The sequence below is a fragment of the Collinsella sp. AM44-11 genome, assembly GCF_003467145.1.
Lineage (GTDB): Bacteria > Actinomycetota > Coriobacteriia > Coriobacteriales > Coriobacteriaceae > Collinsella.
This window is the reverse complement of sequence record NZ_QSFE01000010.1, coordinates 1-57,671: the sequence shown is the minus strand read 5'-3', so window position 1 is coordinate 57,671 and position 57,671 is coordinate 1. Positions and strand designations below refer to the sequence as shown.

The window sequence follows — 57,671 nt, the reverse complement described above, 5'->3', positions numbered from 1 at the left end:
AGCGTCGGCCTTGCCGTCTTTGCCGACCAGCACATTTTTGATCTGGCTGTAGGTGTAGCGGTTGCCGGTCGTGAGCTCGACAAGCTCAATGGCCGTGTCCATGGGGTAGGTCGACACGGGATTCTGCGTCCGTCCGTTGATGGTCTGGGGTACCACGTACGGATAGACGGGGCCGCTGGCGTAGACGGTATAACCGTTGCCTAGGTTGGCCGCACCCAAAACCGTATCGCCCTCATCGGGCGTAAAGCTCTCGCCCTCGCGCACCGCGACGAGCGTCACAATCGGCGTATCGCTGTCGCCGGCAAGATAGATGCATAGCGTGCTGCCATTTTGCCAAGTCTCGACCTTGCCGTACCACTCGACGGGGATATCGAGCTGGTAGAGGTCGGTTGCCTTGTGGCGAGCGTCAGCATCGCGGGCTGCCTGTGCCTTTTGCGCGCTCACGGCATTGACGGCGGCGTCGCGCCGCGCGGTTGCCGCCTGCTGGAGCACCTTGGCGGTGGCGGCGGAGCTCGCGCCTCCCTCCTCGGCATATTTGGCGGCGGCATCGATCTGGTCGTCGGTTACCGTGTCGGCCGAAGGCACCTTGAGCTTAAAGGCGGCCTGGCTGCTTAGGTCCTGTCCGTCGCTCTTGATCGTGACCTGCGCCTTGGTGGTCGGCACGGTATAGACGGTGCCGTCGGACGCGATGGGGGAGGCAGCGATGGAGAGCGTGTAGTCACCGGGTAGCAGTTTGATGCCACGGCCGTGCTCGTCAACATAGAGTGTTTCGCTCACGGAGGATCCGTCAGAATCCTGGCCACTCACTTGTACGGGAATCTTGGAGCCGGCGGAACAGTCGAGGCCCGCGGCATGCACGCCAATCTGTACCGACATCATCGTGTGGGCATTGGCGGCGACAGCGGCAGCCTGCTCTTGCTGATATCCGTTCCAGGCAGCATAGCCTGCACCGCCGGCGACGAGCGCGACGGCCACGACACCGGCGACCATCAGATTGCGGCGCTTGGGCGACATCTTGCGATGGCGGACCTCGGCTTCGTGTGCCGAGGGAACGGACGGCAGGGGAATATCGCCCATGGCGATGGTCTCATCCACGGCTGGTGCGGAACCCAGGCCAGGAAGCTCGCGAGTCAGCGAATCTTCGGCCGGTAAGCTGTCGAGCAAGACGGTTTCCTCGCCCGTGTCGGATTCGGGCTGGTCGTCGGCCTCGCTATCGTCCTCTTCGGCTTCGTCAGGAGCGTCTTTGGCGTCGCCGCCTTCGTCCTCAGTGTCTTCGTGCACCTCGTCTTGCGCGTCGACGACCGAATCGCTAAACGAGAGCTCGTCTAGCGCGATCCGGTCAAGGCTCTCCAGGGCTTCGGCACATGCTTCCGCATCCTGGGCCGCATCCTCGCGGCCATACGTCTCATCGCTCATATATCCCCCAATGCAATATCGGCTCAACACTGTACCCAAAAATGGAGCCATATAAAGCGCATACGAAATATAAGATCCGATTTAACCTGAGCGCATCGTTCGGCCGCATCCTCGCGGCAGCAAAAGGCCCCCGGAACGCGGACGAATCACATTCCGGGGGCTCTGCAATGCGTTGAGTTGCGCGGAGCCGGCTATGCTGCTTCACATTCAAGCGGCGTTTGCGCCGGGCATGTTACTCGGCGTGCGCGTAATCAACCTTGGCGCGGCGAGCGGTAGCCTTCTCCCAATCGCTGGTGCCCTCAAAGACATCCTGCTTGTAGGGATTGCGGCCGAGCTTCTTGGCGCGGTAGGCGATGTAGATGATCGCGGCGACGTTGGCGACCAGTGCGGCGATCGAGACCGCGGTAGCGGCGCCGGGGTCGAGCGTGGAGTGGGTCACAAAGATGGACTCCTCCTGGAAGTACGGGAACACCTGGGCAAACATGCACCAAATAGCAAGCGTAAAGGCGCGGTTCTGGATCCAGCCGCCCTTGTTCCAGATAAAGGCGGCGACGGTGGGCGCCAGCAGCAGCGCAAAGCCGCAGAACCAGGAGTGGGTGGGCAGGCAGTTGTAGGTGTAGCAGAAGTTCCAGATATCGTAGGCGATGATGTAGACCCAGGTCATGTCGGGCCACAGCATGTCGGTCTGATCCTCGGAGGCGTAGGCGCTCCACCAACCGGTCATGCAGAAGATGTTGATGATACCGGCGATGCCGTTGAACACGTTGTTCCAGCCGGCCAGCTGCGTGGCGCCCTCGGAGGTGACCCAGGTGGACTCGCCCAGGACAAAGAAGTGATAGGCGCTCTCAAAGTCGGACACGACGGCGATCATGATGTTGATGGCGACGATCACAAACGGCCATGCGCGGAACCAGTGCGCCTTGCCGATCTTGCCCCACTGGTACTTAATGGCAATGAAGCCCCAACAACCGGCCAGCGCCGCGTACACCTTGGCGTAGTGGAACCAGCTGTTCTGGTACACATGGGTGGGGTTGGTGAGTGCCCACTCGGCGCCCTGCGAAACGCCGACGGCGATGGCGATGCAGTAGATGGTCATGGCCAGCGGAGCCACGCCAAAGATGATGGCCGCGCCCAGCTTGGTGCGGCGGCCGACCTCGTTGAGCACGATCAGGCCAATAAAGACCATGGCCCAGCCGGCCCAGTGGATAAGGGTATCGCTACCCCAAACATCGAACAGCATGCTGCTCTCCTTTCACACGCCCGCGGCCCCTCTTCCGATCGCGGGCAGTTTGGCCAAATGTCGTCAGTTCTGGGGCTTGCGCTCCGGATACTTGGCGGTATAGCCCTCGATGTGGAGTGTCGAGGCGATGATTTCCTTGACCGTCTCGTCGGGCACATCGGGGTGCGTGCGGATATACATCAACAGTCCCATGATGAGGGTGTAGAACGTCTCGTAGACATGGTCGATGCGCAGCTCGTGATGGGCGACAAAATCCACCACGGTGGTGTCGCAGATGTACTGAGCCACGCGCTGAACCACGTTGTGCAAAAAGCCGCCGTAGAGCGCGCCGCTGCTTGAGGTGAGCGTACTCGGCAGTTCGTGGCCGCTGGCGACCAGACGCTTAAAGAGCGGGGCGACGGTGTCGAGCGCGCCCTCGATATCGCCGACGGTGCGGCCGGCGTTCCACTGCTCAAGCTCGGAGATAAAGCCGTCGATCGCCTCGTCCATAACAGCGGTGACGGCGGCGTCCATATCGGCAAAGTAGTGGTAGAACAATGAACGCGTGCAGCCGGCTCGCTTTGTCACGGCCGATACCGATAGGTGGGACACGCCCAGCTCGGAGCTTACGGTGCGCACGGCATCGAGGATCTCGCGACGGCGTTCGTCGCCCGTCAGGCGCTTTGCCGCGCTATCGGATGCGGGGACTGCATCGACCACAGAGGTATCTGCTGTGTTGCCGCCCATGTTTTGCCGCCTTCCATCCTCTTTTGCCTGACCGTTCGCCTAACAGTCTTGAATATTGTTGACGGTTCGTCAATACTATTTTTGACGCAATGTCAACTAATGGCGGGTGAACGGCATGGGGGCATGTCCGGCCTGCAAAAAAAGAGGGGCGCTGCGGCCTCGTCGGGCTGCGGCAAGAGAAGGGACAACCATGATTCTCAACGGACCGGGAATTAGCTACACCGAGCCCGACATCGGTTCGGAGTTCGTGCCGCCGCTGCCGGAGCATCCGCGCGAGGCAATCGTCAAGCTGTGCGAGCACTGCACCAACCGTCTGCTGCATCGCGACGAGCTGCTGGGCTACGAGTACTGGTCGTTTGCCGAGGCCGCAGCCGACGAGCAGGCCGAAGTGCTCTGCAAGATGAAGATGCGCCGTCCCTATACGCTGCCCGAGATGGTCAAGCTCACCGGCATGCCCGAGGCCGATATCGAGAAGATGCTCGACGATATGAGCTACACGGGTCTGCTCGAGTACAACTGGGAAAACCCCGAGCGCGCCAAGCAGTGGGTGCTGCCCATGCTGGTGCCGGGTTCCGCCGAGTTCCTCAACATGCGCGTGAGCCAGCTCGAGGAGCATCCGGTCTATGCCAAGTTCTTTGAGCAGGCATCCAAAGGCCCACTGTCCAAGGCTACGCCGATGGTGCCGCCCGGAGGCGCCGGTATCGGCATGCACGTCATTCCGGTCGAGAAGGCCATTGACGCCGCGAGCACGTCGGTGCCTATTGAGCATATCGAGCATTGGCTCGACAAATACGATGGCAAATATGCCGCTAGCACCTGCAGCTGCCGCGCGAGCCGTCGCGTGATGGGTGAGGGCTGCGCCGACGACCCGGCAGATTGGTGCATCGCCGTGGGCGATATGGCCGACTACGTGGTCGAGACCGATCGTGGCCATTACGTGACCCGCGATGAGGTTTACGACATCTTGCGCCAGGCCGAGGACAACGGCTTTGTGCACCAGATCACCAACATCGACGGCGAGAACAAGATCTTCGCCATCTGCAACTGCAACGTCAACGTGTGCTACGCCCTGCGCACCTCGCAGCTGTTCAACACACCCAACCTGTCGCGCTCGGCCTATGTCGCCAAGGTCGAGAAGGACAAGTGCGTGGCCTGCGGTCGCTGCGTTGAGGTATGCCCGGCCGGCGCCGCCAAGCTGGGCCAAAAGCTCTGCAGCAAAAAGGCCGGCGGACAGGTGCCCGAGTATCCGCGCCAGGAGCTGCCCGATGCCACCAAGTGGGACCACACCAAGTGGTCGCCCAACTACCGCAACGACAACCGCATCGAGACGCATGAGTCCGGCACCGCTCCCTGCAAGACGGCCTGCCCCGCGCACGTTGCCGTTCAGGGCTATTTGAAGCTCGCGGCTCAGGGTCGCTATGACGAGGCGCTGGCGCTCATCAAGCGCGAGAACCCGCTGCCCGCTATCTGCGGCCGTGTGTGCAACCGCCGCTGTGAGGATGCCTGCACCCGCGGTCGTGTGGACGCCGCCGTGGCTATCGACGAGGTCAAGAAGTTCATCGCCCAGCGCGATCTGGATGCCGCGACCCGCTATGTCCCACCTGTGGTGACCCCGACGCGTGCCGGCGGCTTCGACCAGAAGATCGCCATCATCGGTGCCGGTCCGGCCGGCCTGTCTTGCGCTTTCTACCTGGCCGAGAAGGGCTACAAGCCCGTCGTGTTCGAGAAAAACGAGCGCCCGGGCGGTATGCTTACCTACGGCATTCCCAGCTTTAAGCTGCAGAAAGACGTTATCGAGGCCGAGGTCGAGGTCATTCGCCTGATGGGTGCCGAGTTCCGTTATGGCGTGGAGGTCGGTCGCGACGTGACGCTCGACGAGCTGCGCGCGCAGGGCTTTAAGGCCTTCTACGTGGCTATTGGCTGCCAGGGCGGTCGCCTTGCCGGTATTCCGGGCGAGGACGCCGAGGATGTGACCGTGGCCGTCGACTTCTTGCGCGAGGTCAACAGCGGCAAGATCGACGCGCTGCCCGGCCGCACCATCGTGGTGGGCGGCGGCAACGTGGCCATCGACGTCGCGCGCAACGCCTGCCGCCTGGGCTCCGAGCACGTTGAGATGTTCTGCCTGGAGAGCGAGGCCCAGATGCCCGCCAGCGAGGAAGAGCGTCGCGAGGCCATTGAGGACGGCGCGCACATCAGCTGCGGTTGGGGCCCCAAGGAGGTTCACCTGGACGAGGCCGGTCGCGTATGTGGCATCACCTTTAAGCGCTGCACGCGCGTCTTTGACGACGAGGGCCGTTTTGCGCCCGAGTACGACGAGAACGACCTGCGTCGTGTTGACGCCGATCGTGTCGTCATGTCGATTGGCCAGTCCATTGTGTGGGGCGACCTGCTGGCAGGCTCCAAGGTAGAGCTCGGCCGCGGCCAGGGCGCCCTTGCCGATCCCCAGACCTATCAGACCGCCGAGCCCGACATCTTTGTGGGCGGCGACGTCTATACCGGTCCGAGCTTTGCCATCGATGCCATCGCCGCCGGTCACGAGGCCGCCGTGTCCATCCATCGCTTTGTGCAGCCGGGATCCACGCTCACCATCGGCCGCAACCAGCGCCGCTACACCGCGCTCGACCGCGACGATGTCGTGATCGAGAGCTACGACAACGCGAGCCGCGAGGTTGCCCACGTGGACCGCGAGCGCGAGAAGGCTGCGCCGTTTAGCGAGTATGTCGAGACCTTTACCGAGGAACAGGTGCGCGCCGAGACCGCCCGTTGCCTGGGCTGCGGCGCCTCGATCGTTGACCCCAACAAGTGCATCGGCTGCGGCCTGTGCACCACCAAGTGCGCGTTTGACGCTATCCATCTGGATCGCGACCGCCCCGAGTGCTCCACGATGGTCAAATACGAGCAAAAGCTCCCGAGCCTTGGCAAGTATGCTTTAAAGCGTGCAATCAAAATCAAGTTCGGTCGTAAATAGGTAACCATGGCGGGTAAGGGGACGGCGCAGACTAGATTTCGCCGTCCCCTTGCTTTGAGTTTGCATCGCATCAACCGTTGTTGAAAGGTTTCTACCTTGCATGAATTGGGAATCGTTTATCACATCATTCGCGATGTCGAGAATGTGGCGCGCGCCAATGGCGTGTGTCGCGTTTCGAGCGTGACGCTGCTCCTGGGCGAGGTCTCGGGCGTCGTTCCCGACCTACTGCTCGACGCTTGGCGTTGGGCGGCGGATAAAAAGCCTATCACCGAGGGCTCGGAGCTTATCGTGGAGCCCGTCGAGGCCGTGACGCATTGCGAGGCGTGCGGCTGCGACTACGCGACGGTCGAGCACGGCAAGACCTGCCCCCATTGCGGCAGCGGCGAGACATACCTGCTGCAGGGCCAGGAGGTCATGATCAAGCAGATCGAGACCCCCGATGAGGACCCGACAGACGCTGCTCCCGACGGCCTCTCCAACGCCCCCGATGCCGTCGACGCCGCCAACCCTCTCCACATCGTCTAGCCCCTGGTCTTTGGGGACGTCCCCAAAGACTACTTGCGCTATTGCATAAGCCACGAAAATAGTCAAGTCATATCTGTTTAAACAAAATAGCGGCAGTATAAGCGCATTCGCACTTGCTTAAAATCGGTATCAATGAACAGCATGCTTGTATCTGTAAAATACATGACTTGATGAGCGACGCTTTAGTGGGAAATGAGTCGAAAAATAGCAACGTAATCAACTTGTAACAAACCTAGACGTTTAAACAAATAATCCAACCTTTTGCGGATTCAGCTATAATTCCACAATCCAAACAGGTATACTTCGTTCATGTCGTGTAGGAAATACGTAGACAAAAAGGAGGTTATGTGATGGTAAGTATTGTTCTTGCTAGCCATGGTGACTTGGCGGCTGGAATCAAGCAGACGGGCTCGATGGTCTTTGGCGATCAGCCGTCTGTTGCCGTGGTCTCGCTCGAGCCGAGCATGGGCCCCGACGACTTCCGTGCCAAGGTCGAGGAAGCAATCGCTTCCTTCGAGGACCAGGAGCAGGTGCTCTTCCTCGTTGATCTGTGGGGCGGCACGCCCTTCAACCAGATCAGCGGTCTCATCGAGGGCCATGATTCCTGGGCTATCGTCACCGGTGTCAACCTGCCTATGCTCATCGAGGCATATTCGCAGCGCTTTGACGCAAAGAACACTGCACATGCGATCGCAAAACATCTCGTGACTGAGGCTAAGGCCGGCGTGCGCGTCAAGCCCGAGTCTCTGGAGCCCGAGGAGAAGAAGCCGGCTGCGGCCGCCGCTGCTCCTGCGGGTGCCATTCCTCCGGGAACGGTGATCGGCGACGGGCACATCAAGATCGCCCACGTCCGTATCGACACGCGTCTGCTGCATGGTCAGGTGGCCACCACGTGGACCAAGCAGATCAACCCCAACCGCATCATCGTGGTCTCCGACGGCGTTGCTCACGACGAGCTCCGCAAGACCATGATCGAGCAGGCTGCCCCTCCGGGAGTCCACGCCAACGTCGTGCCTATCAAGAAGATGGCCGAGGTCGTCAAGGACACGCGCTTTGGCGACACCAAGGCGATGCTGCTGTTCGAGAACCCGCAGGATCTGCTCAGGGCCATCGAGGCCGGCGTCGACATCAAGGAAGCCAACATCGGTTCCATGGCCCACTCCAAGGGCAAGGTCGTCGTCACCAACGCTGTCGCTATGGGCGATGACGATGTCAAGACCATCGAGGCTCTCAAGGCCAAGGGCGTCAAGTTCGAGGTCCGCAAGGTTCCTTCGGATTCCTCCGAGGATCTCGACGCCATGTTGAAGAAAGCTAAGGCCGAACTGGCCGCTCAAGCATAGTAAAGGAGGGTCCGATACATGTCTGCAATCACTATTCTGCTTGTTGCGATTGTCGCGTTGCTTGCCGGTATGGAAGGCATTCTGGATGAGTTCCAGTTCCATCAGCCGCTCGTGGCATGCACGCTTATCGGTCTCGTAACCGGTCACCTTCAGGAGGGCATCCTCCTGGGCGGTTCGCTCCAGATGATGGCCCTTGGCTGGGCTAACGTCGGCGCCGCCGTCGCGCCTGACGCCGCTCTGGCCTCGGTCGCTTCTTCGATCATCATGGTGCTCGCCCTCAACGGTGGCGCCACCGATTCGGCCAAGGCCGTTACCGCCGCCATCGCCGTCGCCGTCCCGCTGTCGGTCGCTGGTCTGTTCCTGACCATGATCTGCCGTACCCTGGCTACCGCTATGGTTCACGGCATGGACGCCTGCGCCGAGAAGGGCGACTTCGCCGGCATCGAGCGTTGGCAGTACGCCGGCATCCTCATGCAGGGTGTTCGTATCGCCATCCCGGCAGTACTTCTGTGCATCATCCCGGCCGAGGCCGTTACCAACGCGCTTAACGCTATGCCCGATTGGCTGTCCGGCGGCATGGCTGTCGGCGGCGGCATGGTCGCTTCCGTCGGTTACGCCATGGTCATCAACATGATGGCCACCAAGGAGACCTGGCCGTTCTTCATCCTCGGCTTTGTCCTTGCTGCCATCCCTCAGCTCACGCTGATCGCCCTTGGCCTCATCGGCATCTCCCTTGCCCTCATCTACCTTGGCCTTAAGGATCTGGCCAAGCAGGGTGGCGGCATGGGCGGTGGCTCCGGTGACCCGCTCGGCGACATTCTGAACGATTACGAGTAGGAGGGGAGTGATACATATGGCAGAGAACAAGATTCAGCTCACCAAGGCTGACCGTAAGAAGGTTTGCTTCCGTCATCAGTTCCTTCAGGGCTCGTGGAACTACGAGCGTATGCAGAACGGCGGCTGGTGCTTCGCAATGATCCCTGCGATCAAGAAGCTCTACACCAGCAAGGATGACCAGATTGCCGCTCTTAAGCGCCACCTGGAGTTCTATAACACCCACCCCTATGTTTCCGCCCCCGTCATTGGCGTTACCCTCGCCCTCGAGGAGGAGCGCGCCAACGGTGCTCCGATTGACGACGTCGCCATTCAGGGCGTCAAGGTCGGTATGATGGGCCCGCTCGCCGGCGTCGGCGACCCCGCCTTCTGGTTCACCCTTCGCCCGATTCTGGGTGCACTGGGCGCTTCCCTGGCCCTGTCCGGCAGCATCGCCGGTCCGCTGCTGTTCTTCTTCGCGTGGAACATCATCCGTTACGCCTTCCTGTGGTACACGCAGGAGTTTGGCTACAAGGTCGGCTCCTCCATCGCCAAGGACCTCTCCGGCGGTCTGATGGGCAAGGTCACCGAGGGTGCTTCCATCCTGGGTATGTTCATCATCGGCGCCCTGGTCGAGCGCTGGGTGTCCATCTCCTTCACCCCGGTCGTCTCCAAGGTCACGCAGTCCGCTGGCGCCTATATCGACTGGGCCAACCTGCCCGCCGGTTCTGAGGGCATCAAGCAGGCATTGACGATGTACAGCTCTGTCGGTGCCAACGCACTCGACCCGGTGAAGGTCACCACGCTTCAGGCCAACCTCGATCAGCTCATCCCCGGCCTTGCCGCCGTGTGCCTGACCCTTCTGGTCTGCAAGCTCCTCAAGAAGAAGGTCAGCCCGATCGTCATCATCCTGGCTCTCTTCGCCGTCGGCATCATCGGTCGCGTCTGCGGCTTCATGTAAGCACGCTTCGGCTTAAGACCGAGAGTTGCTAGGCAAGGGCTTTTGAGCCATTGAAACGGACCGCACCCGGTGGGTACACTGGATGCGGTCCGATTGTTTTTATTGGAGGGCGAGGCGCGTATGGCGCAATCTCAGAACAGCACGGTCGATCTGGCAACGCCGGCAACCTGCCTGATGGGGCTTACCAGTCACGGTAACGTGATGGTGGGCAATAAGGCGTTTGAGTACTATAACGAGCGTAATCCCGAGGATTATATCCAAATCCCGTGGGACGAGGTCGACTATATTGCCGCCGAGGTTTTGCGCGGCACCAAGAAGATTACGCGTTTTGCCATCTTCACCAAGGACAACGGTCACTTTACGTTTTCGACGCGCGACGACAAAGAGACGTTGCGTGCGGTCCGCAAGTACGTCGACGAGGATAAGCTCGTGCGTTCGCCTGACTTTATCGATGTGACGGCTAAGGGCGCCAAGAGCATCCCCTCCGTTATCAAAAACCTCTTCCACAAAGGCAACTAGCCATTAAAGAGCGCCCCCTCAAAGTGGGGCGCAGTCTCCCATGTGGCTCGATCGGGAAAGTGCATCCCAGTTCGAGCGTCGATTCCGGGATGTAGTTTCCGGAACGGGGTCGTTTGGGAAACCGTGTCCCGTTTCGAGCCGAAATTCTGGGTCACAGTTTCCTAGCAAGGTCTCATGGGGAAAGTCTGACCCAGAATTTGCCTGGATAGTGGGACGCACTTTCCGGAGGGCTGTTCCACCGCAACTTCGAAGAGTGGGTATACGCTGCATTACAGCAGCGTAAATCTGCTACACTAATACAACATGCCTCCGTAGCTCAGGGGATAGAGCACCGCTCTCCTAAAGCGGGTGTCGACGGTTCGAATCCGCCCGGGGGCACCAGAGATTTGTCGAGCCCGGTACACCGCCACGGTGCCGGGCTCTTCTGGTTCATGCCATGTCAAAAACGAAGCGCCCGCTTGCTGGGGGAGCAAGCGGGCGCCTGTGAGCGAATATGTTTGCGGCGAGAGCCGTAATGAGCGGTTGGGTTGCGACTAGTTGGTCGTACCGGAATCGTCGCCCGTGCCCGAGCCCGAACCCGAACCCGAGCCAGAAAGTGCGACCGTCAGCGTAATCGTGCTGTCGGTAGACTGCTTGCCGGTGGGGGAGACGCCCGTAACGGTGGCGTTTTCGTTGCCGCTCACGGGGTTACCGTTCTGATCGCAGAATGCGATGTTGTAGAACCCGGCGTTGTTGAGCGCGGTAACGGCGGCGGAGATGCTCTTGCCGTACAGGTTGCCCGGAACGCTGGCTTTGCCGGACTTCTTGGCAATGACGACGGTAATCGTGGCGCCAGGCTTCTGCTTGCCGCTGGGGTTCCAGCTAATCACGGTGCCCTCGGTAACCGAATCGTTCTCCTGGTAGCTCACGTCGACGCCAAAGCCTGCCATATCGAGGGCGTTGCGCGCCTGGGCCTCGGTCATGTCGGTCAGATCGGGGACGGAGGTGGTATCCGGGCCGCTCGAGACCTTGTACGAGATGGTCGTGCCCTTCTCGACTTCCTTACCGGGTTCGGTGCCCTGCTCAAAGACCTGGCCCTCATCGGCCTCGTTGGCCTCCTCGGAGGCGTTGCCCTTCAGGCCAACGCTTGCCAGCGCGGCTTCTGCCTGGTCCTTGGTCAGGCCGACCAGCCGGGGAACCTCGACCTTCTCGGAGGGCTTGGGGCCCTTGGAGATTACCAGGTTCACCTTGGTGCCCTTGGCCTTCTTGGTGTTGCCGTTGGGCGTCTGCTCGGCGACCTTGCCCTCGTCGACATCGTCGTTGTAGCTTTGGTCGATGGTGCCGACCTCGAGGCCGGCTTCCTTGATCAGCTCGACGGCAGTCTGCTGGTCCTTGCCCAGCACGTCGGGCACGGTGACCTGTTCGCCGCCAAAGAGTCCTGTGGCAAAGGCCACCACGATGCCGATGACGGCAACGGCTGCCACCACAGCGGCGATAATCTTGTTCTTGTTGGACTTGGGCTTTTCGACCTCGTAGGAGCCGGTGGAGCCCGAAACTGAGCTACGGGCGGTATTCTGGCCGCTCACGCCCGAGACGGGACGCACCATGGCGCGCGTCTGGTCGGAAAGCTCGCGAGTCTTGGTGGCGCCCAGCTCACCGGGGGCACCGATGATGCGCGTGGGCTCCGAGATGTTGACGGCACGACCGGACAGGTAGCTGTTGAGCACCTGACGCAGCTCGTCGGCGGTCTGGAAGCGGTTTGCCGGGTCCTTCTCCATGCACTTGAGGATGATGCGCTCAAGGTCGGCGTCGACACCGGAGTTGATCTGGCTCGGCGGAATAGGCAGCTCGTTGACCTGCTTGAGTGCGACCGAAATAGCGTCGTCACCGTCAAAGGGGACGCGGCCGGTGGCGCACTCGTACATCACGACGCCCAGCGAGTAGATATCCGAGGTGGGGCCGAGGTCCTGACCACGGGTCTGCTCGGGGCTGACGTAGTGGGCGGTTCCCAGCACGTTGTTGTCTTGCGTGAGGTGGCTGTTCTTGGCGCGCGCGATGCCAAAGTCCATCACCTTGATGTTGCCGTCGGGCAGCACCATGATGTTCTGCGGCTTAATGTCGCGGTGGATGATCTCGTGCTTGTGGGCGACCGAAAGCGCAGAGCTGATCTGCGAGCCGATCTGGGCGACCTTCTTGGGGTCGAGGGCGCCGTGGCTCTTGATGCCGCTCTTAAGGTCGGTGCCGCGCAGGTACTCCATGACGATGTAATAGGTGTCGCCGTCCTTGCCCCAATCGTAGACGCCCACGATATAGGGGGAGGAGAGACCGGCTGCTGCCTGGGCCTCCTGCTTAAAGCGTGCGGCGAAGGTTGCGTCGCCAGCATACTGCGGCAGCATGATCTTGACGGCTACCGTGCGGTCGAGGACCTGGTCCTGCGCACGGAAGACGGTCGCCATGCCGCCTGTCCCCACCTTATCCTTGAGGAGGTATCTTCCCCCGAGGACCCTCTGTTCCATTCCTGCTCCTAACATAACTATTCGCTCAACGATGTGTGTAGTACCTACGATGTGGCCGCTGGGGCCGTGTGGCACGTTGCCGCTAACTCTTCGGCCGCGGCGCGCCTCGGGTGTCCGATTCGATCATGGGCATCACGCTCCCTGCGCGGCGAGCGCCGCGGTCAGGACGATGCCGGCAATCTTGGCCGCCTTGACGTCGTGTTTGTCGTAATCCTCCAAGGCCACCGAGATGGCGACCGTGGGTGAATCGTAAGGTGCAAAGCCAACGAACATCGAGTTGACGTTGGTGCCGCCGGTCTCGGCCGAGCCGGTCTTGCCGGCGACCTTGACGCCGGGGACCTGGGCGTCGGTGCCGGTGCCGGACTGGACGACGGCGAGCATGGCCTGCTTGACCTGGTCGGCCGTGGCAGAGCTGACAGCCTGGCCCAGCGAGCGGGACTGCGTGGTCTTAACCACGGTTCCGTCCGGGGCGAGTACCTGGGCTACAAAGTACGGGTCCATGACCACGCCACTGTTAGCGATGGCGGCGGCAATCACGGCGTTTTGCATGACGGTGGTCTGCGGGCCGGGCGTGTGGTCCATGCCGACAGGCTGGCCGGCGCCGGCCCAGGCGGTCTCCCACTCGGTCATGAGTGACGGGTCGGCCATGATGGAGGCCGCGGAGGTCAGGTCCTGGCCGAGCTTTTGGCCGTAGCCAAAGGCGTTGGCAAACTGCACGAGCGTGTTTGCGCCAACTTCGTTTGCCACCTGGCCAAAGACGACGTTGGAGGACACGGCAAAGGCCTGCTGCAGGCTGATGGTGCCGTAGCTCTCGTTGGCATAGTTGGTGACCGGTGCGTTGCCGATGTCCATGGAGCCGGGCGCCTGGTAGGTGCTGGTAAGGCTGGCGGTACCGGTCTCGAGTGCCGCGGAAAGCGTAACGACCTTAAACGTGGAGCCCGGCGTGTACAGCGCGTCCATGGCGCGATTGTACATGGAGCCGTCCTCGCCGCCGCCCGTCTGCAGCAGGGCATCGATGTTGGTGTTGTCGTAGGTGGGCGAGCTGGCACATGCGAGCACCGCGCCGGTACGCGGGTCGATGACCACCACAGCGCCCTTAAAGCCCTTGAGCGCCTGCTCAGCAGCCGTCTGGATGCGCGAGTCGATGGTGAGCTTGGCGGTGTTGCCCGGCTGGGTCTGGCCCGCGAGCGACGCGATGGCGTTGTTCCAGCTGGAGTAGTCCTTGGAGCCGGTGAGCGTGTCGTTCATGACGCTCTCGATGGCGGTGGTGCCATACTGCTGGCTCACGTAGCCAACCACGTGCGCTGCCAGGTTGCCGTTGGGGTAGGAGCGTACGTAGGTGCCGTCCTCCTGCTGCAGCGACTCGGCCAGCGTCACGCCGTCGGACGTGATGATGGAACCGCGCTGGATGTACTTGGAGCGGGCGATGGTGTGGTTGTTGGTCGGCATGTCCTGATAGTCCTTGGCCTTAATGACCTGGACATAGGTGAGGTTGCCGATAAGGATGGCGAACAGCGCCGTAAAGGCGAGCACCGCACGGGTTAGACGGTTGGCGAGCGCAACGCGGCCGAGCACGCCGGATTCAGGCGTGTCGAGCAGGCGACGGCGCATGCGCGAGCCGACGGAATGACTGCCGCTACCGTAGGAAGACGAGGTGGCAAAGCGCGTGCCCGTCGGGGCGGCGGCAGATGCGACCTGATCATCGGTGATGGCGGCCATGGTGCCGGTGCCGGTAAGCTCGGCCTCGCGTCCGGTCGCTTCGTCACCGGCGCGCAGCAGGAGCGCGACGATGATAAAGCTTGCCAGCAGCGAGGAACCGCCCTGGCTCATAAAGGGTAGGGTGACGCCGGTCAGCGGGATCAGGCGGGTAACGCCGCCCACGATTAAAAAGGCCTGGAAGCTGATGGCGGCCGTAAGGCCCGTGGCACTAAAGGCGGCGAGGTCGGATTTAGCGCGGGCAGCCGTGGTGAGGCCACGCACGGCAAAGAGCATAAACAGGATGAGCACGGCGCCGCCGCCCAAAAGGCCCATCTCCTCGCCGATGGCCGAGAAGATAAAGTCGGACTCGACGACAGGGATGTTGTTGGCCATGCCGTTGCCGATACCAACACCGACCAGACCGCCATCGGCAAGCGAGAAGAGCGACTGGACGATCTGGTAGCCCTGGCCCTGGGCGTCCTTAAACGGATCGACCCAAACCTGGAAACGCACCTGAACGTGAGACAGGAACTTGTAGGCGCCCACGGCTCCAACGGCTAAGAGCGCAAGGCCGATAACGACATACGAGAATCGTCCCGTGGCAACGTAGAGCATCAGCAAGAAGATGGTGTAGAACAGCACGGCCGAACCCAGGTCGCGTTCGAAGACGACGACGAGCAGGCACACACCCCACACGGCAAACAGCGGCAGCAACAGTCGCAGGCGAGGGATCTTAAAGCCCAGGATCTTGCGGTTGGAGATGGAGAGCAGCTCGCGGTTCTCGGCCAGGTACCCGGCCAGGAACAGCACGATAAAGACCTTGGCGAACTCGCCGGGCTGGATGGTAAAGCCCGCGATGCGAATCCACAGCTTGGAGCCCGAGATCGTGGTGCCGATAAAGATAGGCAGCATCAACAGAATGATGCCGATAATGCCAAAGGTGTACTTGTAGCGCATGACTACGTCGAGGTTCTTAACCAACGCGAGCGTTCCCACCATCAGGGCCACCGAGACAAACAGGATGATGAGCTGTGAGATGGCGAGAGCGGGGGCGAGACGCGTCACGAACGTGATGCCGATGCCCGAAAGCACAAAGACAATGGGCAGGATGGCGGGGTCGGCACCGGGCGCCAAGATGCGCACGGCAATGTGGGCCGCGGCAAAGGCGGCAAAGAGGCCGATCGGTACGGCGAGCGTCTCAAAGGAGATGGCAGCGCCCGCGGTGAGGACGTACATCGCATACAGCAGGATGACGGGGAACGCCGAGGCGATGAGCAAGAGCAGCTCGGTGTTGCGGCGACTCATAAGCGGCACTCCCTTTCTAGTTCTTTTCGGAGGCTTCGGCCTCGGCGGACTGTTCGGCGGTTTTCTCGGAATCTGATTCGGAGGTCGATCCCTGATCGGTGTTGTCGCGAATCGTTTGCGCGTCAATCACCTGGCGGGTCTGCTCCTCGTCGATCTGGTGGCGGTACTTGGATATCGTGTCCTGCGCATCGTCGACACTTGTTTGCGGAATGCCCGCCTTGAGGCGGTTTTGCGTGTCTTCGGGCAGGTCGGACAGCTTAATGCTGGTTTCGCTTTCGAGCCAGTGGAGCTTGAGTCCGAGCGGCTTGCCGGGCAGGCCGCGCCAGACGGCGACATTGCCCTGGTAGGTACCCAGGTAGTACGAGCCGGTGACACCCGTGTAGGCCCAGATGCCAGTTGCCAGCACAAAGACGAGGGCCAGGATGGCGGCGATAGTAATGTTGCGGCGACGCATGCGTTGCGCCTCGCGCATAACGCCATCGTCAACCAGGTCAACGACTACTACGGTCACGTTGTCGTGGCCGCCGGCGGCAAGCGCCGCGTCCACTAGGTTGTCGACGCAAATTTGCGCGGTTGAGGACTGCGTGGCGATGTTCTCGATATCGCTATCGGGAATCATGCTCGAAAGGCCGTCGGAGCACAGGATCAGGCGGTCGCCTTCCTCGATATGCAGAGTGAAGTGGTCGGCATACATGGCGGGGTCCGAGCCCAGCGCACGGGTGATGACCGAACGGTTGGGGTGGACGCGAGCCTCGTCTGCCGTGATCTCGCCGGCGTCCACGAGCTCCTCCACGTAGGAGTGGTCGCGGGTCACGCGGATGAGCGTGCCCTCGTGGAGCAGGTAGGCGCGAGAGTCACCCACGTGGGCGATGGCGAGCGTGTCGTTTTCGATATAGGCGCAAGTGGCTGTGCAGCCCATGCCGGGCTTGCCCAGGCCGTTCAAGGCGGCCTCGATTACGGCGGCGTTGGCTGCCTCGACGGCTGCGGCCAGGCGTGCTGCGTCGGCGGACTGCGGGGCCGTCTTGGCAATAGTCTCGACGGCGATGGAAGAGGCTACCTCGCCGGCGGCGTGACCGCCCATGCCGTCGCATACGCAAAAGAGCGGCGACTGCACCAGGTAGGAATCCTCATTGTGCGGGCGTACGCAGCCAACGTCAGAGCGGGCGCCCCACATGAGTTGCGTGGTGGTGCCGGCATCATAGGTCGAGTCGGTCTCGATGCGCTCCTCGGTCAGGGGCTCAAAGCTCATGGTCGAGCCGGGGTCTTTGAGCTTGGCCTCAACGGCGGCAACGTCGATCTCGGCTGTGTCACCGGGAGAGACGGTGTCGGTCTCGGCGTTTGATTCGGAATCGCCGGTGTCCGGGGAGCCGGGCTCTTCGGACGCGCAGGCGGTCGACTCGTCGTCTTGCGGGCTGGCGTCTATAGGCTCGGGCGTCGCAAAGTGCGACGGCGCGGGTGTGCTTTGCGACTGAGCGGCGGGCTCGGCCACGGCATCGGACTCGCTTGCGGGCGCAGGCTGCGGGGCCTTGGGTGCAGGGCCGTCCTCGGGGGATGGCCCCGCCTCGGGCGCCGGCGTAGACGCGGGCGCAACCTCGGATGCCGGGGCTATGGGAAACGCCGGCGCGGCGGGTTCGGGTGCCGCAAACACCGCAGCGCTCTCGTTGATTGCCGCGGCGACGGGCTCTGCAAAGTGAGCCGGCGCCGGGGTTGCTTCGGGCGCTGTGGGCTGTTCCGCAGCATGTGCGCCGATGGGCGCCGCTACGGCATCCTCTTCGCCCTCGTTATCGGCGAGATCCGAAATATCATGCGTAACATGCGAAAGAGGCAGGGAGAACACGGTGTCCTCGGGCTCCACGGGTGTGGAGTCCGCCGGAGCGGCGTGGGCCGGTGCAGCTGTGGCGGCAGCCGGTGCCTCGGTCATGGTTGCGGACTTGTTCTCCTCGTCGATCATCGACGGTTCACCTTCATGACCACGTCGCCAATCTGGACTTCGTCGCCCTCGCGCAGCGTTGCGGGCTCCACAAGCTGGCGGCCGTTGACGAGCGTGCCGTTAAGCGAGTTGAGGTCCTCGATGATGAGCGCCGGGCCCTGCAGCGAAAAGCGCGCATGCGAGGCCGAGACGAACGGTTCGTTGATGCAGATGTCCGAAGATGGCGAGCGACCGACGATGACGGGGCCGAGCATGTCTACGTGGATGCCGCGGATACCGCGCGGACCCTTGTCCACATCGATCGTCCAGATAGCCGAGTCGCGACGCTGCCCGCGCACAAGTCCCACGCCGGTCTTCATGACGGCGAACAGGAAGATATAGAGCAGGGCGACCAGGACGATGCGGCCTGCAAAAAGGACGATATCGATGTTCATAAGAGACTATCCCCTAAATTCAAAGGTGCTCAGGCCAAACGTCAGCAGATCGCCGTTGCGCAGCGGGCAGCGCGTAATGCGGCGGTTGTTGACGAGCGTGCCGTTGGTGGAATTGAGGTCCTCGATCGACCAATCCGAGCCCGTAAAGGTGAGCTGGGCGTGGCGGCGCGACACGTTGGGGTCGCGCAGGGCAATATCGGAAACTGAGCGCTCGCGACCGATGGTCACCTGTGCGGAGGTGATGCTATGGCTCTCGCCGCTCACGACGTCGACGAGCTGGGCGAGCGGGCGCTGCGGGGCGCGAGTGCTCGCCATGTTGGAGGCGATGCCGGCTGCGGCGCCTAGGCCCACGGCGGCACCGGTCGCGGCGGCTCCGCCCATGCCGGCAAGCGCGTCGCGCGAGACGGTCTGCGGCACCGGGATGGGTGCGGCGGCGGGGTCGGGGACGCTAGGCGCGAAGGGGTCTGCCACGGCAAGCGGGTCGGGAGCGGCGGCGCGAGGCGTCGGCTGCTGCTGGGGCATGGCAGCGGGGCGCTGCTGCTGCGGGGCAGCAAACTGCTGCTGGCCGGCGCGCGGGGCGCTGGCGGCACGGCTTGCCGCGGAGTTGTTCTGGCCCAGGCCGTTTTGATAGGCGCGCTCTTCTTCGTACAGGCGGCCGAGCGTGGGGGCATCGACGTTCTCGGCAAAGACCGAGAACTTGCCGGCGCGCAGCTGCGGATCGATCATAAAGCGCACGAGGGGCTCGCCGACAAAGACATAGCGGCGCTTTTCGGCCTGCGCTTTCACAAACTCGCGGACCTCGCGCGAAAGCTCGGGGTAGAACGGGGCGAGCATGGGATCGTCGTCGGCGGCGATCAGGATGGTATAGAGTGCCGGCGCCGTGTTGACGCCGTTGATCACCAGAGTCTGATCCTCCATGTCGCGAGCGGCCTGCTTGGCAAGCTTCTTAAAGGAGAACGGGGCACGGGTGGCACCGAAGATGCCGGCCACGTGGTCCTCGAAGATGTTCAGGAAGTTCACGAAAGATCACTCTCCGTATAGGTTCTTTGGTATCCGAGCAAATATAGGCATATCCCAACGATTATAGAGGATAGGGTTCCCGCAACCGCCGCCTTGGCGGCGACCGCGGCTGCAAGGCTGGCAATTTCCATATGGTGTGCAAGACAGGATGCCGCTGCGCAGCCGATGCCGGTGACGGCGATGGCGGCGATTGCGGCAAGGTTTGAGCCCTGGTCGGCACGCTTGGCATGGGCATTGAGCAGCGCAGATGACGCTGCGGCAGTTGTCGCGACCAGCACAAAGGCAGCCCAAAGGAGCGGGTCTTCCAGCGCTGCGGCAACGTTACCGAGCCCCAGCACGCCTCCGGCTGAAAGCGCGACCGTCGCCAGACGGGCAAAAAGCACGCCCATGCCCGTTGCCGCGGCGGCGCTTGCCGGGCCGAGCCAAAATGACGCGACGCCGGCGGCGACCCCAGCTGCCAGGAAGGTATTGCCAGTCAGACAGCCAAGCGCGAGTGCACAGGTGAGCGCGGCGCTCGCGGCAGCCTCGGTGCGACCCCAGGCGATCCACCAACCGGACATGGCGGCGGCAAAGATCACCGCGACGGGCAACATCGACAGGATGCCCTGCGCCTGCATGGTGGCGTTGGCCATGAGCACCAAAAAGCCCACAGCCGAGATGGCCGAGCCGATCTGGGGGGCCAGGCCAGCCGCCGCTCCGATCGCGATAGCCGCAATGACCAGGCCGGGAAGCGCCGCGACCCCGGCCGTTTGCATCAGCAAAAAGCTAAAGGCGCCGCACGTTAGCGCCGAGATAGCGTGCATGGTGTAGTCGCGCGCATGGCTCCAGCGCGTGCCCGCCCAGCCGAGCGCGGGGTCGACCTCTATGGCGTCGTCCTCGTAGTACGACGGCTCGATATCGTCGAGCTCCTGCTCGTCATCCGAAAGCTCGCCAACCATTTGCTCCAGACTGCGACGGCCCTCGCGCACGCTGCCCAGACCGGCAAGGATCTGGTCGCAAAATGCCTCGATGCTGTTGGGGCGGTCCTGCGGCATGGGGGAGAGCGCGCTCATGAGCGCGGCCTCGGCTCCCGGGGGAAAGTGTGGTATCAGCTCGCTGGGATAGGTGGCGCCGCCGATGATGCGGTCGAGCGAGTCGGCGGGCGTGGCCGCCATAAAGGGAGCGCTGCCGCACAGGCCCTCGTAGATCACACAGGCGAGGGCAAAGACATCGGCGCGTTCGTCGACCGTGCCGGTCTCGATGTCGAGCTGCTCGGGCGGCATGTAGCCGATGGTGCCGCCGCGCGAGCCGCCAAAGCCACCGGCGGACGACAGTCGCGCCATGCCAAAGTCGGTGAGCTTTACATTGCCCGAGTGGTCGATGAGCACGTTGGCGGGCTTAATGTCCAGGTGGAGTACGCCATTACTATGGGCGAAGGTGAGCGCCTGGCCCAGGGCATCGGCAATGGCCGCGGCTTCGTCAAAGGTGAGCGAATGGCCGTCCACGCGATGCAAAAACTCGGCTAGGGACATGCCGTCGACATATTCCATGACCAGGTAGGCATAGGCGGTGTCGTGCGTAAAGTCGATAACCTGCACGATATTGGGATGTTGAAGCATGGCGGCGGTATGCGCCTCGCGCAGGACATCCATGATGTCGCTGGCGGGCATGCCGGCGCCGTTGATAAGGGGGATGCGCTTAATGGCGACGCGGCGGCGCAGGTGCGTGTCGCGGCAGATCTCGATGGAGCCAAAACCGCCGGTCGCAAGCGTCTCGAGCGGCTGGTACCGCTTGAGCAGCTCGCGAGAGCTGGTGCCCTCCAAAGGAACGTCCGGCGAGAACCGGGCGGTATGTTGCGAGAAAAGCGGCATGGCCAACCCTCGTGCGTTTAAAGTTCGTTTGCGAGCGGCGGGCGTGGGGCCGAGCCATTCGCGGTGGCATAGATGCTGCTAGTGTAGCACGCTCGGGTGCATGGGGAGGATAGCGGGATGCGAGGTGGCCCGATCGATTCGGCCCGTTTCGGCTCGTTTGGAAAGCGCATCTCAGTTTTCAGCCAAATTATGGGATGCGCTTTCCAAATGGGGTGGGCTGCGGAAACTGCATCCCAGAATATTGCCCTGGAACGGGATGCGCTTTCCGAACCGGCGTCCAAAAGGAAACCGCATCCCGCTTTGATGTGGGGACTGCGAACAAAAGCCGGACCGTGATCTGGCGCGGATTGGAGTTCGCCTGAATCATTGATGCTGGCTGGTGTGAGAACAGAGATAAACGAGCGGCTCGAGCGATATAATGACACGCTATGGAGGCCGTATGCTCTTTTCCCGCCGTTCTGCTACATTTGCCTGCGCCATTGCGCTTGTCGTAATGGCGGTCACCCCTTATCACCGGTTTTCATCTTCAATCGGCCTAGCGTCAGGTGCAATGACCTGGCTCGTTATCCTGGGCGCATGCCTCGCGGCGTTTGTTCATGGTGCTGCGCTATGCAAGGGGGGAATGAGAAGGCCGAGGCATCTCGGTGCCATCGGTGTTTTCCTTGGTGTTATTGCAACGGTTCCCGAATGGGCCGACCTGGCTTTCTATGCTCGCGGAGACTCTATTCCAATCGTGTTTGCACCGATTTGGTTGTTACATGGCGTTTCGTGTGTCTCGTGCTTTGTTGGGTCGCTGCTTCTCTCATATGTTATTTGGGGCACGGCGGACTCTCCTTTGACGCAGAGGTCGACACGGACTGACGAAAGGGAAACTCGTCACCCGCAGGACGCGATTTTTACAGAAACAATAGCCGTCATGTCTTGCCTGCTGTTTTGCTGTCGAGTTTCATGGAGAGTCGTTCCCGAGCCATGGGGGATGCCCCCTGTAACGGCCGCGTCAATTGGCCTTGCGCTTTTAATTCCGTTGGTCTATCTCGCATTGACTGTGGCCCCGCCGTTTTGCCGCCCTCGTGCCTTTGGCCATGGGCGGCGCGACGTGTTTGCCTGTTCTGTGCTCGTAGCAGTTCCTATTGGTCTTATTCCGGCTGTTGAGGCGGCATACTTCGCAAGCGATGCCGTGGTCATTGCATTGCTGGCGATGGGGTCCGTTATCGCTGCTGCCTTCGTATGCATGTTGCTAAGGGGGAAACGGGACAACAATTCGGATATCGCCTGTGCGTCCGACACATTCGATGCGGGGGTGTTTTCCCCTGCCCTGTCGCCTAGAGAAGAGCAGTTTGTTCGACTGCTGCTCAAAGGGAAAACGCCGGCGGAAATTGCCAAGGAGACGGATACGAAGCCATCGACGGTGAGAACAACGCTTCACCGAGCATACGGGAAGGCGTCGGTTGCGGGCTCACGCGAGCTCGTGGCGCTGTTTGCGGGTGAGGGCGATACTGTAGGGCATGAGCTACCGCAGCGGCATGCTGACGATATAGTGGCATCAGCTCGAACGCGCCGGCTGTTTCGATACCTGCTCACATTATTCTTTATCCTCCTTGCGGCGGGGCCCTTGGTAATGGCGGATAGCGATTGGGGGTCCGGTGTTTCGCGGGCTGTCGCCTTTTCCCTCTTAAGCTACGCATTGGGTCTCGGACTGCTTCTGTCGCTACGCTACGCGGGTGGAAAAGCGAATCGTGGCGCTGCGCTGGATAGAGCGGGTGAAGCGATTTGGCTCGGAAGCCCGTACGTATGGGCGGTGCTATCTGCTGTGGAATGGTCTTTTATCTATATCGCGGCATTGATGTGCATACGCGTTCCGTTGATGGCTGTGCCGGTCCTGTTTTGCGGCGTGGCGTCTACGGCTTCGCTCGCTGTTGGGCTGCGTCCGTTTAAGGTGCATGCCCATGCTCGGGCTATCGTGCCGTTGGTGTCAATGGGCATGGTTGCCTTAATCTATGCGGTCGCTAGGGGGCGAATCCATGGACTTGCGGTGCTGACGGGGGTGCTGCTCACATATATAGTGATGCGAAGCTGTCCGCAGCGCAAAATGCTTGGGATATGGATGCTTTGCTTCGGGGCGACGGCTCCTGTTTGGGCTGTCTTGCTCAATATGGTGCAGGATCTGACGGTTTTCGAGCCGTTGTTCCTCGCGTCGTTGTTGGGGCAAAGTTCGGCTGTCAATGTCGTCGTGGCAACGGTGATTGTTTGCTGGTCTGTGCCCATGTTCGTTACGCACATCGCGCTCGCCCGCTCGGTTGAGGACGAGAAGGCCGTCTTGGAGTACCGGGCGAACGGGTCCACCGAAACGGCCCGCGTGCGCCAGCTGGCCCTGCTTACGTCGCGCTCCCTTTCTGATGTTCAGTCGCAAATTTTGCTGATGACGGCAGAGGGGGCAACGACAAAGGCCATTGCGGAGGATGTCGGTTACGCTGCATCTACGGTGCAAGCGCTGCGGTCTGCATCTTACCGCCAGTTGAAGATCAAGAATAAGGCGGAGCTAATTTTATTGTTATCGCAGGTAAATAACGTGTAAACGCCTGAGCAATCAACTCAATAGCGGGTGTTTACAGACATCTTTCTCTATTCATGCGAAGGTTGCCGTGCGTCGACGCATTGTTAACCGCTTTTGATTGGAGAAGGCCATGATTAAGCCAAGGAGCGCTATTGCTCGAATCGGAGTCGGCTTGGTGATTGCAGCTGGTCTGTCCCTAGGGGTTCCCGCTGCATCGTTTGCACAAGAGGAGTTTGACACCTCTCAGGTTTCCAGCATTACTCAAAACGCCGATACGGGAATTACGACCTGTACGAACAATGCCGATAAGGCATTTAGTTTTCAATGTGCCGGGACGAGTGCAACTGGCTACCGTCAAAAGGATGATTCCTCATCGCTCTATCTGGATATCCAGGGCCATACGGGAAATCCGCTTCGGTTATATACAGACGGTGCGTATAACACAAGCGGTAGCGGCAGCATGAATTGTACTCAGGGAACGTATCGTTCGAATCACAAGGGACAGTGGGAAATGTATAACCTCGTCCGTGAGAACGGGCGATCTGCGGCGCGACTGACTGCATGGGCGGAGTCTGGCTACGGCACTGTTATTGGCGTATGGAGCCCCGACTGCGTCGGGCATTTCCACAAGCTTCCCGCATAGTTGTTTGAAATGGCTCCCTTCCGGCTTTCTGGGTCGGAAGGGGGAGGAGGACGTATGAACCAAAAGCTCGCAAGATACGAACTGTCGAAAACGATTAGACGTCCAGCTTTTATCCTTGCTCTCTTGATTGCGGTCGCAGTTGCAATAGCTGCCGCGCTGGAGCCGTGGGCAAATTTGGAAAAAGAGCGCCACAACCTTCTTTCTTTTGGTTACGGCGTTGGCGTGCAAGCCGAAAATTATCTCGGTCAAACACGTGAAAGCAGCTTCGGTAACTGGATTGTTGTGAGCGCGAACGCGCCACTGTCTGCGTCGGTGTTTTTCTATGCACTGCCCCTGCTTGCAATGTTGGCTGGATCTTGGTCGTGTCTCTTTGAGCGTTTGAGTGGTTATGACATGCAGATATGCACGCGCGTTTCCAGAAAGGCGTACGTGAACGTAAAGATGCTGTCTGCTTTCCTCTCCGCGTTTACAGTGGCTGCCATTCCTCTGCTCGTCAATTTCCTGATCGTCTCGATGCTTTTTCCTGCGTATCTTCCTCGGGTCGATGAGTCGACTTACGTAGGACTTTACCTGCATAGCTACTTCTCCGGTCTATTTTATTCGCATCCTTTGTCATATGTGCTCGCATACACGCTGTTCGATGCTGTCACGCTCGGGACTTTATCCATGGCTGTAACTGGCTTCTCAATTTTGTTTCGTAGCAGAATCAAAGCGATAATTGTCCCGTATCTGCTAATGGTTGCGTGGCATTTTGCAAATGGCTGGATCTTCGGCGTAATGGCTTGTGTGGGGTTTAACTGCAATATCCTCAACAGCATCAGGTCGGAATCGCTGAATAACTGGCCAGACATTCGAGCCGGTTTTGCGGAAATCATATTATTGACCCTTGCTTCGTTGGCTTTTTCTGGGGCGTGGAAAAGACGCGAGGTGGTCTGATGCTGTTTAGGCTGGTCGCCGCGGACCTGAGGACCGTTTTGAAGAAGAACATCATCACTTTTATTGCAATTGCGGCAGTGACCGTTGCGAACTTGGTGTACGCCTACGGATTGTCTTCTGTGTATGGGGTTAGAACGGATACCTTGGGGTTTGCGGATAATCTTGCGCTCGTGTTTGCCGGATCTGCTCCGTTTGAGCCTAGGCCCGGGGTCATGTTTGTGCCTCCGCTAGGATGGCTATTTCTCATTCTGCTTATTCTCTATACAACACTCGACTATCCGACCGAATCGTTGCACGGGTTTGGTTTGCAAGCGCTTGTTCGATGCCGGGCAAGAACCCTTTGGTGGGTCTCGCGTTTTATCTTGGTGGCGGCAGTAACGGCATTTTCACTGCTCGTGGTGGTTTGCTCTGTTGTGATTTGGAGCTTGGTGGTGAGCTCCTCGTTCAGCGCGGTCATTCATGGTGAGTCGCTTCAACTGGCTAATTTGGCGCCGTGGTTTCTCAAAGCTGCCGAGGCAGATGCGCTGCCGTTTTTCATAGGTCTCTTATTTGCTTTTGAGGCGCTTGCGTTTGCGCAGGCAGCGGTTGGGTTTGTGCTTGGGTCGTCAGTCTCGTTTGTGGTTTTAATGAGCTACCTGATCTGCTCGGCATATGCACGACATTGGGCGCTATTGGGTAACGCCTTGATGCTGTTGCGCTGGGGTGGAATTGTCAAAGAGGGAATCGCGGCGGGCTCGAGTGTCTTGTCATCAATTGGGCTTATGTCGTTATGCCTATCGTTGGGTGGACTGTGGTTTCGAAGGGCCGACCTTATAGAAAAGGGGGACAAGATATGAGTGTGATCGTAAGGGGCGTATCGAAGCGCATGGGTAAAAACGATGTCCTGCGCAACGTGTCCATCGAGGTTGACCCTGGGACTGTGGTCGGGCTTCAGGGGATAAACGGTTCGGGTAAGACCATGCTCATGCGAGCGGTTTGCGGGTTGATCAAGCCTACCGAAGGCGAAATCTCTATCGATGGCCAAAGGCTTGGGGCGGACATCTCGTTCCCGCCGAGTCTGGGGATGTTGATCGAGGCGCCTTCCTTTTTGGGATATCTGTCTGGCTACGACAATCTGAAGCTCATCGCTCAGATCAAGGGCGTTGCCACCCCCGAGGACATTCGCTCTGCCCTGCGGCTCGTGGGGCTCGATGCAGACGAAAAAAAGAAGTTCCGAGCATACTCGCTTGGGATGAAGCAGCGTCTGGGGATAGCTGCGGCAATTATGGAGAAGCCGAAGCTGCTTGTTCTCGATGAGCCAACGAATGCCCTCGACGAAGCGGGCGTTGAAATGCTCAAGCGCGTTGTGGCGATGGCGGCATCAACGGGTCGTGAGGTCCTTCTGTCCAGCCATGACGGAGAGGTGCTCGAGGAACTGGCCGATCGGGTTTACTGCATGCGCGACGGTGCCGTTGTGAAAGTTCGGGAAAGGTCGTGAGCGCGATGAAGAAGACCCTGTGGACGAGAAGATCGGCGCTCGCGCTTTTTTGCTGTGCTGCTGCCGGCCTTGCGGGCATGAGGGTGAGCGTCGTTAACGGGAACCGGACGGTCATTCCTGAGAAATATTACGCGGAGGGCGAATGGCTCTCGATGGATGGAGCGTTTCTGGGGTCGAAGGATGTGGTGACTGATGGGTATTCGTTTTGCATAGACGGGGCAGAGTTGCTCACGCCGCGCGAGTATCTCAAACGAGCACATGACGATTATTCAAAATATGGCACCGTGGATACGAAAACGAGACTGAAGGATGCCGACATCACGTGCGTTATCGCCGTAAAGATGCGTGTCAGAAATAGGGATAATATCGACGGTGGAATCAAAGCGTATGTTTGGCATCTGGTTCCGGAGTCTGCGCCAAACTATGATTTTGTAGTCAATACCGATCTGATAACGCAAGCCATGCCGGTCCTTGGCGGCTCTGCTGCGTTTGCCGTGGAGGTTGGGGCAGAAAACGAGTTGCTCGTCCCATTTATGATGCAGAACACCAACGACTATTTCGAAGGTTACGAGACCGTCCGTTTTGAGAAAGCATTTCCCGGGACTTACACGATGAAGATGACCGATCTGCCGGAGCGGAGGCTCTTAAGGTTTGAAGTGAAATAGCTCGAGAGCAAGGCAAAACGGGTCCATTGGCGGTACGCGCGCCCGATTCCAGGCGCCCCGGCCCGGAATCGGGCGCGGGACGAGGCGCCTTCGGTGTCGGCCGGCCTACCGCTTCTTCTTGCTCTTCTTCTGCTTGCGCTGCTTGCCCTTGGTCTCCTGGGGCTTGTCGCCCTGTTTTGCTTCGGCAGCGGCCTTTTCTGCCTTCATCTTCTTGCGTTTGGTCTCGATGCGGAGTTTTTTGTTGATGCGCGTCTTAAGGAAGGGACCGAACTGCTCGGCATCGCCGCGGACAAAGGTGTCCTTAGGGATCGTCACGCCCTGGTCGGCGAACATGGCCACAAAGATGCGCTCGCCGTCGAGCACGTGGTCGAGCTTTTCAAACGGGAAGAACTGCGACTTGCCGCTCGTGCCCCAAACCATCAGGCCGTCCTCGTTGGCGGCGACGCGGCGATAGCGGCCACCCATGGACTCGTCGGCCTCAACGGCGTCGATAAAGTCGCGGGCGAGGGTGTGGTGCAGGTTTTTGCTCCACCAGGCCAAAAAGGCGCCGAATACGATCAAGACGACGCCAAACTTGATCCAGTTGCCACCGGCTACCAGCATGCCAATACCCAGCAGGGCGGCAATGGCGGCGGCAACATACAGGGAGCCGCGGCGTCTGGGCGAGGCGACCAGGCGGGCGAAGTCGGTGACCAGATCGTTTTCGTACTGATACTCGTTGAGGTACAGGATGCCGTCATCGGCTGCTGCCTGCGCCTCGAGCGCGACCTCGACCTGGTCGGCTGCTTCGGAGGGAATGAGGTTGCTCTCTGCGTCTGCCATACTCTTTGGACTCCTATCGCGGCGGGCTCGCCGTACGGGTTATTATGAGTGCAGTATGCCGTGCGACCGCATGGCCGCCGCGGCAACAAGACTCAGTATACCCGGGGGAGCACCCATGGAATCGTTGTACCGAAAGTATCGCCCGCTCACCTTTGACTCCGTGGTGGGCCAGCAGCATATCGTCTCGACGCTCGAGCACGCCATCACCGAGGGGCGTCTGTCCCACGCCTACCTGTTCTGCGGACCGCGCGGCACGGGCAAGACCACCATGGCGCGCATTCTGGCCAAGGCGCTGCTGTGCCGCAATGCCGAGGCGGCGCGCGCCGAGGGTGCAAGCGGCTGCATGCCCGACGGTACTTGCGAGGAGTGCGAGCTCATTGCCGAGGGTAACCACCCCGATGTCTACGAGCTCGATGCCGCCTCCCGCACGGGCGTGGACAATGTGCGCGAGGAAATCATCAACTCCGTCAACTTTGCCCCGGTGCGCGGCAAGTACAAGATCTATATCATCGACGAGGTCCACATGCTCACGACGGCGGCGTTCAACGCGCTGCTCAAGACGCTCGAGGAGCCGCCGGCACACGTGATCTTTGTGCTGTGCACCACCGACCCGCAAAAGATTCTGGAGACCATCCTCTCGCGCTGCCAGCGTTTCGATTTCCATCGCATCGGCAACGAGGATATTGAGCGTCGCCTGGCATACGTGTGCGAGCAGGAGGGCTTCGATTACGACGATGAGGCGCTGGCTATCGTGGCGCGCCATGCCAAGGGCGGCATGCGCGACGCGTTGTCCACGCTGGAACAGCTGAGCGTCTTTGGCAACGGTTCTGTGCATGCGGACGACGCCCGCTCGCTTTTAGGCGAGGTTTCGGACCAGATTCTGGGCGAGTTTGCCCGCGCCATTGCCGATCGCAATGTTGCCGAGCTCTATGGACTGATCCGTGCGCAGGTCGAGGAAGGAAACGACCTGCTGGAGCTGACGCGCGACCTGGTGGCGCATGTGCGTGACGTGTACGTTGCCTGCGTTGCCGGTGCCCGTGCCGAGCTGTTTGAGGGCGGCTCCGAGCAGGCCGAGGCGCTTGCTGCCGAGGCCGCTGCCTTTGGCGAGCATCCTGCCGACCGCCTGGCCCGTGTGCTGACGGTGCTCGACGATGCCGCACTGGAGATGAGGGGCGCGAGCGACGTGCGCCTGGTGCTCGAGATCGCCTGCACGCGCCTGGCACGTCCCGAGGCCGATTTAACGATTGAGGCATTGGCCGAGCGCGTGGCTCGCTTGGAGGCCATGGTTGCCAACGGCGCCGTGCCGGCGAGCGTGGCTGCTGCTCAGGCCGCCGCGCCTGCAGCATCCGTACCCGCTGCTGCCCAGCAGCCGACGCTCATTTCGGGCGCCCGTGCTGCCGCTCCGGCGGCATCCGCTGCCCCCGCTGGTACGTCCGCGCGCCAGGGCGGTATGCCTTGGGACCGTGGTGCTGCTGTTCCGGCTGCCCAGCCTGCGTCCCGTTCTGCGTCCGTGTCAGCTTCCAAGCCTGCAGCGCCTGCACCTCAGTCTGCGCCGACTCCGACGCCTCAGCCCGTTGCGGCCCCCGCGCCTGCCACCGCTCCGGTACCTAAGCCCCAGTCCAACAATGCCGCCCAGGTTGCTGCCGCCGGTACTGCCGAGACGCCCGCGGTCGAGGATGCCGGAGAGCTGCAGCGCAAATGGGCCGAGGTTGTCGAGCGTGTCAAGGCGCGTCAGGCTTCCTACGCAGGGCTTTTGCTCAACGCCCGCGCCACGGCCGACGACGGCTCCAAGCTCACGGTCTCGTTCCCCGCGGGTTCGACTTTTGCCATTAAGATGCTCGGTCGCGCCGATACGCAGTCGGTGGTCCTGCCGACGGTTTGCGCGGTCTTCGGTCGTCGTACCGTCGACTATGTCCTGGATGGGGGTGGCACGCCGGCTCCTCAACATGAGGAGCATTCTCCATCTGCACGGGCTGCGGTATCTGCGGACCCGCAACCCGTGTCCTCGGCGGCCCCTGTATCCTCGAGCGCCAGCGCGACGCAGCCAAAAGCGGCGCCGGTAGCGGCACCGACCCTGTCGGCGCCTAAGCCCGCGGCGCCCAAACCGGCTGCTCCGGCTCCCGCGCCCAAGCCCGCTGCCGCGCCTGCGCCCAAGTCATCCGACCTAGCTAAGGCCCCCTGGCTACGCTCCGACAATCCCGCCGGTGCTCCTGCCACGGGCAAGCTCCCGACCGAGCCCGCACCCCGAGCGCCCGAGCGCGCGTCCGCTCCCAAGGCTCAGCCCGCCGCGCCGTCTGCGCCGTGGGAATCCGAGCAGGTTCCCTACGACGATGTCATGGTCGGCGGTTTTGCTGCCGATGCCGGCGGGGACGATCTGCCCCCGTTCGACGTGCCGGGTGCGGCGTCCGCGCCCAAGCCCGCTGCAACTGCCCCCAAAGAGGAGGACGCTCCTGCGGCTCCCTGGGAGTCCAACCCCGGCGCGGGCAGCCCCTTCGGCCATCAAGGCGCAGCCCCAAGCATCCCGCAGACCGAGGACGAGGCCAAAGCCCTCATCCGCAGCGTCTTCGGCCAGTCCACCATCTTCAAACCGGTGGAGTAGCTGTACGGGCGGGTATACTGCTCAGGAAGAGACTTCTTTGAACGGAGCGAGCTTATGATGTGGGAATATGTCCGCCTCGAGGACGATACGCAAGTTTCGTATTCCGAAGTCCGTGAGGACAACACGGTGAAGGTCGTTGTGGAGCGCCCGCGCGATTGGGGTTTTGACGCGGCGGAGTGTATCTTGCCGGCATTCAATTGGGTGTCACATGAGGGCTTTAGCGAAGCGGACCTCAAAGAACTCGATGATTTCGTGCGTAACAATGCCCCGCTCATCCTGCGTTTTGCCTACGAAGGCGGACGAGTCTATGCCTAGTCTCTTCCGACTCGGCCACATATCACTTTCTTTTGTCCGGGCGCATCTGTATTTCGGACATGTGTAGTGTGGTGCCGCGTATATCGCATTCGAGCAGACAAGCGCGTGACGGTCGGCCTAGGATGCTGAGGTCGATACGATACGTCGCATGGCCGTCCGTGTACTCGACTTGCTCGGCGTTGACGGTTGCTCCGATTGTAAATAAAGAGCCCAGTTCGGCATCGACAATCTTGGAGTCCTTTATCTTGACCTTGAACTCTTGGTAGAGGGACGGGCTGTTGTAGTAAATGGTTCGGGTTCCGTCGGTGCATTCATCGGTCGTCTCCCATTTGACGACGGGCTGGTCCGAGCTGGCTATCAGCAGTTCTGCTCCAAAAGCTATGGCATGGGTGATGACAACCAGCAATGCCCAGCCGACAAAGAGATAGAGAACCACATATGCAACGGGGTGTTTTGAGCGGATGTTTTGGAGCGCGTCGGGGGCATTCATGGGGCACCTCCAAATTGCAATCTATGACAATCAAATTATACCCTGCCGCCATGTGCTCCGCCTCGAGCAGCGGTTTGGCATTTAGCTATTTAGTGGCACACATGAAATGCCGGATTCGGCTCTACTAGATTGAGTATGCGATATTATGCAACCTTGCATAATTCGGCCTTGCATAATCTTTGCGCGTGGTTTGTATTAGAGGACATGTATATCGACTGAGGTAGCGTGTCCGCCCCGCTTGCTTGCCCCGCGCCGTGGTACGATTTTTGAGTTTGAAAGTCCCGTCGCGCTCCGGCTGCCCTTGCAGCTTGTCGCGCGGCCGCACGTAAAGGAGCCATCATGGCCGGTATGAACATGCAGCAAATGATGAAGCAGGCTCGCAAGATGCAGGAGCAGCTTGCCGCCGCGCAGGAAAACCTTAAGTCCCAGACCGTCGACGCCTCTGCCGGCGGCGGCATGGTCAAGGTGACCGTTAACGGCGAGATGGAGCTCGTCAACCTCACCATCGACCCCGATGCCCTCGATCCCGAGGACGTCGATATGCTGCAGGACATGATCATGGCTGCCGTCAACGAGGCCGTCCGCGGTGTCAACGAGCTTGCCAACAAGCAGATGGGCGCCATCACCGGCGGCCTCAACATCCCGGGCATGCCGTTCTAAGACACGCATATATATGAGTGCCAACCATAGTCTGCAAAAATTGCTCGATGAGCTGGGCCGTCTGCCGGGCATTGGTCCCAAGTCGGCCCAGCGCATCGCCTATTACCTGCTCGAGGCCGATGCCGAGGAGGCCCGCCGCCTGGCCGAGGCCATCCTGGAGGTTAAGCAGGAGGTCCACTTTTGCAGCCGTTGCTTTAACTACGCCACGGCCGACGAGTGCTCCATCTGCCAGGATTCGATGCGCGACACTACTCGCATTTGCGTGGTGGGCGAGCCGCGCGACGTCCAGGCAATCGAGCGCACGGGCAGCTACCATGGCCTGTACCATGTGCTGGGCGGCGTGATCAGCCCCATGGACAAGATTGGTCCCGAGCAGCTGCACATCCGCGAGCTGCTGGCGCGTTTGGGCCACGAGGATATCCATGAGGTCATCATCGCCACCAACCCCAATATTGAGGGCGAGACCACGGCGAGCTACCTGGCCCGCACTATCAAGCCGCTGGGCGTTGAGGTGTCGCGTCTGGCGAGCGGCCTGCCCGTGGGCGGCGACCTGGAGTATGCCGACGAGCTTACGCTTGGGCGCGCCATTGAGGCCCGTCGCACGATTTAGGTGGCGAGCCTGCTCCTGCCGTATGTTTTCCTGGCGACGCACGGGGCAGTCATAATTTCCCCGTGCGACTATAAGTTTGTTGTGCAACAAAGATACTTTGTATCCGCTTATCGCATGGATGCTTCCACTCGCATCCTTAATTTGCCCATTCGTTGCGCAACCTTTTGGGTTCGCTGATACACTCAAATATGGATTCGAATGAATGCGCCGCTCCCGAGCGGCGTGTTTTTGTTGGAGGAGAACGCATGCGGCCCGGTGGCACTCAGACAAAGCGCGGCGCCGCGGTGCGCATGCGACGCCGACTGGGCTTGGCGCCGCGGGCGTACGCACTGCTGTCTTGCTCGCTGGTGCTGGTCATAGCTGGCGTTTCTGCCTATGGCATGACCGTGCCGTCCATGATGCAGGCACATGCCGCACGCGAACCGCGCGTGGGGCATGAGGTCAAAAGTGATCTGGGCACCACGACTGGATATGCTTGGGCAAGTGTGGTCGCGCATATTGTGTTTGGCACCGACGACGCGGACGGCGCCGAGGCCCCGGACAACGAAGTCACGCTTGCCAATGGCAAAACCATCGTGCTCACCAACACCAAGATCATCGATCGGTTGTCCAACAATAGCGTGGCGGCAACGGTGAATAAGGTCGAGCAGCAGAAGGAACAGGACGCCCAGCAGTCCGGAAAGCCCGGTAACTCGGATACTTCTGGCTCCGGCTCGGATTCGTCGAGTTCGGGCGGCGGTTCTGGATCGGGTTCCTCTGCCGGAGGGTCTGGAAACGGCGGCTCGACGGGCGGCAACACTGACAACGATGCGAACTCCGGTGGCCTTTCCGCTGCTGAGGAAGAGAGCATTCACAGTTGGCTTGTGACCAAGTACAACATGCTCGACGGCTATGTTTCTCGTGCCAATGACGTGGTCTCGACCTATAACTCTACGGGAGATCCCAGGCCGTGCGACAGCCTGGTCGGGGAGATGTTTGTCATTCGAGCCGAGTTCGGTCGTCAGACATTCTCGCCCCGGTCAAAGTGGTATCAGCAGTATGCCAATCTGTGGGGCTGTTACACCAACCTATGTCAATGGGTCGGCCATTACGGCGATGATGACGTTGCGCTCGGTAACTTCAACAATAACATGGCGGCGCTTGCCCTATGATGACCGATCTTGCATCCACCACACCACAATCGCTCGGTCGCGATCCCATGGTCGGCCTGCGCCTGGCGCGTGTCGACGGGTTTGAGCCGGCCATTGCGCTCGGTCAGGACGAACTGCCTGCCTATCTGCGTCGTTTTATGATGCTGTTTGCCGACGATGCCACCATGCGCCGTGGCGGTATCGGCCGCGTGACGCGTGCCGTCAACGCCCAAGGCGAGGCCGTGGCGCTCAAGCAGCTCATCTTGCCGACGCGCGATGAGTTTGACGACGATGCAACTCACGAGGCGCTGGTCGCCAAGTTCAAGGCGGCGTTTCGCGAGGAATATGAATGCCATCGCGCCCTTTCGGGCCTTAAGGGCTTTCCCCGCCTCTATGGCTGGGGCGAGGTCGACGGTGTGCCTGCAATTGTCATGGAATGGGTCGAGGGCGAGACGCTTGCCCGCTTGCGTTCGCGACTTGCCGTGGACGATGCCGGACGCCTGTCGCCGCTTGTGGCGGCGCGTCTGGGTCGCGACCTGTTCGATCTGCTCTGCCGCATGAGCCTGGTGGGGGAGGGCTTTGTCCATCGCGATATCTCGCCCGCTAATATTATGGTGCGCACGGCGCGTCTACCGCTTGACCGGCAGCTTGCCGAGGGCGCCTTTGACCTGTGCCTGATCGACTTTGGCTCGTCGCTGGCGCTCGAGCCTGCGTCGGTCGTGGCCGGTACCGGCGGCAAGGCGTCGTTTACGGAGCGTTATGCCACGCTGCGTCGCGCGACGGTTGCCTATGCCCCGCCCGAGATGCTCACCGACGATATTCCCGACCTGCGCGCTTTGCGTATGTCGCCGGCGATTGACGTCTATGCCGCGGCAAGCACGGTTTACGAGCTCATTGCCGGCGTCGCACCATACGAAGCCGCGCCGAGCACTTCGGGCACCTCGGGTTCGCGCAAAAAGACGCGCGACATCGCGAGCCCCTACCGTCTCAAGATGGACACGCGGCCCGACTATCCCATTGGTGCCCATGCGCCCGGTTGCGATTTGACTCAGCTGCTTCGTCGTGAGCCCGATGTGGCGCTCGCCGCGGCCGAGCAGGCCCAGCAGCTAGGGCTTGAGCCGGATTCCGAAGAGCTACGCGATGCGCTGGCGTTTGTCGATGCCCAGCTGTTCGACGTGGTGATGGCCTGTCTGTCCAGCCATCAAAAAGATCGTCCCGAGCCGGCGGCGGTCGAGGCGGCGCTCTCGGCGTTTTGTGACCACTATACGCAAAATGTCGGTCGTTCGCTCCGCGGCGAGCCGCTCACGCCGTGCCCCATGGATGCGTCCGGCCGCGCGGTTCGTCGCGCGCTGATGGTCGGCGCGACGGTCGTCTGTGGCGTGGTTTGGGCTGTGGTCGTGGTTTCGGCCGCGCTGCTGGCGTCGGGCGCTCGCGTGACGGCGACTTTGGGATCGCTCGTGTGGTCTGGGTCGCTACCGGGTATTATTGCCGCACTGGCGTTGGCGCTGCCAGGTATAGCCGGCGTTGCCGCGGGGACACTTGCGCGCGATCGGCGTTCGGGCTTCCTACAGGGTGTGCTTGCGCTTTCTGCCTGCGAGGTTCCGGTGCTGGTTGTGGCTGCATGTAGCGTATTTTCCCAACGCGCCGTGATGGGCGGCCTTGTTGCCGCTCTGGTTGCAACCTATACGCTTACGTGGTTTTTGCTTGCGATGGGCTTTGCCTTTGAACTTCCCGTTTCGGCACCGCGACGCACAAAAGCCCAGATGGCGACTCCGCTTGCCGGTGGAGCCGCAGCTGCCCGTACTTTTGGCGGACCTGTCGAAGTATCGTCCGATTCTATTTCTACGACCAAGGAGGCCTAGGTCATGGCATCTCAAGTTAAGCTCACCCCATGCGGGGCCATGTTTGACATCTTTAAGCGCGCGGCGCATCTGAGCCATATCGAGCTGTGCGGCCTGGTGCTTTCGTCCCGTCCGCTCGCCGACGGCCGCAGCCCGCAGAGCCGAGCCGCCGATCGCTCTTGGGTTTCCCGCTTTATCGTTCGCGCGCCGGTCGGCACGCTTCAGCAGCGCTACTTTGCCGAATACGGTACCTCGGCTGCGCGTATTATGTCGCAACTGGCCCTGCGCCAGCGAAATCCCATGGACTCCACGGCTGTGATCAATATGGTGTGCGGTCCTGCAGGTGAACCGATGGTACGCGCGCTCGAAGAGTGCCATCAGGACACGAATCTCTATCGCAACGCGCTCGATCGCCTGTCCCAGGCGGCGGAACTCATGCCCGCCGAGCGCGCCGAGGCCGTGCTGGTGCTGTTTGTCGCCGTCGGTTGTTCGGCGGATGTGCGGTCCTCGGTGAACTATGCCATCGACTACGCGCACGCGACCTGTGGCGGAGGCACCTCCACGCCGCGTTCGCTTGGCATGTCGATGACCGCGGGCGAACGCGAACCCGCTCCGGCGCACCCCTTGGGCTTGCTGCGCGTACAAAACAGTTTTGTCGTGAGCGCCCCGCGCTGGATTCAGCCGAGTGAGCAGGGTGTTGAGATTGGTGCGCTGGCCACTGGTGAGGGCGATATTACCGACGTCGGCGACGATGTCTCGGCCCGCCATGCCCATATCTGGTGCGATGCTCAAAATATCTGGCACGTCGAGGACTTGTCGTCCACCAACGGAACCGTGGTGGTAAACGGGGCCACGCGCGTCTGCATTCAGGTCGAGCCCGGCCGTTCCGCCCAACTCAATCCCGGCGACGAGCTCAAGCTCGGCGAATCCACTACCTACGCCATCCTCTTCGGTGCCCTCTAGCCAGTCCCGCCAAATGGTCCCTCCGTCCCCAAGGGATCATTTTGCTCCCGGCAGTCACCCGAGGTAAACCTTTACCGCCCGCCTATATTTGCCGAAATTACACTTGACGGCGGGGTACAATAAACCCGCATGCGGATTTCCGTTGCGGGCGCTTCCCATCGCCGGGGCGTGCCCGGGAGCATCCGGCATGCGGCCTTTGCGGCGCTCGGTCATGTGCAAGACGGGCGGTCGGGTCTGTGGGGCGCATCAGTTGCCCCTCGCCTCGGCATGTCTTCTCTCCACGCCACGTACCTGCTGCTGAGCCTGCCTGCCAGATGATTGGAAGCAACAGCGTAAATCCCATCACGCCAACATCCCGGCGATCGCCGGGGCCTGTATACCTATATGAGAGGAGAGGGGTATATGGCGCGTAAGTTTAAGTCTATGGACGGCAACGAGGCGGCCGCATATGTTTCGTATGCGTACACCGAGGTAGCGGGAATCTATCCCATTACGCCGTCCAGCCCGATGGCCGACCATGTCGACCAGTGGGCGGCCCAGGGTCGCAAGAACATCTTCGGCACCCCGGTCAAGGTCGTCGAGATGGAGTCCGAGGCAGGTGCAGCCGGTACCGTTCACGGTTCGCTGGGCGCCGGTGCTCTGACCACCACCTACACGGCTTCTCAGGGTCTGCTCCTGATGATCCCGAACATGTACAAGATCGCGGGCGAGCAGCTCCCGGGCGTCTTCCACGTCTCCGCGCGTTGCGTCGCTTCCCACGCCCTGAACATTTTTGGCGATCACTCCGACGTCATGGCCTGTCGTCAGACCGGCTTCGCCATGCTTGCCGAGGGCAACGTCCAGGAGGTCATGGACCTCTCGCCGGTGGCTCACCTTGCCGCCATCGAGGGTAAGACCCCGTTCCTTAACTTCTTCGACGGCTTCCGCACCAGCCACGAGATCCAGAAGGTCGCCATGTGGGACTACAAGGATCTGGCCGAGATGTGCGACATGGACGCCGTCCAGGCTTTCCGCGACCATGCGCTCAACCCTGAGCACCCGCACACCCGCGGCAGCCACGAGAACGGCGATATCTTCTTCCAGAACCGTGAGGCCTGCAACAAGGTCTACGACGAGCTTCCCGCCGTCGTCGAGGGCTACATGAAGAAGATCAACGAGAAGCTCGGCACCGATTACGGCCTGTTCAACTACTACGGCGCTCCCGATGCCGATCGCGTCGTCGTGTGCATGGGCTCCTTCTGCGACGTGCTCGAGGAAGTCATCGACTACCTCAACGCTCACGGTGAGAAGGTCGGCCTGGTCAAGGTTCGTCTGTTCCGTCCGTTCTCCATCAAGCACTTCGTCGACGTTCTCCCCGAGACCGTCAAAAAGATCGCCGTCATGGACCGTACCAAGGAGCCGGGTTCCATCGGCGAGCCGCTCTACCAGGACGTCGTCTCCGCTCTCTACGAGGCCGGCAAGACGGGCATCAAGGTCGTCGGCGGCCGTTATGGCCTGGGCAGCAAGGACACGCCTCCCGCGTCCGCGTTCGCTGTCTTCGAGGAGCTCAAGAAGGACGAGCCCAAGCGCGAGTTCACCATTGGCATTGTCGATGACGTGACCAACCTGAGCCTGCCCGAGGCCGAGGATGCGCCCAATACCGCAGCCCCCGGCACCATCGAGTGCAAGTTCTGGGGTCTGGGTGGCGACGGTACCGTCGGCGCCAACAAGAACTCGATCAAGATCATCGGCGACCACACCGACAAGTACGTCCAGGCCTACTTCCAGTACGACTCCAAGAAGACCGGCGGCGTCACCGTCTCGCACCTGCGCTTTGGTGATTCCCCGATCCGTTCGCCGTACTACGTGACCAAGGCCGACTTTGTCGCTTGCCACAACCCCAGCTACATCGTTAAGGGCTTCAAGATGGTCCGCGACGTCAAGCCGGGCGGCACCTTCTTGGTCAACTGCCAGTGGAGCGACGAGGAGTTCGCCGAGCACATGCCCGCCGTGGCCAAGCGCTACATCGCGAACAACAACGTCAACGTCTACCTGATCGACGCTATCGACCTGGCCGCTAAGGTCGGCATGGGCAAGCGCACCAACACGGTGCTCCAGTCCGCCTTCTTTGCGCTGGCCAAGGTCCTGCCCGCCGAGGACGCCCTGCAGTACATGAAGGACGCGGCTACCAAGTCCTACATGAAGAAGGGCCAGGCTATCGTCGACGCCAACCACAAGGCCATCGATGCCGGCGCTACCGCCTTCCGTAAGTTCGAGGTTCCGGCCGACTGGGCTACCGCCGAGGATGCCGCTCCCGTCGAGCTCTCCGAGGAGACCAAGTCCGCTATCGCCCAGCAGGTCAAGAACCTGCTCGAGCCCATCGATCGCATGGACGGCGACAGCCTGCCTGTTTCCGCCTTCGTCGGTTGCGCCGACGGCCAGTTTGAGCTGGGCGCCTCCGCATACGAGAAGCGCGGCGTCGCCGTGGTCGTTCCCCACTGGGACGAGACCAAGTGCATCCAGTGCAACCAGTGCGCCTACGTGTGCCCGCATGCCACCATCCGTCCGTTCGCGATGACCGAGGACGAGGCTGCCGCCGCGCCCGAGGCTACCCGTACGCTCGACGCCATGGGCCCCAAGGCCAAGGGCATGAAGTTCACCATGGCCGTGTCCCCGCTCGACTGCATGGGCTGCACCAACTGCGTCAAGGTCTGCCCCAAGGGTGCCCTCGAGATGGTTCCCACCGAGCAGGAGATGGACCAGCAGCCTGTTTGGGACTACATGGTCGAGAACGTCTCCGAGAAGAAGGAGCTCATCGCGGCCAACGTCAAGGGCAGCCAGTTTAAGCAGCCCTACCTGGAGTTCTCCGGCTCCTGCGCCGGCTGCGCCGAGACCGCCTATGCACGTCTGGTGACCCAGGTTGCCGGCGACCGCATGTTCATCTCCAACGCCACCGGCTGCTCCTCCATTTGGGGCAACCCCGCTGCCACCGCTCCTTACTGCAAGGACAAGGACGGTCACGGCCCGGCGTGGAACAACTCCCTGTTCGAGGACAATGCCGAGCATGGTCTGGGCATGGCCGTTGGCTATGAGGCCGTTCAGCACAAGCTGATCGCCGCTACCCAGGACATCATCGCTGCCGATGGTCCGTCCGATGAGCTCAAGGCCGCCGGCCAGGCTTGGATCGACTCCGTCAACGACGCCGAGGCCTCCAAGACCGCTGCCGCTGCCTACGTTGCCGAGCTCGAGAAGTGCGGCTGCGACGCTTCCAAGGCGATCCTCGCCGACAAGGCTTACCTCACCAAGAAGTCCTTCTGGATCTTCGGCGGCGACGGTTGGGCCTACGACATCGGCTTCGGTGGCCTGGACCACGTCCTGGCTTCCGGCCACAACGTCAACGTCTTCGTCTTCGACACCGAGGTCTACTCCAACACCGGCGGTCAGGCCTCCAAGGCCTCGAACCTGGGCCAGGTCGCTCAGTTCGCCGCTGCCGGTAAGGTGACCAAGAAGAAGTCCCTGGCCGAGATCGCCATGAGCTACGGCTACGTCTACGTGGCGCAGGTCGCCATGGGCGCCAACCCGGCTCAGACCCTCAAGGCCATCCACGAGGCCGAGGCCTACGACGGCCCGTCCCTCATCATCGGCTACAGCCCCTGCGAGATGCACTCCATCAAGAAGGGCGGCATGCAGAACTGCCAGGCCGAGATGAAGAAGGCTGTCGAGTGCGGTTACTGGAACCTCTTCCGCTTCAACCCCGAGGCTGCTGCCGGCAAGAAGTTCTCACTCGATTCCAAGGAGCCCGCGGGCGGTTATCAGGAGTTCCTGATGAACGAGGCCCGTTACGCTTCGCTGACGCGTTCCTTCCCCGAGCGCGCCGAGGAGCTCTTCAAGGAGAACGAGCAGGCCGCTATGGACCGCTACGCTCACCTGTTGAAGCTCAAGACGGTGTACAACGAGGCCTAGGTCTCCCACCGCAGGATCTGAGGGCTAACCTTCGCGGACGTCCTCGGACATGAAAGAACCCCCGCTGCGCACTACGTGCGGCGGGGGTTCTTTCGTCCTGCGGAGTGTCCGCGAAGGTTAGCCCTCAGATCCTGCTACGACTACGTCCTCGGATTGTGGGGCTGAATGAAGGACGTGGCTGTGGGGGTGCCTTGTCCCGGTCGCTGTTTCGCGGCGTGGCCGCGAAACCACGCGCCACTTTGGGCATGGAGGGCTAGCTGATTGTGGCCTTCTGCTGCCCAAAGTGCTGTTTCGCGCTTTGCGCGAAACATCGCAGCACTTTGGGCATAGTGGGGGAGTTGGTTGTCGCTGCCTTCTATCCCCTTGCTGTTTCGCGCCTTTGGCGCGAAAGGCGCAGTACTTTGGGCGTGGGGGCTGGCTTGCGGACTCAGATGACCTAGAGAGATATGGGTGCAAACGAGAAATCGTTGTTGGGGTCGTCCTTTTCCGTAAACTCATCGAGACAGAATGTCATATAGATTGGAACGTAAAGGATCTTGCCCTCTTTGCAAAGGTTTTCGTGGCTCAGCACAACGGCCTCGGGAATTTTGTACTCGCCCACACTCATCAAACGGTCGAGGGCTGCATGTGCTCGAACTTTCTTGCCCGATTTGACTTCGATTGGGACAACATGCCCGCGGGCACCTTCGATTACAAAGTCGACTTCACCGACCTCACGCGTTTGGTAGTACCACGTATCTGCTCCGAGGGCAACGAGTTCCTGTGCGACCACGTTCTCATAGAGGCCGCCGAGGTTGGGGGTTTTCATGTCAAGGTAGACGGCGCGTGCCGTGCTGCCGGGATACCGCGATGCGAGCATACCTGTATCGGACTCGTATAGTTTAAAGGCCGTCGTTTTCTCCGTCCTCTTGAGAGGACTTCGTGCCTCCGTCACCTGGGGGACCATCAATCCAACGCCTGCGTTCACCAGCCATAGGAAATCCTGCTCGTATTTTTGAAGACGAGCTCCCTCGCCTAGAGACGAGACGATAAAGCGATGGGACTCCGCCTCAAGCTGAACGGGAATTTGCTCGAAAATGGAGCGAACGTTAAACGCTCGAGTCGATGCATATTTAGAGATATCGCTTTTGTACTGATCGACTAGCTGAATTTGAAGCTCACGCGTTCTCACGAGCGAATAGCCCGAATCGATATAGTTCTGAACGACCTCCGGCATGCCGCCGCAAACGATATAAGCTCTAAAGTTTTTGAGCATCGCCTCATGAATAAAATTTTCGACGGGACGCCTCTCGACAAGGCAGCTGCGGATGTCTGCAAGCACATTCTCGCTGATGCTGTTTGCCCAACAAAACTCTTCAAAATCCATTGGCCGCATAACAATGTGCTCGACATACCCCACCGGGAAAGAAGAGATCCCCTTAAACTCAGTCCCAAGCATAGACCCCGAGAAGACATAGCTAAAGCGTCCGTCCTCGACCAGCGCCTTCATAAGTGTAACGATCTGCGGATACTCCTGAATCTCATCGACAAAGATAAGCGTATCTCCCTCAACAAGCGGTGCATCCGCAAGAAGGGCCACACGGTTGATGAAGTCAATGGAGTTCTTAGCGCCAACAAGTACGTCTCTTGCCTCGGCATCAAGTAGCAGATTGACCTCATAATACGAAGCGTAGTTGCTCTTTCCAAACGCGCGAATCGCATAGCTCTTGCCAATCTGACGCGCACCGGTAACAAGCAGGGCCTTATGGGAGTTATTCTTCCAGCTCAAAAGCCTATCAGTGACTTTGCGGCGTAGCATTAAAACACCTCATTGACAAAAATTGGCAAATAGATTTGCCCCTAATCATACAAAAATTGACAAATAGATTTGACCCAAATCATACAAAAATTGGCAAATAGCAAAGCTCACTTAGGCCTCAAAGCCAGCGAGCCAGCACGGTACTTTGCGAAAAGGCTGGCGGCGCCGTTGTTGAGGGTGGCCAGGTTGACAGTGGCGCCGTTAGCGTTCTCGGCTGCTTGGGCGCGCAGGAGCGAAAGGGCGTCGGTAGCGTTCATGCAGAAGCCGACGGTAAAGTTCCATACTGCGAACTCGCAGTCGCTTGCCGCGGGGTGAAGCGCGATCGGCTATCCCTTATGTTGGATGAAAAGCCCCATGTTTTTGCAGGGGTGCATACTCGTCAAATTAATGTATAGAATCGCGTATAGTGCGAGTAAGATATTGCGCTGTCCGTTTTGTGTTTAGCAAAGATATAGTTTGCATAATCTGGTCTAATCCCTGCTCTATTTAAATAAAGTTGCACGTAAATGGCGTAGATATGCCTGAACTGGGCTTCTTTACGCTGAGCGGGTAAAATCGACCGTTCGCCGCTTAGGTATTTTCAAAATGAATAAAATGAGCGATAAAGAGAATATAAACCTTAATAAACTCGCGTATCGCACGGACGCGGGTTATTAATGGGTTGTAGGCCTTTTACAGAAAGGATTCCAGCAATGTCTAAGCCTCTTGGCAAGCCCGATCGTATTGTCGTCGCCCTCGGCGGCAACGCCCTCGGCAACAACCCCGTCGAGCAGATCGAGGCCGTGAGCAACACCGCCCACGCTCTCCTCGGTCTTATCGAGCAGGGCAACGAGATCATCATCACCCACGGCAACGGCCCGCAGGTCGGCATGATCCAGAACGCCTTCGCCGCCGCCCACGACGCCATCGGCACCCCCGAGATGCCGCTGCCCGAGTGCGGCGCCATGTCCCAGGGCTACATCGGTTACCACCTGCAGCAGGGCATCGGCCGCGAGATGCACAAGCGCTACAAGCGTTGGCACGCCGCCACCGTCGTCACCCAGATCGAGTGCGATCCGGATGATCCCGCGTTCAAGAACCCGACCAAGCCGATCGGCCCCTTCTACACCGAGGAGCAGGCCAAGGAGTTCATGGCCGAGGACCCCTCCAAGGTCTTCGTCGAGGACTCCGGCCGCGGCTGGCGTCGCGTCGTCGCCTCCCCCGATCCCAAGAAGATCGTCGAGGCTGACTCCATCCTCAACCTGCTCGACAACGAGTTCATCGTCATCGCCTGCGGTGGCGGCGGCATCCCCGTCGTCCGCGACTACGAGAACAAGGGCTGCTACAAGGGCGTTCCCGCCGTCATCGACAAGGACCTGGGCGGCGAGCTGCTGGCCGAGGACTGCGACGCCGACGTCCTGTTCCTGCTGACCGCCGTCGAGCATGTCGCCATCAACTTCGGCAAGCCCAACCAGGAGGAGCTCGAGGACCTCACCGCCGACGAGGCCGAGCGCCTGGCCGACGAGGGCCAGTTCGGCAAGGGCTCCATGGAGCCCAAGGTCCGCGCCGCCATCAAGTTCGCCCGCTCCCGCAAGGGCCGCACCTGCATCATCGGCGCCCTGGACAAGGCCGCCGAGACCATGGCCGGCCTCTCCGGTACCCGCATCCACGAGTAGTCCCTACTCCGTTGCCTCTCCCGTGGGCGCCAGGCAAGACGCCCACAAACTAGCCTCTCTTCATGAGCCCCGCGGTCCGCTCCGACTGCGGGGCTTTTGCTATTGAGGTCGCTGTTCATGAGGAGTGCTGCGCGCTGCGCCCAAATCACGAGAGTGGATAATCTCCCACTTTGAGCCTGCATACAGGCCAAAAGTGGGAGATTATCCACTCTCATTCCGGGTAGTCATTGGGGACGTTCTTAAACGACTAGTCAAACAAGAACGTCCCCAACGACTACTCATTTAAGTCTGTCCCCAATGACTAGTAGTAGGCCCACATGGCTTCGACTTCGTTGAGGACCTCTACGACGCCCCAGCGGCGGGCGCTGCGGCTGGCCGAGTTGGGGTCGTAGACGCCAATCTGGTTGGCATCGTCGATGCCGTAGAGCACGATATAGTGGCCTACGTTGGTAAACGTGCCGGGGCGCACTGCGGCGATGACGGGCGCACCCGAGCGAAGTGCTTGGGTAATCGATTCGCGATTGTTATAGAGCTGTGTTCCGTTGAGCCCCAGCTGCCACGCACCGCCTGTCATAAACGACCACTCGGTGGCACCAGTGGGGGCGTAGTTGCCGGCTTCGGCCAGTGCGCATATATCGACCGGCGTCTTATCGGTGTGGCCGGTCTTAAAGATATAGACCATGGTGAGGCAAGTGGGACCGCAAGCGTTTTCGCGAATAGTGCCACCGGCATAGGGCAGCTCCGACCATGCGGGGTCAATTTGGTAGATGTGGGGCATGGTGCCGGCACTCCACTGCGAGCGTGGGGTCGAGAACGCGAAGGAGTAACCGGGCGCGACGGGAGCTTTAAGCAGCTTGTCCTCGGCAGTGGGCTCAAGACCGGCTGATCCGTGGGAGATACAGGATCCCAAAAACACAAAGACGAGGCAGGCGGCAATGGAGCAAAGCGCAAGGCGTAGGCGGCGGGCCGGAAGCACGTGGCTTGTAGTATGCGACGCGGGGTGAGGGGCGGAATTGCCGCGATCGCGTTGAGGTCGCGAAAAGGAGCGTTTAACGTGGTAATCGGTCTTACGGCGATCGTAGCGGCGCGGCTGCGATGTGTCGGTCTGGCGTTGGCGTGTGCTCGTACTCACGCGGTCTGGCTGCCGCACGGTACGGCTTTGTTGCCGAGAAGAAGCCCCGGGCTGCTCTTGGGGGCGCTGCTGGTTGCCGTTGTCGGAGGTGCTTCTGGGCGTTGGCGTGGTGCGGCCGGCAAGGCACACGCTTTGTGGCCGTTGGTCGCCGTCATTGTATCCGTATGCCATTCGAATCACCTTGCCTCGTGTGTAACTTGTCTATCCTACATAAAAAGATGCACGACACATGGGTATGTGCGCCAAAAGCCTGACAAATGGTATGAACGTTGCCGCGCCGCGCACCACGGGTCACGGCAACAGGTATCCAAAAGCAGACAAGATGAAAGCGTTCAGGACGAATGGCGTCTCCCGCCGTTCGTCCCAAAAACGGCGCCGCTCGTTTTGCAGTTCTGCCTTCGGTCGAGCCTTGGACGGCGCTGCTGTGCCAAGGCCGTATCTTAAAGCCACGAAATAAAAGCGCGCGGTCAGACAGGTCGCGCAAGGGGTGACGCCGGGGGGCGTCAAAAAGGAAAGGAGGGGAACAATGGCGGACAAGAACGCAGAAGTTGCAGTCGAGGACAACGGCGGCATGAAGAAAACGCTTTCGCTCTGGAACTTCTTCACCATCGGTTTCGGTGCCATCATCGGTACCGGTTGGGTTCTGCAGGTCGGCGACTGGATGGTCGTGGGCGGCGGTCCCGTTCCCGCTATGATTGCATTCCTCTTGGGCGCAATCTTCCTCGTGCCCGTCGGAGCTGTTTTCGGTGAGCTCACGGCTGCTATCCCCATTTCGGGCGGCATCGTCGAGTATGTCGATCGTAGCTTTGGCCGTACGATGAGCTACATCACCGGCTGGCTCCTGGCCCTGGGCAACGGCATCCTGTGCCCGTGGGAGGCCATCGCCATCTCGACCCTCGTGTCCGAGATGTTCGGCAGCCTGCCAGGCCTTGAGTGGCTGCGCGCCGTCAAGCTCTACACCATCCTGGGCGCCGACGTTTACCTGTTCCCGACGCTGATCGCGCTCGGCTTTGCAACCTACGTCATCTTCCTCAACTTCCGCGGTGCCAGCTCGGCCGCCAAGCTGCAGGCCTTCCTGACCAAGGCCCTGCTCTGCGGCATGCTGCTCGCCATGGGCGTCTCGCTGTTCACCGGTTCGCCGGACAACGCCATGCCCGTGTTCTCCCAGGTCACCGGTGCTGGCGGCGGCAAGCCCGCTACCGAGGGCACCAGCCTGTTCGCCGGTATCGTGTCGGTCCTGGTTCTGACCCCGTTCTTCTACGCCGGCTTCGACACCATTCCTCAGCAGGCTGAGGAAGCAGCCGAGGGCCTCAACTGGAACAAGTTCGGTAAGATCATCTCCCTGGCCCTGCTGGCCGCCGGCGGCTTCTACATGGTCTGCATCTACTCGTTCGGCACCATCCTCGACTGGCATGAGTTTGTTAAGAGCCCGGTTCCCGCGCTTGCCTGCCTCAAGGGCATCAACATGCTCCTGTACCTGGCCATGCTCGTCATCGCCACGCTTGGACCCATGGGCCCGATGAACTCCTTCTACGGCGCCACGAGCCGCATCATGCTCGCCATGGGCCGCAAGGGCCAGCTGCCCGAGAAGTTCGCCGAGGTCGATCCCAAGTCCGGCGCTCCCAAGCTCGCCTGCGTCGTTCTGGGCGTCATCACCGTCGTCGGTCCGTTCCTGGGCAAGAACATGCTCATCCCTCTGACCAACGTGTCGGCTCTCGCCTTCATCTTCTCCTGCGGCATGGTCGCCCTCGCTTGCCTGCGCATGCGCTTCACCGAGCCCGACCTGCCTCGTCCCTACGAGGTGCCCGGTGGCAAGTTTGGCATCAGCCTCGCTATCGTTGCCTGCGGCACCATCATTGGCCTGCTCGTGATCCCGTTCTCTCCCGCCTCCCTCAACATGGTGGAGTGGAGCATCGTGATCGGCTGGCTGGCTGTTGGCCTGGCCCTCATGGCCTTCACCAATTCCCGCAAAAAATAACGCCTAGCCGGGGCGGATCGGGTGCGCGGGGCCCTCTCTCCCGCGCACCGAACCCGGCACCACTTGGGTAGCTTTGTGAGGCCTTAACCCAACACGGCCTCGCCCACTATATGGATCCATAAGGAGGAACCATGTCCACTAAGTACGCAATCGTTGGCGGCAAGCTCATCGACGGTACCGGTGCCGAGCCGGTCGAGAACTCCCTCGTTCTCGTCGACGACAATGGCAAGATCGAGTACGCCGGTGTCATGCAGGACCTTCCCGAGGGCGTTGAGGTTATCGACGCCGCCGGCAAGACCGTCCTTCCCGGCCTGATCGACACCCACCTGCACTTCTCGGGCAACCTGACCGACGATGACACCGACTGGGTCATGCAGCCGCTCCTCGAGAAGCAGGCCGTCGCCGTCAAGCAGGCCTACGACTGCCTCACCCACGGTCTCACCACCGTCTGCGAGATCGGCCGCTTTGGTATCCAGATCCGCGACTGCATCGACAAGGGCGTCTTCAAGGGCCCGCGCGTTCTGGCAACCGGCCTCGGCTTCTGCCGCGTTGCCGGCCACGGTGATTCTCATCACTGCAGCCAGGAGCTCAACAAGGAATCGCATCCCTGGGGCGATCAGGTCGACGGTCCTTGGGATCTGCGCAAGGCCGTCCGTCGTCGCCTGCGCGAGAACCCCGATGCCATCAAGATCTGGGCTACCGGTGGCGGCATCTGGCGCTGGGACTCCGGTCGCGACCAGCACTACTGCTCCGAGGAGATCCAGGCCGTGATCGAAGAGGCCAAGTTGGTCGGCATCCCCGTGTGGAGCCACTGCTACAACAACCACGCCGCTGCCTACGATTCCGTCCGCTTTGGCTGCGAGCAGCTGATCCACGGCTTCGATATCGATGAGCGCACCATGGACCTCATGGCCGAGCAGGGTACCTTCTTCACCCCGACGATCGCCTTCCTGCCCACCTGGTACGCCACCTATCCGCCCGTCTACGTCCCCGAGCTGCACGACAAGTACGAGGGCACCCTGGTCGAGAAGGAGCTGCAGCGCAACTACGACTGCCTGCGCGAGGCCAAGAAGCGTGGCGTCGTCATGACGATCGGCTCCGACTCCTTCTCCTTCGTCACCCCGTACGGCACCTGCTCCATCGAGGAGATGTACGAGTTCGTCGACAAGATCGGCTTCACCCCGGTCGAGACCATCACCTGCGCCACCCTCAACGGTGCCAAGATGTGCCACATCGAGGACGAGACCGGTTCCATCGAGGCCGGCAAGTGCGCCGACCTGCTGGTCGTCAACGGTGACGTCGCCGCTGACATTCACGTGCTCAACACCGACAACATGGACGTCATCATGAAGGACGGCTGGATCGTCGAGGCTGGCACCTTTGGCGAGGCCAACAAATACAGCGCCTAAGATACCGTTTGTCGATGGCTGGATGTAAAACACAGTTTTTGATTGCATAATGCAATGGAGAGGGTCGCTTGCGGCCCTCTTTATTGCTATGGGTGCGGTAGATAAAAGGGGATGACGGTGGATTTAAACAGGCTGATTCTGGGCAAGAGCTACAACTCTACCAAGGTCTTTCGTACGGCCCAGCATGTGGTCCAGGCCATCCTGCTCGGTGTTGTCGTTCCGGCGCTTATCCTGTTGCTTATCTGGGATTTGACCGATAATCCCAACCCCGTCCCGGGCGTTGTCGTCATTGCCGGCTTGGTCATGCTGTGCTTCTTCTTCTCGTACGTCTTTGTCGTTCCCGACGACCTCACGTCGAGCGCTACCGACCGCACACTCGCCATCGCATCGAAAATATTCGCCTATACGTCGCGAGGCCTTACGCCCGAAGCGGCCCTGGGCGCTTCCAAAATCATCCTTTCCGAGACCATTGCCTCGGCCATCTGCTTTACCGACGGCAAGCAGGTGCTGGCGAGCTGGGGCGAGGACTCGGCAAAATGCCCCGCGGGCACTCCGGTTGTGCTGCGGACTACGCTCAACGTGATCAACAGCGGTGAGCAAAGCGTATTTTCGCGCGATGCCTCGACTGAGACGGGTGGCTACTTTCCGCGCCTGCGCGCCGGTATCGTCGCACCGCTCACCGTGCGCGGGCATTGCGTGGGCACGCTCGAGCTGTATTATCCCCGTCTGGGCAGCATCGATATGCGCCAGACGGCGCTTGCCTCGGGCTTTGCCGACCTCATTTCCACGCAGCTTGCGAGCTTTGAGCTCGAGCGCCAGGACGAGCTTACAGCTCGCGTGGAGCTGCGCGCCTTGCAATCGCAGGTCGATCCTCATTTTCTGTTTAACACCATCAGCACCATCGTGTCGCTCGTGCGTACCGAGCCGGACAAGGCCAGGTCGCTGCTCATCGACTTTTCCAATTACTACCGTCAGACACTGTCCGATTCCGATACCCTCACAACGCTCGAGCACGAGGTGGAACAGGGCACTCGTTACATCAACCTTATGCAGGCCCGGTATGGCGGCGGCCGTCTGCGCGTCTCGGTCGATATCGACTTTGAGGTGCGCGACAGCATGGTGCCGCCGTTTATCTTGCAGCCGCTGCTCGAAAACTGCATCAAGCATGCGCAGCGCGAGACCGAGCCGCTTTCTATTCGTGTTAGGGCTTTTGAGACCGATGACGGTCTGGAGATCATCGTCGAAGATGACGGCATCGGTATGAGCGAAGAAGTCTGCGCGCACCTGTTTGAGCAGCATCGCCGAGAGGAGCCCGAGAGCATTACCGCCGACGGCTCCATCAAGCGAGGCTGCGGCCTGGCGCTCTTCAACGTGCTTCAGCGCATCCATTTCTTTTACGGGGAAGATTCTGGCATGCGCGTGAAGTCCCAGGAGGGCGTGGGAACGCAGGTCATCGTCGAGCTGAACGGCGATCCGCATGAGCCGGCGCCGATGAAGGCGTAGCGCGCGGTTGGATTGAGAGAAAAAAGAGGGGAAGCGCATATGTCCGAGGGATGGAACATCTTGGTGGTTGATGACGAGCCTCCTATTAGGGCTGAGCTACGTTATCTGCTGGAAAAGGATGCACGTGTGGGACAGATTGCCGAGGCGGGCAATGTCACCGAGGCCGTGGAGTCGATTCTGTCGAACAAGCCCGACGTGCTGTTTTTGGATATCACGATGCCCGGCCGCTCGGGAATCGAGCTTGCCGAGACGCTGCAGAACCTAAAAACGCCGCCGGTCGTGGTGTTTGTGACGGCATTTGCCGAGTATGCGGCCGATGCCTATAACCTCGATGCCATTGATTACGTCGTCAAGCCGGTCGAGGATGCCCGCCTGTCAAAGGCGCTCGATAAGATCGAGGCCGCCCTGGGCGTTCGTCGTGTCGTCCATGCTCCGCGCCAGCCCTTGCGCCTGACGGTGGATCGCGGGGGCAAAAAGGTGTTCATCCCCGTGGCGGATGTCTGCTACTTTGAGGCGCGTGCCGATTTTTGCAACGCCGTCTGCGCCGAGGGAACATATCTGATCAATGAGTCGATCTCTTCGCTCGAACGTCGCTTGGGCTCCGAGGGCTTTATTCGCGTTCATCGCAGCTATCTGGTCAATTTGGAAGACGTGCACAATGTTGAGATTGGCTCCACGGGGTTGATGGAGCTCAGGCTCGACCGCGTAAGCTCGACGGTGCCGGTGTCCCGTCGTCGTGCCGCCGAGGTCAAGTCGCACCTGGGGCTTGCGTAAGAGGCTTGCGTGCCGCCGTTTACCATCGCAGGTTTGGCATGGGCGCGCGGTGGGCATAATGGGTGGCATCGAATGAAATCGAAAGGATCATTATGCCCGCGCTTATCACCCATCATCTGTTTGGCGAGGAAAGCATCGACCGGCTTCCGCAGGGCGTCATCACGTCCGATGAAGAGCGCATTGCCTTTATCTTGGGCAACCAAGGTCCCGACCCGTTTTTCTTTCACATTCTGACACCGCGTGTTTCCGACTGTACGCTGCTGGCGCAGGTCATGCATCGCTCGCGCATGTCTCGCCAGTTCGCGTGCCTGCGCGACGGCGTGTCGCATCTGCTGCCGCGCGACGCCAGCTTGGGTCGCGCCTTTGCGCTGGGTCTGCTGTCTCATTACGTGCTCGACCGCAACGCCCACCCCTTTGTCTATGAGCAGCAGTTTGGCATCGTGGAGTCCGATTCAGAGCTTGAGGATTCGAGCAGTCAGGTCCATGCCGTGATCGAGAGCGACCTGGATGTACTGATGCTGCAGCTTAAGCGCGATGGCGCTACGGTCGACGATTACCCGCCGGCGGGCGAGATCGTCACCACCGATCGCATCAGTCGCGTGGCCGGCGTGCTGATGAGCTATGTTGCCGGACGCGTGTACGGCATTGACATTCCGGCGGGGGAGTACGGTGCTGCCGTTGCCAATATGCAGCGACTTTACCGTGCGATTGAGCCGGCCGGCTCCGTAAAGACGCGCGCGATCTCGCTGGTTGAGGGGTTGGTGCACGACTACTCGCTGCTCGACGGCCTTGCCCATCGCGTGACGACGGAGCTGCCCGAGCGCACCGGTAACCTGGGCCATCTGACATGGAAGAATCCCTTTACCGATGAGGTCTCGAACGAGAGTTTCCCCGAGGTCTTTGATCGCGCGCTGGTCGATTACGAGTGCACGGTCGCGCGTTTTATCGAGACCGGTGACATGGAGGCCGTGACCAGTCACGTCAACTACAGCGGTCGCGTGCTCGGCACCGACGAGGAGTTCGACCGCGAGGAGTAGGGTCCGCTCCTGTCTCTTTGCCGAATCCTTACCGGTGCCTCTGTGCAATTGGGGTACGATGAACTAACTGCATATCGGGCGAATACGAAGGGTCCCTGTCCATGAAATACACCAAGCTCGAGCGTAACTGGGTCATGTACGATGTGGGAAACTCGGCCCTCGTGCTGCTCAATACCTCGGTGGTGCCCATCTACTTTAACGCCATCAATACCGGTGCTTCCTCGGCAGACCTGGTGGTCGCTTGGGGCAACGCGCAGACGATTGCCTCGCTGGTCATTGCCATGCTCATGCCCATTCTGGGCGCGCTTGCCGATTACGCCGGCAACAAGATCAAGTTCTTCTTGGGCTTCTTCCTCACGGGCCTGGTTCTTTGCCTGGCGCAGGCTATCCCAATGTCCGCCATGGCATTTTTGACCGTGTACGTGCTGTGCACCATCGGCCTTAACTCTTCTATGACGTTCTACGACGCCATGCTGCCCGACATTACCACCGACGAGCGCATGGACGCCGTGTCCAGCTCGGGCTATGCCTGGGGCTACATCGGTTCCACCGTGCCGTTCATCATCTGCCTGGCGCTTATCATGGGTGGTTCCGCTCTTGGTATCCCCACCATGCTGGCAACGCGTCTGTCGTTTGTCATCACCGGCGCCTGGTGGCTCATCTTTACCCTGCCGCTCATTCGCACCTATAAGCAGAAGTACGGTCGCGAGCGTGGTCCCGAGGACACCATCGGCCACATCGTGGGCGGCGTGTTCTCCGAGGTCGGACACACCATGCGCGAGATCGCCCACAACAAGACCGTGCTGGTCTACATGATCGCGTTCTTCTTCTACATCGACGGCGTGCACACGGTCATTTCCATGGCAACCAGCTATGGATCGGCTTTGGGCATCGACTCGACCCAACTGGTGCTGGCTCTGCTCGTTACGCAGTTTGTGGCCTTTCCGTCCGCCATCATCTACGGCAAGCTTGCCGGTCGCGTGGGCACACTCAATATGATCTTGGTGGCCGTCGCCGCCTATATGGGCATTGTGCTGTTCGCCGCGTTCTTCCTAAAGACCGCCTTTGAGTTTTGGGTGCTTGCCATTTTGGTCGGCCTGTTCCAAGGAGGCGTGCAGGCGCTGAGCCGCAGCTACTTCGGCCGCATTATTCCCAAGGAAAAGTCCAACGAGTACTACGGCTTCTTTGATATCTTTGGCCGATATGCAAGTGTTATGGGCACCTTCTTGGTGTCGGTCGTTACCTCACTGACCGGCAACCCCTCGCTGGGCGTCCTGTCTATCGGCGTGCTGCTGGTGGTGGGCTTTGTGCTGCTGGTCCGTCTGTCCCGCATGTCTCAGACGGCAGAGCAGGCCGCATAGGAACTGGCCGGTAATTGCGTCCGCCGCGATACTCTTTTGGGGTTATCCGCAATAAACATTCTGACTTTCGAACAATGATTAGCCCAAGTGGGTATGATGGAGTCAGCTAGGTCGCGGGGCGTCGCCTGTGTTTGGCGGCGTCCCGTTTTTGTGTTGCAGGGAGGGTAAGGCATGAACGCCACGGTCGTGATTCCAACGTATTGGGCGGGCGATGACGCTCGCGCAAACGCCCCTGGCACCTATGACCATTCGACACGACTCAACGCCGACAATCCCGAACTCGACCGCTGCCTGGCCTCGCTTGAGCAGGTGCGCGACATCCCGCGCATCATCCTTTTGGTGGTCTGTCCCGTTTCTGCCACAGCCGATGTGTCGCTGCGCGTGCACGAGATTGTCGACGCGCATCCCACGCTCAAGGTCACCGTTGTTACCAACACCCAGGCCTCGCGCATCGCAGACCGGGTTGCTCAGATCGCGCCCAAGGGTTCGGGCGAGTGCGTGAGCCTGCGAGGCTACGGTGCCATCCGCAACATGGGGCTGGCCTGCGCTGCGGTGCTGGGGCATGACGCGGTTATCTTTTTGGATGACGATGAGACTGTCATCGACGCCGACTTTATGAAGCGCGCGACCTATGCGTTGGGGCAGCAGACGCGTCAGGGCTTGCCTATCTTGGTCAAGAGCGGCTATTTCTACGATCGCGACGGCTCGCCGTTGGCTCCCACGGACAAGGCGGGCATCTGCCATCGTTGGTGGACCAAGCGCATCGAGTTCAACCGTTGGATGAAAAAGGCGCTCTCGGGTACCCGCATCTCGCGCTCCAACTACGTGTGCGGCGGCCTGATGGCCCTGCACGCCCGCGCCTTTACGCGTGTGGCCTTTGACCCGTTTATCACCCGCGGCGAGGACTTGGATTACCTCTTTAACATGCGCATGTTTGGCTACGACGTGTGGTTCGATAACGAGTGGACCGTGCGCCATCTGCCTCCGGAGTCCGAAAAGCGCTCACCGCGCTTTATGCAGGATGTATACCGTTGGTACTACGAACGGGCCAAGTTGACGTTCGCCGCGCATCAAAAGGAGCTCATTCCCGTTACGGCGGCATCGCTCATGCCCTACCCGGGCCCGTGGATTTCGCGCGAGCTCGACGACCGCGTGCGCAAGACCGCTATGGTCCGCAGCGTGTTTACCCGCGAGCATGAAGGCTACCTGCGCATCTGGCGCCATGGTATCGACGAGGCAAAGGCCTATGCGCGCCAAAACGCTGCAAGCTACCTGCGTTTCCAGAGCTTTTGGCCCAAGATCATGGACGGGCTTTGGCGTGACGCACAACTGATCAGTATCCTGGAGGGGGCCGAATGATCGACCGCCGCGCCCAGCGCGATAGTTCATCATCAATCTTTCGCATCATTGCCGTTGCCTGCGCCATTTGCGTGCTGATGTACTTTATTTTTGCCTTGGCGACCGGTATCGAGCCGATTGCCACGGTGATTGCCTGCGCGCTGCTGTGCATCTTTCTGTGCATCTTTATCTTTTTGACGCTCAATCCCGATTCGGTGCGCTCCCAGTACACCGAGGAGACGCTCTCGGTGGCCTCGGCCATGCTCGAGGACATTAAGGGCGGTCTGACGCAGGAGTCGGCGCGTTTGGTGTGTCAGCGCATTTTGCCCGAGACACGCGCCATGACGGTGGCCATCACCGACGAGGACAACGTGCTTGCCTGCGCGGGCGAGTTTGAGGAAAAACTACTGCCAGATTCTCCCATCCACACGCTTGCCACACGCTACGTTATCGAACATGGCATCGTGCAATCGTTCAACCGTATGGTGGATGTCGTGGGCTCGGACGGCTCGCACAACCAAGTCCCCGCCGGCATTATCGCCCCCATCAAGGTGGGCGATCGTACCGTCGGCACGCTCAAGTTCTACTACAAGACCCCGCGCGCCGTCGACCGTACCCAGTACGCGCTTGCCTCGGGCTTTGCCGAGATCTTGTCCACGCAGCTCGCCATCCACGAGCTCGAGGTGCAAAAGGAACTCACAGCGCGCGCCGAGGTGCGTGCGCTGCAGGCGCAGATTAACCCGCACTTCCTGTTCAACACGCTGAACACCATTGCATCGTTTACGCGCACCGACCCGCTGCGGGCTCGCGAACTGCTTCGTGAGTTCTCATCGTTCTATCGCGCCACGCTCGACAACTCGGGATCGCTTATTCCGGTCTCGCGCGAGGTCGCACAGACCAAGCGCTACCTTACCTTTGAGAAGGCCCGCTTTGGCGAGGACCGCGTGCTTGCGACGTTCGATGTGTCCGAGGATGTGGAAGATACGCTGGTGCCGGCGTTCGTGATCCAGCCGATTGTCGAGAACGCTGTGCGTCATGGTATGGGCGATGACGACGCCCTGAGGATCGACGTGACCGTTCACCAAGACGGCGAGGATGCAATCTTGATTGCCGTGGCCGATAATGGCGTGGGCATGGATGAGGGTACCGCCGCCAGACTGTTTGACGAGCGCTCTGCCCGTCCCGACGCCAGCTCTCCCCAGGGTGGCGGCGCCGGTGTGGCCATGCACAATATTTCGGAGCGCATCCATCGCTTTTTTGGGCCGCACTCTTATACGCGTGTCGAATCGGCGCCGGGCAAGGGCACCAAAGTGCTTCTTCATCTTGATTTGTCAGAGAGCATCTTTGACATTCAAGAGTAAAATAAAAGGCTACGGGCTCAACGTCGTGCGACGGATGCCCGGCGTAGTTAGTTGACGAAAGGTTTTATCCCTATGCTGCGTGCGATGATTGTGGATGATGAGGCGCCGGCTCGCTCGGAGCTTCGCTTCTTGCTCGAGCAAACGGGCAAGATCGGCACGATCACGGAGGCGTCGAGCGTCCGCTCCGCCATCGAGATGCTTATGGAAAGTCGCGTGGATGTCGTGTTTCTCGATATCTCGATGCCCGGTGCCTCGGGCCTGCAACTTGCCGAGGCGCTGCATAAGCTCAAAAATCCGCCGGCGATCGTGTTTGTGACTGCGTATAGCGACCATGCGGTCGAGGCATTCGACGTCGATGCCGTCGATTATCTGATGAAGCCTGTCGAGGAAGCTCGCTTGGATCGCGCGATCGAGAAGGTCATGCAACGCGCCAAGCCGGTTACGGACAGCAAAGTGACCATCGAGCGTATCCCGGTGGAAAAGGGCGGCCGCAAGGTGCTCATTCCCGTGGATGACATCCGCTTTATCATGGCAAAGGACGATTACTCCTGCATCTATACCGTCGATGATCGCTTTTTGTCGACGACCTCGCTGGCGCAGTTTGAGGCCAAGCTCTGCGACTTTGGCTTCTTCCGTGTTCACCGCCGCTATATCGTCAACCTAGCGTGCGTCACGGACGTTGAGACGGTGCCCTCGGGCGCCATCCAGCTGGGCATTACGGGCGTCGACGAACGCGTGCCGGTTTCGCGCCGCCGCGTCGTGCCGCTCAAGAAGGCCTTGAGTCTCTAGCACACTGGCCCCGCAGCCCTGTAGACCCATCGTCTGCGGGGCCGTGGGGCCTTTTTTGTATGTATCTGCCGAATCGTTTTTTTGCGGAAGGGATCCCATGAACAGTGCAAGCGCCAAGCGTATCGACATCATCTCGGACACCCACGGCTATTTATCGCCTGCGCTCTTGGATGAGCTTGAGGGCGCAGATCTGATCATCCACGCCGGCGACCTCACGTCAGAGATGGACTACGAGCACCTATGCACCATCGCCCCCGTGCGGGCCGTCTTGGGCAACAACGATTACTACCGCGACTACGGTCCCGATGTAGACCGTCTTGCGCTCTTTACCTACGAAGGCCTCAAATTCGCCGTAGCCCATTACCGCGAAGACCTTCCGGTGGGATCCGTAGACGTAGCCATCAACGGCCACACCCACGTAACCAAAGAAGCCCAAGTGGGCCGCTGCCTAGTCCTCAACCCGGGCAGCGCCAGCTACCCCAGAGGCACCCGAGGCCCCACCATGGCCAGAATGCTCGTTAAAGACGGCAAGATCCTAAGCACCAAGTTTATTGACTTGGACTAACCGCAACAAAAACGGGGGATGCACAACGCATCTCCCGTTTTCTTTGAGCCAAAGGTCGAAGTCCAACAAGAACCATCAGACCAA

The 57,671-nt window shown here is 60.5% G+C and carries 45 protein-coding genes and 1 tRNA gene (1 of these 46 running past the window's edge); 32 read left to right on the top strand and 14 right to left on the bottom strand.

Annotated features, from left to right (window positions below; translation table 11 throughout):
- The 3 genes from DW943_RS07520 to DW943_RS07510 all read right to left on the bottom strand — a co-directional run.
- Positions 1 to 1,416, bottom strand: the 5' portion of a protein-coding gene (locus DW943_RS07520; RefSeq protein ID WP_117862650.1) for a hypothetical protein. It extends 66 nt beyond the left edge of the window; the window shows 1,416 of its 1,482 coding nt (coding positions 1-1,416); its start codon is at positions 1,414 to 1,416; its stop codon lies beyond the left edge, outside the window.
- 232 nt (positions 1,417 to 1,648) lie between these two features.
- Entirely contained in the window at positions 1,649 to 2,656 is a 1,008-nt protein-coding gene (locus DW943_RS07515; protein WP_117862649.1) for a DUF5692 family protein, read from the bottom strand.
- Between the two features lie 63 nt (positions 2,657 to 2,719).
- Positions 2,720 to 3,382: a TetR/AcrR family transcriptional regulator gene (locus DW943_RS07510; protein ID WP_117862648.1), complete on the bottom strand. Its 663-nt coding sequence runs from the start codon at positions 3,380 to 3,382 to the stop codon at positions 2,720 to 2,722.
- Between the two features lie 190 nt (positions 3,383 to 3,572).
- On the opposite strand from DW943_RS07510, the gene DW943_RS07505 reads away from it, so the two are divergent.
- From DW943_RS07505 to DW943_RS07475, 7 genes are all read left to right on the top strand, one after another.
- Positions 3,573 to 6,350, top strand: a complete 2,778-nt coding sequence (locus DW943_RS07505) for an FAD-dependent oxidoreductase (protein WP_199572824.1) — start codon at positions 3,573 to 3,575, stop codon at positions 6,348 to 6,350.
- 96 nt (positions 6,351 to 6,446) lie between these two features.
- Positions 6,447 to 6,875: a hydrogenase maturation nickel metallochaperone HypA gene (locus tag DW943_RS07500; RefSeq protein WP_117862647.1), complete on the top strand. Its 429-nt coding sequence runs from the start codon at positions 6,447 to 6,449 to the stop codon at positions 6,873 to 6,875.
- A 350-nt stretch (positions 6,876 to 7,225) separates the two neighbouring features.
- Positions 7,226 to 8,215: a PTS sugar transporter subunit IIB gene (locus DW943_RS07495; protein ID WP_089573275.1), complete on the top strand. Its 990-nt coding sequence runs from the start codon at positions 7,226 to 7,228 to the stop codon at positions 8,213 to 8,215.
- An 18-nt stretch (positions 8,216 to 8,233) separates the two neighbouring features.
- On the top strand, positions 8,234 to 9,052 hold the full coding sequence (locus DW943_RS07490) for a PTS mannose/fructose/sorbose transporter subunit IIC (RefSeq protein ID WP_089573274.1): 819 nt from the start codon (positions 8,234 to 8,236) through the stop codon (positions 9,050 to 9,052).
- 16 nt (positions 9,053 to 9,068) lie between these two features.
- A complete protein-coding gene (locus tag DW943_RS07485) occupies positions 9,069 to 9,989 on the top strand; it encodes a PTS system mannose/fructose/sorbose family transporter subunit IID (RefSeq protein WP_117564942.1) in 921 nt (306 codons plus the stop codon).
- A 120-nt stretch (positions 9,990 to 10,109) separates the two neighbouring features.
- Positions 10,110 to 10,508: a DUF956 family protein gene (locus DW943_RS07480; protein ID WP_006235193.1), complete on the top strand. Its 399-nt coding sequence runs from the start codon at positions 10,110 to 10,112 to the stop codon at positions 10,506 to 10,508.
- Between the two features lie 305 nt (positions 10,509 to 10,813).
- Positions 10,814 to 10,889 (top strand) — tRNA-Arg (locus tag DW943_RS07475).
- Between the two features lie 152 nt (positions 10,890 to 11,041).
- Here DW943_RS07475 and pknB read toward each other — a convergent pair.
- The 6 genes from pknB to DW943_RS07445 all read right to left on the bottom strand — a co-directional run bounded on the left by pknB (position 11,042) and on the right by DW943_RS07445 (position 21,240).
- The gene (pknB, locus tag DW943_RS07470; RefSeq protein WP_117862646.1) at positions 11,042 to 13,003 is read right to left on the bottom strand and encodes a Stk1 family PASTA domain-containing Ser/Thr kinase; all 1,962 of its coding nucleotides are present in this window, start codon (positions 13,001 to 13,003) and stop codon (positions 11,042 to 11,044) included.
- 132 nt (positions 13,004 to 13,135) lie between these two features.
- Positions 13,136 to 16,006, bottom strand: a complete 2,871-nt coding sequence (locus DW943_RS07465) for an FtsW/RodA/SpoVE family cell cycle protein (RefSeq protein WP_117862645.1) — start codon at positions 16,004 to 16,006, stop codon at positions 13,136 to 13,138.
- Between the two features lie 16 nt (positions 16,007 to 16,022).
- Complete coding sequence (locus tag DW943_RS07460) at positions 16,023 to 17,957, bottom strand: Stp1/IreP family PP2C-type Ser/Thr phosphatase (RefSeq protein WP_117862644.1); 1,935 nt, start codon at positions 17,955 to 17,957, stop codon at positions 16,023 to 16,025.
- Entirely contained in the window at positions 17,954 to 18,370 is a 417-nt protein-coding gene (locus DW943_RS07455; protein ID WP_006235180.1) for an FHA domain-containing protein, read from the bottom strand. The genes DW943_RS07460 and DW943_RS07455 overlap by 4 nt, the downstream gene beginning before the upstream one ends.
- Positions 18,371 to 18,376: 6 nt before the next feature.
- Positions 18,377 to 19,390, bottom strand: coding sequence for an FhaA domain-containing protein (locus DW943_RS07450; protein WP_035136732.1), 1,014 nt, complete (start codon positions 19,388 to 19,390; stop codon positions 18,377 to 18,379).
- Positions 19,387 to 21,240 (bottom strand): serine/threonine-protein kinase, encoded by a 1,854-nt coding sequence (locus tag DW943_RS07445; protein ID WP_117862643.1) that lies wholly within the window; start codon positions 21,238 to 21,240, stop codon positions 19,387 to 19,389. Before DW943_RS07445 ends, DW943_RS07450 begins: the two co-directional genes overlap by 4 nt.
- A 439-nt stretch (positions 21,241 to 21,679) precedes the next feature.
- Between DW943_RS07445 and DW943_RS07440 the strand changes: the two genes are divergently transcribed.
- The 6 genes from DW943_RS07440 (at position 21,680) to DW943_RS07420 (ending at position 27,515) form a co-directional block, all read left to right on the top strand.
- Positions 21,680 to 23,815, top strand: a complete 2,136-nt coding sequence (locus DW943_RS07440) for a LuxR C-terminal-related transcriptional regulator (protein WP_158551214.1) — start codon at positions 21,680 to 21,682, stop codon at positions 23,813 to 23,815.
- 109 nt (positions 23,816 to 23,924) lie between these two features.
- Positions 23,925 to 24,437: a hypothetical protein gene (locus DW943_RS10385; RefSeq protein ID WP_124785772.1), complete on the top strand. Its 513-nt coding sequence runs from the start codon at positions 23,925 to 23,927 to the stop codon at positions 24,435 to 24,437.
- Between the two features lie 54 nt (positions 24,438 to 24,491).
- Positions 24,492 to 25,373: a hypothetical protein gene (locus DW943_RS07435; RefSeq protein WP_117862642.1), complete on the top strand. Its 882-nt coding sequence runs from the start codon at positions 24,492 to 24,494 to the stop codon at positions 25,371 to 25,373.
- A 38-nt stretch (positions 25,374 to 25,411) separates the two neighbouring features.
- Positions 25,412 to 26,209, top strand: a complete 798-nt coding sequence (locus DW943_RS07430; protein ID WP_147326479.1) for a hypothetical protein — start codon at positions 25,412 to 25,414, stop codon at positions 26,207 to 26,209.
- On the top strand, positions 26,206 to 26,850 hold the full coding sequence (locus tag DW943_RS07425) for an ATP-binding cassette domain-containing protein (protein ID WP_089573263.1): 645 nt from the start codon (positions 26,206 to 26,208) through the stop codon (positions 26,848 to 26,850). The genes DW943_RS07430 and DW943_RS07425 overlap by 4 nt, the downstream gene beginning before the upstream one ends.
- Positions 26,851 to 26,855: 5 nt before the next feature.
- Entirely contained in the window at positions 26,856 to 27,515 is a 660-nt protein-coding gene (locus DW943_RS07420) for a DUF5028 domain-containing protein (RefSeq protein ID WP_117584193.1), read from the top strand.
- Positions 27,516 to 27,620: 105 nt separating this feature from the next.
- Here DW943_RS07420 and DW943_RS07415 read toward each other — a convergent pair whose 3' ends face one another.
- Positions 27,621 to 28,337, bottom strand: a complete 717-nt coding sequence (locus tag DW943_RS07415; protein ID WP_117862641.1) for a hypothetical protein — start codon at positions 28,335 to 28,337, stop codon at positions 27,621 to 27,623.
- Positions 28,338 to 28,452: 115 nt separating this feature from the next.
- Here DW943_RS07415 and dnaX point away from each other — a divergent pair, with 115 nt between their 5' ends.
- Both dnaX and DW943_RS07405 read left to right on the top strand, forming a co-directional pair.
- A complete protein-coding gene (gene dnaX, locus DW943_RS07410; protein WP_158549136.1) occupies positions 28,453 to 30,936 on the top strand; it encodes a DNA polymerase III subunit gamma/tau in 2,484 nt (827 codons plus the stop codon).
- A gap of 54 nt (positions 30,937 to 30,990) precedes the next feature.
- A complete protein-coding gene (locus tag DW943_RS07405) occupies positions 30,991 to 31,251 on the top strand; it encodes a hypothetical protein (RefSeq protein WP_089573259.1) in 261 nt (86 codons plus the stop codon).
- 22 nt (positions 31,252 to 31,273) lie between these two features.
- On the opposite strand, the gene DW943_RS07400 is transcribed toward DW943_RS07405, so the two are convergent.
- Complete coding sequence (locus tag DW943_RS07400) at positions 31,274 to 31,741, bottom strand: hypothetical protein (protein ID WP_089573258.1); 468 nt, start codon at positions 31,739 to 31,741, stop codon at positions 31,274 to 31,276.
- Between the two features lie 339 nt (positions 31,742 to 32,080).
- Between DW943_RS07400 and DW943_RS07395 the strand changes: the two genes are divergently transcribed.
- The 6 genes from DW943_RS07395 (at position 32,081) to nifJ (ending at position 40,887) form a co-directional block, all read left to right on the top strand.
- A complete protein-coding gene (locus DW943_RS07395) occupies positions 32,081 to 32,401 on the top strand; it encodes a YbaB/EbfC family nucleoid-associated protein (protein WP_006235174.1) in 321 nt (106 codons plus the stop codon).
- A 13-nt stretch (positions 32,402 to 32,414) separates the two neighbouring features.
- Positions 32,415 to 33,011: a recombination mediator RecR gene (gene recR, locus DW943_RS07390; RefSeq protein WP_089573257.1), complete on the top strand. Its 597-nt coding sequence runs from the start codon at positions 32,415 to 32,417 to the stop codon at positions 33,009 to 33,011.
- A 245-nt stretch (positions 33,012 to 33,256) separates the two neighbouring features.
- Positions 33,257 to 34,162, top strand: coding sequence for a hypothetical protein (locus DW943_RS07385; RefSeq protein ID WP_117778769.1), 906 nt, complete (start codon positions 33,257 to 33,259; stop codon positions 34,160 to 34,162).
- A complete protein-coding gene (locus DW943_RS07380; RefSeq protein ID WP_117862640.1) occupies positions 34,159 to 36,003 on the top strand; it encodes a hypothetical protein in 1,845 nt (614 codons plus the stop codon). The genes DW943_RS07385 and DW943_RS07380 overlap by 4 nt, the downstream gene beginning before the upstream one ends.
- Before the next feature lie 3 nt (positions 36,004 to 36,006).
- Complete coding sequence (locus DW943_RS07375; protein ID WP_117862639.1) at positions 36,007 to 36,945, top strand: FHA domain-containing protein; 939 nt, start codon at positions 36,007 to 36,009, stop codon at positions 36,943 to 36,945.
- Positions 36,946 to 37,347: 402 nt separating this feature from the next.
- On the top strand, positions 37,348 to 40,887 hold the full coding sequence (nifJ, locus tag DW943_RS07370) for a pyruvate:ferredoxin (flavodoxin) oxidoreductase (protein WP_055250750.1): 3,540 nt from the start codon (positions 37,348 to 37,350) through the stop codon (positions 40,885 to 40,887).
- A gap of 436 nt (positions 40,888 to 41,323) precedes the next feature.
- On the opposite strand, the gene DW943_RS07365 is transcribed toward nifJ, so the two are convergent.
- Together DW943_RS07365 and DW943_RS10495 are read right to left on the bottom strand one after the other, a co-directional pair.
- A complete protein-coding gene (locus tag DW943_RS07365) occupies positions 41,324 to 42,685 on the bottom strand; it encodes an ATP-binding protein (RefSeq protein WP_117862638.1) in 1,362 nt (453 codons plus the stop codon).
- Positions 42,686 to 42,792: 107 nt separating this feature from the next.
- Positions 42,793 to 42,942: a hypothetical protein gene (locus tag DW943_RS10495; RefSeq protein ID WP_158549138.1), complete on the bottom strand. Its 150-nt coding sequence runs from the start codon at positions 42,940 to 42,942 to the stop codon at positions 42,793 to 42,795.
- Positions 42,943 to 43,377: 435 nt separating this feature from the next.
- On the opposite strand from DW943_RS10495, the gene arcC reads away from it, so the two are divergent.
- Positions 43,378 to 44,340, top strand: a complete 963-nt coding sequence (gene arcC / locus DW943_RS07360) for a carbamate kinase (protein WP_006235166.1) — start codon at positions 43,378 to 43,380, stop codon at positions 44,338 to 44,340.
- Positions 44,341 to 44,641: 301 nt separating this feature from the next.
- Here arcC and DW943_RS10695 read toward each other — a convergent pair whose 3' ends face one another.
- Positions 44,642 to 45,643 (bottom strand): C39 family peptidase, encoded by a 1,002-nt coding sequence (locus DW943_RS10695; protein ID WP_233543623.1) that lies wholly within the window; start codon positions 45,641 to 45,643, stop codon positions 44,642 to 44,644.
- Positions 45,644 to 45,998: 355 nt separating this feature from the next.
- Here DW943_RS10695 and DW943_RS07350 point away from each other — a divergent pair, with 355 nt between their 5' ends.
- The 10 genes from DW943_RS07350 to DW943_RS07305 all read left to right on the top strand — a co-directional run bounded on the left by DW943_RS07350 (position 45,999) and on the right by DW943_RS07305 (position 57,587).
- Entirely contained in the window at positions 45,999 to 47,450 is a 1,452-nt protein-coding gene (locus DW943_RS07350) for an APC family permease (protein ID WP_117735418.1), read from the top strand.
- Between the two features lie 131 nt (positions 47,451 to 47,581).
- A complete protein-coding gene (locus tag DW943_RS07345) occupies positions 47,582 to 48,859 on the top strand; it encodes an amidohydrolase family protein (RefSeq protein WP_117862637.1) in 1,278 nt (425 codons plus the stop codon).
- A 117-nt stretch (positions 48,860 to 48,976) separates the two neighbouring features.
- Positions 48,977 to 50,362, top strand: coding sequence for a sensor histidine kinase (locus tag DW943_RS07340; protein WP_233543622.1), 1,386 nt, complete (start codon positions 48,977 to 48,979; stop codon positions 50,360 to 50,362).
- A gap of 39 nt (positions 50,363 to 50,401) precedes the next feature.
- Complete coding sequence (locus DW943_RS07335; RefSeq protein ID WP_117716143.1) at positions 50,402 to 51,136, top strand: LytTR family DNA-binding domain-containing protein; 735 nt, start codon at positions 50,402 to 50,404, stop codon at positions 51,134 to 51,136.
- Positions 51,137 to 51,228: 92 nt separating this feature from the next.
- Positions 51,229 to 52,173, top strand: a complete 945-nt coding sequence (locus DW943_RS07330) for a zinc dependent phospholipase C family protein (RefSeq protein ID WP_117862635.1) — start codon at positions 51,229 to 51,231, stop codon at positions 52,171 to 52,173.
- A gap of 101 nt (positions 52,174 to 52,274) precedes the next feature.
- A complete protein-coding gene (locus tag DW943_RS07325) occupies positions 52,275 to 53,534 on the top strand; it encodes an MFS transporter (protein WP_117803912.1) in 1,260 nt (419 codons plus the stop codon).
- Between the two features lie 171 nt (positions 53,535 to 53,705).
- Positions 53,706 to 54,893: a glycosyltransferase gene (locus tag DW943_RS07320; RefSeq protein WP_117743936.1), complete on the top strand. Its 1,188-nt coding sequence runs from the start codon at positions 53,706 to 53,708 to the stop codon at positions 54,891 to 54,893.
- Positions 54,890 to 56,233 (top strand): histidine kinase, encoded by a 1,344-nt coding sequence (locus DW943_RS07315; RefSeq protein ID WP_117862634.1) that lies wholly within the window; start codon positions 54,890 to 54,892, stop codon positions 56,231 to 56,233. The genes DW943_RS07320 and DW943_RS07315 overlap by 4 nt, the downstream gene beginning before the upstream one ends.
- A gap of 72 nt (positions 56,234 to 56,305) precedes the next feature.
- Positions 56,306 to 57,022 (top strand): LytTR family DNA-binding domain-containing protein, encoded by a 717-nt coding sequence (locus DW943_RS07310; protein ID WP_006235156.1) that lies wholly within the window; start codon positions 56,306 to 56,308, stop codon positions 57,020 to 57,022.
- Positions 57,023 to 57,119: 97 nt separating this feature from the next.
- Positions 57,120 to 57,587 carry a YfcE family phosphodiesterase gene (locus DW943_RS07305; RefSeq protein WP_117584170.1) on the top strand — a complete coding sequence of 156 codons (468 nt, stop codon included), beginning with the start codon at positions 57,120 to 57,122 and terminating at the stop codon, positions 57,585 to 57,587.
- Positions 57,588 to 57,671 lie beyond the last annotated feature (84 nt).

Excerpts from the sequence above, each read along its gene's own strand:
- DW943_RS07490 (WP_089573274.1), top strand. The coding sequence starts at position 8,234 with ATGTCTGCAATCACTATTCTGCTTGTTGCGATTGTCGCGTTGCTTGCC.
- DW943_RS07350 (WP_117735418.1), top strand. The coding sequence starts at position 45,999 with ATGGCGGACAAGAACGCAGAAGTTGCAGTCGAGGACAACGGCGGCATG.
- DW943_RS07320 (WP_117743936.1), top strand. The coding sequence starts at position 53,706 with ATGAACGCCACGGTCGTGATTCCAACGTATTGGGCGGGCGATGACGCT.
- recR (WP_089573257.1), top strand. The coding sequence starts at position 32,415 with ATGAGTGCCAACCATAGTCTGCAAAAATTGCTCGATGAGCTGGGCCGT.
- DW943_RS07465 (WP_117862645.1), bottom strand. The coding sequence starts at position 16,006 with ATGAGTCGCCGCAACACCGAGCTGCTCTTGCTCATCGCCTCGGCGTTC.
- DW943_RS07420 (WP_117584193.1), top strand. The coding sequence starts at position 26,856 with ATGAAGAAGACCCTGTGGACGAGAAGATCGGCGCTCGCGCTTTTTTGC.
- DW943_RS07485 (WP_117564942.1), top strand. The coding sequence starts at position 9,069 with ATGGCAGAGAACAAGATTCAGCTCACCAAGGCTGACCGTAAGAAGGTT.
- DW943_RS07425 (WP_089573263.1), top strand. The coding sequence starts at position 26,206 with ATGAGTGTGATCGTAAGGGGCGTATCGAAGCGCATGGGTAAAAACGAT.
- arcC (WP_006235166.1), top strand. The coding sequence starts at position 43,378 with ATGTCTAAGCCTCTTGGCAAGCCCGATCGTATTGTCGTCGCCCTCGGC.
- dnaX (WP_158549136.1), top strand. The coding sequence starts at position 28,453 with ATGGAATCGTTGTACCGAAAGTATCGCCCGCTCACCTTTGACTCCGTG.
- DW943_RS07415 (WP_117862641.1), bottom strand. The coding sequence starts at position 28,337 with ATGGCAGACGCAGAGAGCAACCTCATTCCCTCCGAAGCAGCCGACCAG.
- DW943_RS07505 (WP_199572824.1), top strand. The coding sequence starts at position 3,573 with ATGATTCTCAACGGACCGGGAATTAGCTACACCGAGCCCGACATCGGT.
- DW943_RS07480 (WP_006235193.1), top strand. The coding sequence starts at position 10,110 with ATGGCGCAATCTCAGAACAGCACGGTCGATCTGGCAACGCCGGCAACC.
- DW943_RS07315 (WP_117862634.1), top strand. The coding sequence starts at position 54,890 with ATGATCGACCGCCGCGCCCAGCGCGATAGTTCATCATCAATCTTTCGC.
- DW943_RS07495 (WP_089573275.1), top strand. The coding sequence starts at position 7,226 with ATGGTAAGTATTGTTCTTGCTAGCCATGGTGACTTGGCGGCTGGAATC.
- DW943_RS07460 (WP_117862644.1), bottom strand. The coding sequence starts at position 17,957 with ATGATCGACGAGGAGAACAAGTCCGCAACCATGACCGAGGCACCGGCT.
- DW943_RS07305 (WP_117584170.1), top strand. The coding sequence starts at position 57,120 with ATGAACAGTGCAAGCGCCAAGCGTATCGACATCATCTCGGACACCCAC.
- pknB (WP_117862646.1), bottom strand. The coding sequence starts at position 13,003 with ATGGAACAGAGGGTCCTCGGGGGAAGATACCTCCTCAAGGATAAGGTG.
- DW943_RS07400 (WP_089573258.1), bottom strand. The coding sequence starts at position 31,741 with ATGAATGCCCCCGACGCGCTCCAAAACATCCGCTCAAAACACCCCGTT.
- DW943_RS07345 (WP_117862637.1), top strand. The coding sequence starts at position 47,582 with ATGTCCACTAAGTACGCAATCGTTGGCGGCAAGCTCATCGACGGTACC.
- DW943_RS07385 (WP_117778769.1), top strand. The coding sequence starts at position 33,257 with ATGCGGCCCGGTGGCACTCAGACAAAGCGCGGCGCCGCGGTGCGCATG.
- DW943_RS07455 (WP_006235180.1), bottom strand. The coding sequence starts at position 18,370 with ATGAACATCGATATCGTCCTTTTTGCAGGCCGCATCGTCCTGGTCGCC.
- DW943_RS07325 (WP_117803912.1), top strand. The coding sequence starts at position 52,275 with ATGAAATACACCAAGCTCGAGCGTAACTGGGTCATGTACGATGTGGGA.
- DW943_RS07405 (WP_089573259.1), top strand. The coding sequence starts at position 30,991 with ATGATGTGGGAATATGTCCGCCTCGAGGACGATACGCAAGTTTCGTAT.
- DW943_RS07515 (WP_117862649.1), bottom strand. The coding sequence starts at position 2,656 with ATGCTGTTCGATGTTTGGGGTAGCGATACCCTTATCCACTGGGCCGGC.
- DW943_RS10385 (WP_124785772.1), top strand. The coding sequence starts at position 23,925 with ATGATTAAGCCAAGGAGCGCTATTGCTCGAATCGGAGTCGGCTTGGTG.
- DW943_RS07365 (WP_117862638.1), bottom strand. The coding sequence starts at position 42,685 with ATGCTACGCCGCAAAGTCACTGATAGGCTTTTGAGCTGGAAGAATAAC.
- DW943_RS07445 (WP_117862643.1), bottom strand. The coding sequence starts at position 21,240 with ATGCCGCTTTTCTCGCAACATACCGCCCGGTTCTCGCCGGACGTTCCT.
- DW943_RS07310 (WP_006235156.1), top strand. The coding sequence starts at position 56,306 with ATGCTGCGTGCGATGATTGTGGATGATGAGGCGCCGGCTCGCTCGGAG.
- nifJ (WP_055250750.1), top strand. The coding sequence starts at position 37,348 with ATGGCGCGTAAGTTTAAGTCTATGGACGGCAACGAGGCGGCCGCATAT.
- DW943_RS07435 (WP_117862642.1), top strand. The coding sequence starts at position 24,492 with ATGAACCAAAAGCTCGCAAGATACGAACTGTCGAAAACGATTAGACGT.
- DW943_RS07395 (WP_006235174.1), top strand. The coding sequence starts at position 32,081 with ATGGCCGGTATGAACATGCAGCAAATGATGAAGCAGGCTCGCAAGATG.
- DW943_RS07380 (WP_117862640.1), top strand. The coding sequence starts at position 34,159 with ATGATGACCGATCTTGCATCCACCACACCACAATCGCTCGGTCGCGAT.
- DW943_RS07335 (WP_117716143.1), top strand. The coding sequence starts at position 50,402 with ATGTCCGAGGGATGGAACATCTTGGTGGTTGATGACGAGCCTCCTATT.
- DW943_RS07330 (WP_117862635.1), top strand. The coding sequence starts at position 51,229 with ATGCCCGCGCTTATCACCCATCATCTGTTTGGCGAGGAAAGCATCGAC.
- DW943_RS10695 (WP_233543623.1), bottom strand. The coding sequence starts at position 45,643 with ATGGCATACGGATACAATGACGGCGACCAACGGCCACAAAGCGTGTGC.
- DW943_RS10495 (WP_158549138.1), bottom strand. The coding sequence starts at position 42,942 with ATGAACGCTACCGACGCCCTTTCGCTCCTGCGCGCCCAAGCAGCCGAG.
- DW943_RS07375 (WP_117862639.1), top strand. The coding sequence starts at position 36,007 with ATGGCATCTCAAGTTAAGCTCACCCCATGCGGGGCCATGTTTGACATC.
- DW943_RS07510 (WP_117862648.1), bottom strand. The coding sequence starts at position 3,382 with ATGGGCGGCAACACAGCAGATACCTCTGTGGTCGATGCAGTCCCCGCA.
- DW943_RS07440 (WP_158551214.1), top strand. The coding sequence starts at position 21,680 with ATGCTCTTTTCCCGCCGTTCTGCTACATTTGCCTGCGCCATTGCGCTT.